We start from the raw sequence: 51,225 nt of genomic DNA on the forward strand, positions 1-51,225 counted from the left end.
TGGAAGTGGTCAGCCGTTTCAATCTCTATATCCCGCTGGGGTTTCAAGAGCTGATAACGTGCGATGTGATAATTGTCCCGGGAGGGACCGGCAACATGCGGCGCAGCGTGGTGACGAACTGGGGAGGGCTTGCCAGCGGCGAGACATATAATGCTGTTGTCGATGGTATAGCCGCGGGAGAAGTGGCGGTGACGACGGATTGGATGATGGCCATCGATATCTCCGATGCGCTCCTCGGCGCTCCGCCTGCATCGCCGGGCGATGTAGTGGGCGTGGCCTTCACCCGGCATGGCGATCATGCCAACGATACCGTGGGCGCCGACTGCTATCTTATAGGATTGAGACTGAGGTATGTGTAATGACAGGGGCACCGGTATATCGGGACAACGCAGGAGATATCAGCGGAAAACCGATAACTCTGGGAGCAGGGGCTTTGGTTTACATTGAGTTGCGCCCGTCACTGGACTACACAACAATTATCGGCCAGGGCAAGCCTACCGTGGTCTATAGAGGACTGTTTAAAGGTTTCTCCCTGCCGATATATTCAACAGACAACGAAGAAATATTTTTCACGGAGTGCGTTCCCCAACGATGGGACGCCGCCAGCGATATCCTGGTACACGCGCATTGCTACCTGGATACAGCTAACACAACAAAGAACTTCCAGTTGCAGCTGGAGTGGGAGCACTTTACACCGGGGGTGGATGTTGTGCCGGCCACAAGTAACACAGTGCCTGTGGAGACCCCTACCGGCACAGCGGCACAATTTAAAACGTTCTCAGTCACCTTTACGGTTGACTATGATATCGATACTCCGGATAACGTGGCTTACGACGATAACCTGAGCTTCAGGCTGCGCCGGATCGCGGCAAGTGCGAATGAGATAGCGGGTGAGGTGGTAATCACACACCTGGGGATAATATTTAGAAGGAATAAGCTGGGAGCCCTTGCGATTTAGGAGCTGATATGGCATACCAAAACAAAGGAGCAATGGCCGCAACGATAGTGGTTGCCGCGAGCGACAGCCTGAACAAGGCCGCCGCGAACTACGTGTGCGACGGGACTGCGGATGACGTTGAGATCCAGGAGGCGATCGACGCGCTGCCGGCGGGGGGCGGGAAGGTTGTGCTGCTGGATGGGGTGTTTGTTATATCAAATAAAATAGAATACCCCTCAATATTTGAAATGCAAGGGCAGGGCATAGCTACAATAATTAAACTAGCTAATAATACAAACCCTGATGGAGTACCATTGGGGGTTATAGGTCTTCTTACGAATAAAGATCAAGTGGCTGGTAATAATAAAGTTTATATTCACGACCTGGCTATTGATGGTAATAAGTTAGGTGGAAATGGTGGTGGAAACTATAATTATGGTATTAGACATATAGTTGGCTCAGATCTTAGATTTGAAGGTCTTTTTATTACAAGTGGTTCTGGTGTGGGGATATCTGTTTCGGATGCTACGGATATTGCTATCAAGGATAATAGAATAACAGACATGGGGGCTTGCGGTATTGGGGCGGATTATCTCAGAAGTTGTGTTATTATGGGCAATATTATAGACGATACTGATGATGAGGGAATAGACATAAACCACACAGGAGGCGTTGGGGGAGATATAGTAATAAGTGGCAATATATTAAATTTATCCAACAATCACGATGAAAGCGGGATAGAGATTTCATATAACACTTATGGAATGCAAAGAATTATTATCACTAATAATATAATATCCGAGTATTATATTGGTATTTTTATAAAAGGCTCAAATGGCGATGTGGCAACCGGCAAACAAACACAGGAAAGTATTATTGTATCGGGAAACCATACTTTCAGTAATCGTCTTCATGGTATATATTTACTAGCTCTCTATGGCGCAGTGGTTAGTAATAATATTTCGGAATTAAACGCTGATAATGGTATAAGAGTTACCGGAGATACGGTTACAAGGCTACGTGTAAATAGCTCTGTTCTAGGCAATATAGTAAGTCAGAATATGCAAGAAGGTATATTTATAGAAAGAGCCGACAGCTGTACGGTCTCTGGTAACGATGTAGGACTAAACACAAAAGATGGTATATTCTTCAGTTATAGCCTAAACTCTATTTGTGTTGGTAATATAGTCTATAATAACAGCCAAGGCACTTATAACACATATAATGGAATAACTTTAAGTAGATTTGATTATGGTCTCTGTAGTGGAAACAGCGCAGATGATTGGGCTGCTGATCTGAGCGAATTACTTACGGCTGACGCTGCTGCGGGGACAAAAATTATCCAAGTAGCGTCTACTCTAGGCTTTAGGCCGAAGCAAACAGTGACCATATCTGACACCACCCCTGATACAGAGGATGGAGTAATAGCGAGTATTGATTCTTTAACACAGCTCACATTAGAGGCAAACCTGGTAAACAATTACGGAGTAGCCCAAGCCGCTCAAATTGATGGTAAAGTCATGCAACGGAGCGGTATTATGATTCTGGATACTTCAAATAATAATAGTGTGAAGGGAAACGCCACTCAGGGTAACGTCTCACATATATTAAATGAAGGTTCGGCAATAGAATTTGATAAGGCACCTCACTCTATCGCTCTTGACCTCACTGGTGCTGCCACAGATATTGAAACGTTCCATGCCTCTTGTCCATGTGTCCTGGTAGGGTACACTATACTCTACAGCGTGGCCACCGGCGGCGGAGCGGGCGTAGAGATAAGAGTCGGTCGGTATCAGGACGGCGTGGCGCTCGATGGCGACTACTTTGATACCTCTAATAGTGAGTTAAATAAAGCCAAAGGTTATTCCAAAAACTTTGTCACAGCGGACTTAACTCAGGCGGTGATTGCGGCTGGGGATACGGTAACAGTAGGCACGGCTGGCGGTAAGGCTGATACCGGCTCAGTGATAGTGATCCTGCATATAGTGGAGATGGCAAACTAGAGTGCGGATGAAGAGGATGAAGCTGGTATCTGTATGACCGATGTATACAATAGACGAACTGATAGCAATATCTGGGACAGCGGTTATCGGCGCGAGCATCCTGGTATGGTGCTGCAAGATGCAGTGGGATCAGCGTGCAATAGGCAAGATGGTCAAGGAATGGAAGTCGCTCGCGGATGATAATAAGGAGAAGAACCAGCATATCGAATCAAAAGTGGAGATCGTGGAGGCGAAGTGTGAGCTTATGTGCGCGTTAGTTATGGACGATGTAAAAAACAGAAGGCACGACCTTTTCGAGCATCATTCCCCCCTTCAGCCGACGGAGACCGCCCGGGCCATGGTGCCCGACGATATAATGGGGGCTTTGAAAAGCTATAACGGCAACGGCGGCGGGGACCAGTGCATGTTGAAGGCGATCCACATATCTCAAACCGTATCGATAGAGAGACTGAACGCTGCAGCCAGGGAGAAGGGCCTCTCTCTCCTTGAGTTCATGGCGATAATAACGGATGTGGAGGTGCCTCATGAGTAAAGCATTGTGGTTTCTGGCCGGCGGCCTGGCGGCGCTGGGCGTCGGTTATGCTGTAAGAGGAAGCGGGATCCAGGGGCTGGGGCGCAACAGGGGCACAAGCCCGGGGGCCGGGCCCGGAGGCTATTGTGAATGTCCAAGCTGCGGAGCGGTCGAGCCTCATAAAACAGGAGTCCCTTGTTATTTAACGCCGTGCTCATCGTGTGGAGAAAAAATGATGGCGCGTTCTCACGGAGGTTTGTAATGGGAGCAAATTTTGAACCAGGATCCAGCCATGTAGCACACGTCCAAGTAACGAACAAAGCGCGAAAGCCATATAACTACAGGCTGACATTTATGCTTACGAGCGATTATGCCGCTATCGTGCCTCAAGTGCTTGGCTACAAAAATATATCACTGGAAGCCGGCGAGTCCGGAGTCATTGATATGGAGATCACGTTCTGGGGGTTTGAGGTTTTGACATATCTGCAGATATCTGGTTACGAGGAAACGACCGAAACGCCCCTGGGTGTGCTTTATGAAGAGGAAGTTAATCTGGAGATCGTCAGCCAACCAGAGGCTTCCATCACCCTGTATTGGGATTAAAAAAGTAGCGAGGTATATTATGGAGAAGAAGAAGGCTATAGCATTAACAGCAGTCGGCGTGGGATCAGCACTAGGCCTGGGATGGCTAATGTCTAGGCTTATAAAACCGGACGAGGGCGAAGGAGAAGAAACGCCGGAGCTATCAGTGAATATGTATTGGGATTAAAGGAGTTTACTATGCCGGTGTATTTTGACTCAGGAACAACTCACATACTGCGTATGGAGGTTTTAAACCCTACGTCGCGCAGTTGGCGCTATCGGATCGTTATTACGTCAGGTAGTAACTTGATAGACGATAAAGTTATTGATATAGACGCCGGTGCAACTAAGCGTTTAAGCACTGAAGTACAAATGCCTGAAGTGACAGAAACCACAACGGTAAATTTTAAAGCACACGTCTATGAAGTAAGCAGTACCCCCAACTATGATATGGGGGTCAAAGCTGATATTGACGTTATAGTAATGAATATACCAGTAGGTAGCGAATATAATGCCGCCGCTTATTTTGACGACCAGCAAGGCGACTCATATTTGTTTGAATCTGGTACGGAGCATAAAATCACTGTGAAGTTCACCAACCCTTACGATACCGCTCATCAATTCTATATTAGTGGCTTACTGGGATCTTTTAGCGCTATCGAGGAGTGGGGGTTCTTTACAGTCGCAGCAGGTCAGACGATCACCAAGGAAGCGATAATATTAATGGGTGACACACCGCAGGTAGTAGGGCCTGTTACTTTCAGTATACATTGTACGACAAAGGGGATTCCCGGCGTGGATGTGGCTACAGGGTCTCTCGAAATAGTGGAGTCGCAAACTGTACAGGACGGTACTATCGAGATGATCCCCCTGCAAATGTCGGTAGGCCAGGGGCGAGCTCTGGAGTTTGACGTAAAGATAACCAATCCCACTAATAAAAAGTGGTCTTATCAGTATACCGCTTGGATACAGGATGCAAACGGCAAAAGCGTAGGGGGGATTACATCTACCCTTGGCGTCGGACCTTATAGCTCAGAAACTGCCAGATATAAGGTATCCGTCATATATCCAAGTATGATATATCCGCCCGTAGGGATTGCATATCTTAAAACATCCTTCATGGGGGCATGGCAAAACCATGGAACCATTAACGTCACAAGTGCGAGCGAGCCGGGCGCTACTGCCACGTTAACAAATTACCAGTGGACCGACATAGAACGCTATATGTTCAAGGCCACAATTAAGAACACTTCCAGCATCCAGAAACGATTCTACTTATATGGATATATATATGATGGCACTGACTTACAGACGTATGGAATACTTGGTACACTTGATTTAGCGGCGGGGCAGTCAGGTGCCGTAGAGAATCAACTGATGCCTTATAGCGTTGGATCATACAACGTTAAAGTTAAAGTCATAACCTATGAAGAAGGCACCTGGGTTGTGAGTGAGTTAGAGACTTTTAGCGCCGGCACGGTAAATATTTCAGGTTAGTAATATAAACTGAGCATCGATATGAAAACAGGTAGCGTTTTAGTCACAATAGCGGCGATCGCCGCGGCTTGCGGGATCGGCTATTACGTTGTGAAAAGGACGCAGTATGATAGCCAAGCAATCATCCCTGTAGTTAAGCTAGTGCCGGGAGCAACTGCGGTCGGCGCCAGGAGCATGGGGATATACTGAACGGAATGCTAGGAGCCGTGAGCCCCTATGAAAATAACAGATCTCAAAAGCCAGGTGTGGACACAATACACCACCAAGATCCGCCCCGGTGATATAGGAGCCGTGGTCGATACCGGCATCGTCGCGCGCCTTTCCTCGAGGATGATACTGCCGTCGACCGACTTCCTCCACTTCTTCCTTTTCGCCGAATACGTCCCCGGAGAGAACGACTTCGTTATACTCGAGAGCATCCCGAGCCATGGTGTGGCCGTTGCCCGGGCGTCATGGTACCTGGATAAGACGGTCGCTGTCTTCCGCCCAAGCCGCGAGCACGTACTGCTGGCCGGCGTCTTACCGAACAAGGCGACCGGTACGCACCTTTCCCCGGAGCAGCTCGGCCGGGAGGCGGTATGGCAGGCGACGAAGTGGGGGCGGTCGCGATATGATTATCGGATCTGCGTGGAGATCGGCTACCGGGCAATAACCGGATGCTTGCGTAATTGGATACAGGGAAAGGGCTTCACCGTGCACTTCACCGAGTTCCCCCTCTCGAGGGACAAAAGCCTGCTTTGCACGCAGCTCGTCGACGAGGCTTACTACGAGCTTTACCCGGTCTTCGACCGCTGTTATGAGGTGCTGCCGGCCAACTTCATGAGCCAGTACGCCGACGGCTACCTGGACTACATATGCGGATGGCCGGAGAAATGAACACCGGACAAAAAACCGTCAGGATCCTGGGCGCTGCAGCCCTCGGCTATACCGCGTGGGCCATAGGTAATTTCTTCGCCACGCGCAGCCAGGCGCTTGCTACTGCCCGATCGCTGGCCATCGATAAAGGGATGATAAACCTCGGCGCCGGCTGCATGCGAGATCAGCTGACCATGGGGATCTGCGGCTTACCCGAGGTAGTAGTCAACGCCGATATCAACAGCGGCGGACCCAACAGCGTCGTCACCGACTTCGAGTCCGGGAGCCTGCCCTTCACCGACGGCGAGTTCGATGTAGCCTTCGCCAGCCACGTCCTGGAGCACATAGTGAACTGGGAACAGGCGCTGGATGAGTGGAACAGAATTGCGGACCGTGTTATAGTAGTGCTGCCCCACCCGCTGAGCATAGCAGGCCGCCTGGCCCGGGAGCACGTTCAGCACTTCTCTCAGGCAGATGCCGCGGCGATCGAGGCCGCCTGGCCTAAAACCAAAGTGTTTATGTAGTGCATAACCCCCTTGACAAACCTAAATAACCGTGTATAATGAGTGCATAACTGGTTTGGGTAGGTAATGAGAGACGAGAGACGTATTTAGGCATACACCACAGTGTGGGGTATGCCTATTTTTGTGGGAGGCTACATGGAAATCGTACACATGGCGATCCACCGGATCCAGGAGGAGCCGTGCTCCGCGCCCCGGGCGCTGGACGAAAGCATAAAGAAGTATGGCATACTTCACCCCATACTGCTTTACCAGGATGACGATGGTATATATATCCTGGTCGACGGACGCCGGCGGTTCTCGTGCGCCGTCAGGCAGGGGCTAAAGACCGTCCCCGCGATAATTCTCCCGGGCGACGTGTGCAAGGAGCTCGTCGGACTATCGGAGCACTACAGCCGGTCGCCATCACCGGCGATCGAGGCCGAATATTTTGCCGCCCTCATATCCGGAGGCATGACGCAGACGGAGCTGGCCGGCGCCCTGGGTATCAGCCAGGCCAAGATCAGCCAGCGCCTGGCGCTGCGCGAGAAACTTATCCCCGAGTTCTTCGAGATGCTGCGCGCCGGCACGCTCATAGCAACAGTGGCCAGAGAAATCACTTCCCTCGATAGCCAGGCGCAGCGCACGTTGTTGAAACAGGCTGCGAAAGGCCAGAGGCTGACCATTAAGTATCTGAACGGCCTCAAGCGCGAGAAAATGATGGCGACGCTGGACCTGGTACCGGTCCCCGAGATCCCCACCAACAAAGGATCCTTAAAATCATGCCCGCACTGCGGGAAGGAGTTATAGTATGTCGTTAAAGGAAACGTTTAAAACGATACTTCAGCGTGTGACTAGAGGATGCGATACATGTAAATATCCCCCAGCCGAGTGGCACAAAGGATTATGTGAAGAGTGTCAACTGGAAGATTTCGTCGCTGCAGCAGCCTCAGAACAAGATGAGAGTGTATGCGCAGCGACGATAGCTTTAGAAAAAAGTATCCGCGAGCATATCTATCAAAACGTGTGTGAGTTAGGAATAACGGTAAAGAATGACAAGGGTGAAGTGATACCGATAGAAGAGATGTCAGTGAAGTTCATAGTTAAGGTCTTAGTAGATGAGATAAAAAACAAGCGACACAACCGATCTGTAGACGATGCTCTTAATCGTGGTGATGGAACTTACCAGCCATAACGAATATTGTGCGAAGGAGAGGTCAATATGAGTAAAACTATAACAATATCAGACGAAGCCGCAGCATTTTTAGTCGAGCTGAACCGCAGATTAAAAACACAGGACAACCGAGCAACCCGTGCCCCATATTATTTTACCGTGCGGTGTGTTCATGAAGAGCCTGTACCTGATGGATTTACAGACGAAATACGTTACGTACACGATGGCACTCCTTTTACAGAGGAAGAGTTAAGAAAATACTGCGAAGATAACGATCTTGATTTTGAGCAATTTAAGGAGAATAGCTGCCGGGCGTATTGCGTTCGAGATGTCGAAGAGTTTAAAAATTTCTTCTTCACTGAGGAAGGTTATAACGAACACATGAAGCTGAATGGTCATAATTATCGTTACTGTAAGGAAGTTAACTCCTATGTTGACCACGCCTTTAGAAACCCCGAAATTGAGCAGTTACTATCCGCTATTAAAGAAATAGGTAAGGCATTAGTCTAAGTAGCAAAGGAGAGATATGAAATTACAAGTTCGAAGCGAAGATACAGCCGTTTTTTATCCACTAGCAACATGGACGTGGAAACCAAAAGAGCAGATCTTAATCCAACGTATTCCTAAGATTAAAGAGGTGCGTATTTCCATACCTGGTAAGACACATACACCTTCATTGGATATACCACAACACTTACTTCGCCCGTCTCTTCAGACAGGCCAAGAGATACGCTTAGATGAGATTATTTATTATGTAGCCTATATAGAAATGGGTGACCTTAGTAATGGAATGATTGTTTTTACTTACACCCTATCACAACTTCCTCCTGCAGTACCAGCTTTTTGGTCTGTAGATGTAAGTGAGGAATAGTTTAGTTCGCACTATGTAAGTTATGTTTTTGATTTAAATGTAAGTAGGAGGCTAACAGTGGAAAAGGGAGCGGAATTCTTTATATTAGATGACCAAATGTACCATGTCAGCCAGATATTGTATCTGAAGTTAGCTGGAGGAGCTTATGGCTATGGCTGTTGGGGGAAGATACAGTTGATAGGTATGGAAGCGCCGGTTGATATAGGTGACGGTAGTTACAGAAATAGTATAACCCACATAAAGCACATGGTAGCTGGCGAGTACAATTTCAAAAGGCTGCGCAGAATTATGAGGGAATTCGGCGTAGAAAAAGAAAGCGAAGTAGGAGGCTAACAGTGGAAAAGAATGACTGGAAACAAGCAGAGGCAAAGAAACGGGTCGATAGTATGATCGGCTTGCCGAACGTTAAGCTCCGCAAAGGAGTAGCGCGTAGCGGTGGGGCGCTGACCGGGTGGGTTGACTACAATTACAAGATCCTCCGGGATGCGGACAGGCGCTGGACAATGTATGTCGAATGGGTAGATATGGAGGGGGAGGGCTTCCGGATCATCTTGCCGCACGAGCTGGTAGAAGCCGTGCGCCGTGCGACCGATTCGATAATGAAGCAGGCGCTGCGAGACCGCGCCCAGGCGGCGGCCACGACCCGGGCGAATAAGCAGAAGGAGGAATAATTATGAGCAAGTTAGTGAGAAAAATGAAGCGCGAGAAGGAAGAACAGGGTAAGCTCCTGCAGATCGGCATCGATCTCAGGAAGAAGAAGCCGAGCGTAGCGGAGAGACGTAGAAAACGCAATGGAGGCAGACATGGCAAGTGAAAGAGGATGCGGAACACGCAAGGCGGGCGGACTGTACCTATGCTGCGGGATGAGCCCATATGGCATGCCAGTGGAACATTTTCTCATCGACCCGGTGACCCCGATCGACCTGCAGGCATTCAGAACGCCGCGGATAATAGAGAAGGCCGGAGTAAACCATGTCCTTATCTGGATAGGCAAGGAGTTCTATCCCAGCGTGCCGGCTTACATCGATGAGGCCAGGATACAGGGTATCAGCCGCCGGATACCGCGCAGTTTCCCGATAGAAAGGCTGACGACGGAAAGCAGGATGATGATGGTGCACGCCTGCGCCCGGGTGGCCGAGAGCGGTCACTACGGCAGCTATATCGGTATCTGCGAGGGCAACACTATCGACTGGTACTGTCCTAAAGGTGATATGTTGCACCGCCGCCCCGGAGCCGTCGACAGCGATACTCCACAGTGCATAGGCATGCTCTGGCCGCTATCAAAAGAGTTCGTCGACATGCGCTACGAGCCGCAGTACGCGACGGGCATCTTCGCCAGTTTCCCGATCACCAACATCGATTATGTGGTGGATCCGGAGCGCCCCGGTGTGCCGCGTGATATTGCGGACCGCGCCGGCAGAACGGACCTGCCGCTGAATCCGGTGGAGGAATAAGATGGCGAAAGTGAAGCAGTTTAAGATGGTATTAGGTTTAGACCCGGCGCGGCGCTACAAGGAAACGATTTTAACAATACATTATGATACTGGTCGTGGGTCTGATGTGCCAGACAATAAAACAAGGTTCTATTTAAAGCTGCCGCAGATAATGGCCGATGCTCTAAACAAACCAGATATCCGGGGAGCTAGTGTTGAAGAGGTTAAGCGCTCTTTTGATGCTGCTTTGGAAGAATTCAAGAAGCTCAAGGTCGAGAAAAGTAAAGTCATCCTGTATGAATTTGAGTTAGACCCTCACCCAAATCCAAAAGAGCCGCGCTATAGTGGCCCTGCGCATTTTAACCGGGGATATGCAGTAACGGTAGTAGCCGCTGTGTATGAAGAAACGATAGCCATATCCGGCGTTGGTGAAAAGATGTATTCGTATGAGCTGCAGGAAAGCAGCCTTAGTTATCCCGGGGGCGATAAGTTTCAGAATAGACAAGGATGGAATGGTCGCGGCAGGAGAGTCGAGAATCAGATTCCGTGGACAGAGCGCGGCGAGGCTTTCTTTAAATGGGTTGCTGATAATATGCAGCAGCTGATAAGTGCTTTGGCTGATATAGAGTCCCCAAATAAACTTATCGATATGGTGAATGCAGGCAGGCTGCTTCCGTTGGGTGGAGAGAAGGGGAAGGAATAATGGCCTGCCGCAATGTTGGCAGTGGCACCCAGCTCGCTTTCGAGCTCGACAAAAGCCCAAGAGAGCAGGCATTTAAGATCGCCAAGGACGTTTATCGTTCTCTTATATTGAGAGGTGACTCTATTGAATATACCATTAAAACACATTATGGAGGAACACACGAAGAGTACGAGTTTTCTACAGGATACTACCTTTGGACGAATGACGATGTGCGGGTTAAGATACCAAGCGGTAAAGTAGGTATCAAGTTAGAATCGAACGGCAGTATCCACATATTCAGTTTAAAGGAAATCTATAGTGCAGTATTAAAGGAAGAGGTTAAATTATGAAGATTGATAAGTGGGGTGCTTTTGAGTTTTGGTTTCTAGGGTTTCTATGTGGGATAACAACGTTAGTATTACTATCAGTAATTTGTAATTAAGGAGTCGCAGATATGAATATAATATCGTTTGCATGGACCACGCCGGCTATCGTCGCTTGCCATAAGACGCGGACGCGGCGCCAGTGGTCTAAGGATTACGCCCAGAAGTTTAAAGGGGGGTCCGCGTGCCAGGCTTACGATAAGGGGCCGCGGGTCGGTGGCAAGCTCATCCACATTATAAGGATATTGAAGGATCCGTGGATCCAGAATACCAGTGAAATGACAGAAGATGATTTCGAGGCCGAAGGTTTTCAGTACATGCAGGACCAGGGCTTTAAATTGAAAGGTCAAGACCTTCGAGAGTTCTTCGAAGCATGGAAGGCGGCTGCAGAAGACCTTTATGTAGTGGACTTCACTTATGTATGGGATATGGCCTTTGACGAAGGGTGTGCATACAGGGAAGGACACCTTCACGCTATTGCTTGTGGAGTACCGGATGAACCAGAAAAGCTGCCGCGGCCCCTGGGCCAAATGTGCTACGAATGCAGAAAGTCTTGTGCGAGAAAGGTGCAGAACCTGTGCAGGATCGGTGTTAAATGATAAGTTATGCACACCCCCTGAACGTGACAGTGGTGAGTTATGCACACTTTAGGCCGAGTTATGCACATATCACAAGGGGAGTTATGCACATGGTAGGTGACTATGTTTAAAAAAGCCCGGGATATCATCAGCGAGCAGTGTGCCCTGGGAGCCCGCCCGGCGGAGATCCGGAAGAAGCTCATATCTGAAACTACTCTCTCGGTGGACGAGGTAAAGATGATAATGAAGGAGCTGCTGCCGGCAGAGGAAATGAAGCGGGCCCAGGCCATCTTCGATCAGATGATAAAGGAGAGCGGTCTCCCCGATATCATGGTCAAAGAGATCCTTTTGAAAGGCGGGCGCACAAAGACGATCGCGGCTCTGAGGACGGCGATCCGCCGCCGGCTGAAGGCCGAGACCGGGCTGACGTTCGCTCAGATCAATAAGATGGTCGGCCTGGAGGAGGGCTCTCATCATCTTTCCGAGGACGTGATGGGTTGAGTTATGCACTTATGCACAGGCTTATTATTATTAGATAGAGGGAGGCTTTTATGACAGAGATACTGGTTATAACGGTAATAGGCGTGGGTTTTACCGCGGTGAACCTAATTATCCTGGGGCTGTGTCTTAAGCTTTATACGGAATACTTCAAAGACATGTCCCGGAGCAACAGGAAGGTAGTAAAATGAAAGAATATCCTACTACTGATGAGTTAAATACAATCAGGGAATGGGACGTGCTGGGTAAAGGACCTATGGGACTGGTGGAATTTGTACAAAAGCTGTGGAAGTACGGCGAGGTAGTGGTTACCGGCAAGCGGGTGAAGTACCTGGCGTTGCACACATGCGGATGGTCCGGCAACGAGGAGATAGTCGATGCCCTTGAGGATAACCGCTTTTTCTGGACGTTCTACTGGCAGCAGTCGAAGAGGGGTGGACACCACTGGTTTAAAATAGATCTACATCACAGAGGGCAGCGTCCTGTAAATTGGCAGCCGGGGGTTAAGAAATGAAAGATTATACCGGTGGTGGAATATATTTAGTAGCCGCAGGAATATGGACTACAGCAGCAATTTTAAGCTGGTATGTCGATTACAATGCTGCTATGTGGTTCGCATGGGTGTTCGCGGCCCTTTCTATTCTATGTTGTTTTGGAGGAGAGTAAAATGAAGAAAGAAAAAAGATTCGAATACCTCTTATTGAATGATCTCGAGAATGATATTCCTGACCCACTAGGATGTGGAATATGCCTCTGTAACTGGTGTAAGTTCGTCCAGTGGGAAGGCTGCTCATGCGATGAATCTTGGCCTGAATGTCATCATCCATTAATAGAAGCCTTTAAAGGATTTCATACTGAAGACGTATGGGATGGTGCCGACTGTTGGGGGTTCCGGCCAATGTATAAGCAATCCGACTGCGTAGATGTTGTTGGACTATGGCTACAGGGGAAACACGTCGATTTTGACACTATACCAGAAATTAGCGGGAAGAAATTAGCGGTAAAGTAGGTAGAAGGATGACTCACGACGAGCTTGTATTACGCGGTAGAAACTGGTTAAAAAACAACCCTAATTCAAGAATGCGTTTTCCGATTATCTTAACTGAATATAAGAGCTATGCTAATTCAGAACCAGACGTTCTAGGGTTAAATCATGCTCGAAGTGTTGTGATTGAATGCAAGGTGTCACGTTCAGATTACTTCGCAGATCAGAAGAAGCGATGTATGCGAATGTCTACACGCCTTGGAAGCTACCGTTATTATCTTTGCCCCGCTGGTTTATTAAGGGTAGATGATATTAAAAATGGGTGGGGGTTACTCTATTGTCATCCCCATAAAATCACAATAGAGAAAGACGCCACATTCTACCCGCCGGAGGAAACTCGACCGGAGGAATATCAAATAATGTACTCAATCATTCGCAGGCTTATGTCGTTAGATGGGCACGATAAAACGTTGGATATGTTAAAGGGAAGGAGAAAGTAAAATGAAGTGTCCCGATTGTAAAGACAAAGAGCTTCTACCGGCGCGCTCCCGGGAAGACTGTAAGGAGGTTGATGCCCTGAAATGCTCATACTGTTCAAAGATGTTCCAAATGAATGAGAGTAACCATCTAAGGCCCCTGGAGCCCCAGGCAGCAACGCATACCGCCGCGATACTGACTTCGGCGCCGGTCAAGCCTGAAATATTGGAGCAGGCCGCACGGATCGCGGAGCATAGTTTAAAGCAGACAGGGCGGGACCGGCCCAGGACCTATCATAAGTTGTCTAAGGAAGAGATAGACATTGCCGTTGCCCGCCTCAAGAAAGGCGACCGGCCCGTCGATATCGCCCATGACCTAAAGTGTGATGCTGCGGCAATAGGATGGCACAAGAAGAAGCTGGTTAAAGCTGGATCGATCACGTCTCATAAGTATCGTCGGGAGAATAAGAAGCCTCCTGCGCCTGCCATTAACCCACCGAAGAAGCCAGCCAAGCCTATAAACAATATAGTTTACGACAATACGCATCGTGGAAACCTTGCACTCCAGATGCTACGGCTGAAGCGCGGTGAACTCAGGCCAGAGACCACAAAAACCGTCATCCGTAGATACCACGCCATGTTGCAGTACGACCTCGATAAAGCTCAGGCCACAGTCCGGAAGATTAAGCAAGAGATGGCTCCCATAAACGATGCGTTGCGCGAGATAGATATCATCGAGCAGGGCGAAAAGGCTATAATCGAGAAGGTTCTGGCGTCGGTAAGAAAATAAAAGCTTAAGTAAAAAGGAGCGTAGCATGTTTGAACCTAAAGGCTTCGTAATTGTTGATAAAGAGATAAAACACACAAAGCCGCCTCCGGAGAAAATACTGGGCTGTGACTACAATCTAAAGGAAGAATATTTCAACGCGATGCAGGGTAAGATGCTGAAGGTAGTGGACGTGGCTGTGGACGGCAGCGACTACCTGGTGCAAGCTGAAGGTAAGAAGGCGGGAGTATTTCTGTGGATGGTGGACAAGCGGGATACTATAGGCGAGATGATACCCTACTCCGTTATGAGACCGTTGTTAAAACCTATGCCTTTCAGAGATTTAATGAAGGCTGCCGGTATGGATGCTGACGCTTTTTCCGATGAGAACATCGAAAGAATGAGCAAGGCCGTCGGTGTCGATCTTAAGAAGATATTGGATATGCTGGAGGTAGACCTATGAAAATCGTTACGGATATCGAGTACCTGCGGAAGCCGTGCAAAGACCTGACTGAAGCGCAGGATCTGGACATCATCGTCGAAACATTAAAGACTGAGATTTACTTAGGCGGCGTACAGCGCGGCGTGGGCCTGGCGGCGAACCAGATATATATCCCTTATCGCGTTTGCCTGATATCCGTAGGTATCATGGTGCCTCTTATACTGGTGAACCCGGTGATTGTTAAAGAGCAGAAGCCAAAGCTCGTGCGCGAGGGTTGCCTCTCCCTTCCCGGAGTCGATATCGAGATAGAGCGACCGATGTACGTTAAGGTCAAGGCGCTGGATGAGAGCCGGCGCCCGGTGAAGTATACGTTCACCGGAGAGCGCGCGCAGTGCGTGAGACACGAGATAGACCACCTGAACGGTATACTGATGATCGATTATCTCGATAAGGGTGAGAGGGCGGCTATCGAGAGCAGGTTAAGGCGGAGTCAGTCATGATGCGCCACTGCTGTATAGCGCTGGACACCCTTCTAAGGCTGACACTGGAGGGGCAGCAGGTGCTGGTAGACGCCGAAACAGGCGAACCCCTGGAGGAACGGGAGATATACGAGTTGGTCAAAGAAATGAGGAAGGACGGCAACACAGTCTTTACCCCGGGCTGCGATAACGTTGACAAGCAGGGACGGTGTGCCGGACATAAGGAGTGAAATAAAAAAGGCCGGCGAGATCTCGCCGGCCTTTTAGCATATCCGCGGTCAATGCCCCCAGTATAATTTCTTCAGAAGCCTGAGTGTTAAGTTTAAGTGTAACCTCGTTTCACGCTTGATGAATGCGAGACTCTTTTTGTCGAACACAGGCGTCTTGTATGCTCTCGAGAGGCGTTCCGCGGACCTCTGCAGCAGTGTTACTTCCCTGGGCTCCTGATTGCCAGTCATATCGGCCCCTACTTCATCAGCCTGACATCCAGCGCCTCGAGGACGTTCCGGATATCGTTGCCGATCGTGATAGTATCGTTGCCGGCGAACAACAGACAAACAGCGCGCCTCTGCTTGTCCAGGATAAGAGAGCCGCTATCGCCGCCGGCGGAGAACTGGCCGCCGATGCCGCTGATGATAACCTGGTCCTCAAAGATAGCATAATCTCCATCCCCCATATTGACGTTGACTATGTTATCGATACTGTTGATTTTGCCGCGGGTTATTTCAGTGGTGCGCCCCCGCTTCATCACTTCCATTCCGACCTCCGGAGCCGCCACACCGGTAACAGATCCTATTTCCGGGATGAACGGGTCGATATCTGCGGGATCAACCGGTAGTGCAAGAGCGCAGTCTACTTTATTGGTCGCGCTGCGATAGCTTGTAAACCGCTCCCGGCTGCCAAATATCCTGGCCAGTCGGTCCCCCATCTTGATATAGAGTTTGGTAAGCGGGCAGTCGCTCGAGTTGACCGTCTCGATCTCCACGAAGTCGTCTAGTGTAGCGATAACGTCTCCGGGTTCTCTGCCTCCATCATAGTAGCCCTGCTGCAGGATGCTGTCGCCGACCTTCCCTTTATTGACGTTGGCCAGGACATGGTTATTACTCAGTATCATCGCGGTGCCGCTCTGGTTCTCGTAGACTACGGCACCGAATGTGCCGGCGGTGATATCTTTATGCCCGATGCTGCAGCCGGGGTGCGCCGGTCGCTCTCTGGCCGTGATATCACGCATTGTGTACCCCAGTCTGCGATGCTCGATGGTCTCGACGACCTGGTGGCCTTTCCTCATCGTCTCTCGTTTTTTATCGAAACGCGGTTCATCCAAGCGCAGCTTGATCTCACCGCCGACCTCTACTACATCCGTGCGCCGGCCCTTGATAACAACCGGCACCCGATCGCGCTTGGACAGCGCTGAAAGCGGCACCTTCCTCGCAACGCTGACCACAATAGCCGGCTGCCGTGTGTCGGTGCCATCGGTCTTCTTTGTGCCGCGGCCCACCGCCACGACATTCTTCTTCTTGAGCAGGTCCAGTGCTATTTGCCTTTCCTGTTTGTTCATCGTTATAACTCCTTCCTGTATATTATCTGATTATAGTTACTGGTCCTTATTCACGTCAACGGCGCCCAGTTTTTCGCATATGGCCTTTCTTATCCCCAGGTACATTTCTCTTTCCCTCCGCGACTCGCCGCTGTTTACCGCGAATGCTGTTTGATTGAACCACAGTTTTAGCTCGCCCCTTGTCTTTCCCGGCCTGCGGTCGAATAGTATCCTTCCCGCGGCCTCGCCTTTTACTTCCACGTTCAGAAACCCGAGTTTTGCCTGCGGCCTTTCTACCTGAAGCAGACCCTTTGAGTCGATTGCTATCTTCTCCTCGAGTACCAGTGGCGGCTTCTTTTTTCTTCCCATGGGAGATGCTCCTTTCTTTAGGTTTTACCGGGGGCTGCAGCCAGGCCTTGGGAAATTTATATCGCCGCCCCACATGGTCCTTAGCCTCCGGCTTAACACCTATGCGCTCGATGTCCCGCTGCAGTTTCTTGTTGCAGGTATATACCAGGCAGTCAGGCTCGAGCTCGTTATATACAATTGTGGTCTCGCGCTCATAGAGGCAGTCAGCCCTCATTTTTTTCTTTACCATAAAAGGCTCCTTAGAAGTGTTTAAGGTTAGCAAGAGCAGCCAGAAAAGACCTCCTGTTTAAGTAGTGCCTCTGGATCCCGGCGGCATTCAATAGACAGTCGGTCATCACGATACGCGGCAATGTAAGGTCGTTCGGGTAACTGCCTGTATCAAGGGCGCCGCTCCTCCACAGCTCCTCGGCCCGCTGCTTGATGTTCTTCTGAACGTCCTTTGTGAGTTGGGTGAACAGCTTATCGAATTCCTGTTTATCCATGTCGCACCGCCTATATCTTTTCTCCGTTCAAGGTAACGGTTACCGGCTGCCCGTAAAGACCGGTGCGGCTCACGCCGGCGAGGGCCTTGGCAATCTCTATGCTCACCCGCTTACGCCAAAACGTAAGTTCACCCGGGATGCCGTCGTCGTCGTCGTCGTTTGTCCTCATTACAATGTCTGCCAGATCAGTATCCGGAATAGTGGTGATGTCGAAAGTGGTCCAGACCTCCGGTTTATTGACGCCCATGTGCACTTCCAGTGCGTGATCATCGGGCTCGTCCTCCGGATCCGCCTCTGGCATTTTTATGCCCTTCATGGTGCTGCAGACTATCTTGGCGGCCTCTTTCTCTGTTAGGCCGAGGCGGGCGTTTCTCTCCTTCGCGCATTCTTCAGCAAGTGCGAAGTCTTTACCCCAGTACCAGTCGGTAGTGTAAAAACCTCTTTCCCCCTCAATGGCGATAAGGGCTATATATTCACCCTTACAGTTCATTCGGGTCTCCATCACGAAGAACGCCATGCGCGGCGTCTTAGGAGCGTGGACAAAGCTCTTCCAGGTGAACTGCGGACAATCGCATAATAAGCAATGGCCGTGACCTTGAACTATAGGGTTATCGTCCGCGTGCTCGCTGCGTAGGTTATCACAATGGCAGAGCTCATCGATAATCTCACTCTCGCCCACACTGGCAAAATATTGACGGATATTATCCCTTCGCTTTTGGATATCCGCCTTTATATCTTCAGGTATCGTTTTGTCTTCAGACATATATCCTCTCTTTCTATAGTAGCCGGACCCGGGGCGGGGGTGCCTTTCTTACCCCGGGTCCGGCCCACCATTACAGCGACGGGAAAAGGGGTATCTAAAACCGCCGCCGGCTGGTCTTAACTCGCGTCCGTGGTTGTCTCTGTCCGCCCGGGAGGCAGCGCCGGCACCTGGCCGCGCCCCTTGCGGCAGACCGGGCAGAATAGGGCGTGGCTGTCCTGGCTCTGAAATACCTCCGCAGCCTTGCGTGCCCGGGTTATGTGTTTGGAGTCGGTCAGAAGGTGGCTGGTGGCGTATGTTATGAGGTTCAGTACGTCATATGATGTTCTAATGGGATTCTCGATCGCCATGGCCCGTACAGTGTCCCGGACATTATCCTTGAGCCCGGCCTCCTTTATCATGGCCTCGAGCATCATGGCCCGCTGGTTCTCCGGGATCTCGTCGTTTACCATTTCCTGATAGCGTTCCACAACCTTGCCGTAAGACTGATAGGCGTCACGCAGCCCCTTACGCAGCCAGGACCATACCGAGTCCCGACCCTCTCCACCGCCACGCTGGCCACCACCACCATTGCCGCCACCGTAGCTGAATTCGCGGAGGACCGTGTTTGAGGTCATACCGTTGGTGCATGCAAGCCTCAGAACGAAGCTCTGCACGCTCGGGTTAGTCAGGCCCAGCGGACTGAACCTCACCATGGCGCCGGCGCGCACCACATCACCGCGGGTGACCGGGGCCTTATCTATACCTACGATCTCAAGGGATACGCTCTGTGAGTCACCGACGATAACCCTGTTGTAATCGGGTTTTTCTATGACCTTCTCGATGGTCTCCAGGACTCGCGCCGCCGCCAGCGCATGACCGGTATGCTGCGTAGCGCAGCGGAAGCCTATTATCTTGCCGTCGCGCATGAGCAGCTCGAAGTTGTCATGCTTCTGTAGTAGGTCGTTGGCTACCATGCCACAGGTATTCGGTTGTATCTTGCCGGTCATGTCCGGCGGTATGTGAAGGAAGCGGAACAGGTCACTAACGCTGTCCTTTTCGACCTCCAGAAGCCGCGCGCCTTTGCGCGGGCGCATGGTCACCATGTCCGGTGTTACTATTATTTTGGTCGCCGGATCCCGATCCACCTTTTTTGTGGACACACTGGATACCGGTCTAAGTTTCTCCAGAACTTCATTTGCCTTCATTGTGTTTTTCCCCCTCTATTTTGTTTTCATGGCCCTCATAAGCTCTTCCACATCGAGCTCGGCCCAGGCCTTGCTCAGTTCCTCGCTCCAGAAACCGGGAAGATGGCATTTCACTAAGCCCTTCTTCCCGTCCTCGAGGTCTATGACATAGGCCCACTTGATAGTTTGTTTCTGCGACATGATCGCATCTCTGGCTTCTTGTGTCCAAGGCGCCAGCTCCCTGCGCTCAAACATGATATGCGCCATTGAAGGTTTGCGGTAGATAAGCATCTTACAGTCCAGCACGGCCTCGATCTCAAGCATACGGCTGGTATGAGCCACGAAGACTATAAGCTGGTCCCGCTGCCTGGCCAGTGCGTTGAGCCCGCCAAGCGCTACATTGTTGTCCGATTGGCTGCGCCGGCAGCTGTATCTCAGCGCCGCTTCATCGACCAGGACGAAGGCACCTTTCGGGATCTTGCGCAGGTCTTTCGCATGTTTGGCCCACCCGGGAGCATACTTCTGTGTTTTCTTCGGCATGCCGATAACGTATACGGCCCTGCCGGCGTTGTGCGCGATCTCAGCAAGCTGCCATGCGAGCGCAGACTTGCCTTTGCCCAGGTATCCGACGATAACAGCGGTGCCGACCCGGGTTTGCTTCAGGATACTGGTCCAGCTTCCTATCTGGCCCGGTTTATGATTACTTGTGCGTAATATTGTCATGGCTTCCCGGACCGCCGCCCGCTTCTCTTTACTCAGGCCCCTGTCCTGCGAAATGACAGACAGGATCTGCTCAGTTTTCGCGAAGTCGATGTCTTTACAAGACTTTTGTACCACGCAGGTACCCCCTTTCTAGTTTTTACTTTCTTATCTCGGTCGTCTATCACCCCCTCTGTATGGCGGATAAGCGTAATTTACTTCACGCCACTCGCCAGTGAACATGTATGTTGTTCTTGTTAGCTTGGTCCCACAGGTCGGGCAGTATGCGTCCTTTAAATCCCTCGGTGAAGAGAACCTGAATGCGACTTGGCATTTTGGACACTTACCCTGCTTTTTACCACTATTGCCCATTACCAAAACCCCCTTTCACCCGAACATTTTAAACGCCGCCACGGCGTCATAGTAAAATTCAAAGACCAGCGCCCGACCATGGGGAAAATCGATATACTCTGCGGCGACTTTGAGTGGGCACATCTGTAGATATCCAAGAGTAAGTTTAGCTTCGATACGCTCGCGACACGGGGGAGTACCTGTAACCGCATGGTCGATCTGCGTGGCAATATCCGCCAGGCGCTTGGCCTTTCTAGAGGCCAGCTCCAGCAGCTGAATAAACTCTATGCAGTTATAGTCTTCCAAAATTCACCCCCTATTCTACATATCCGCCGACACTAATTGACATAAGTTATCGTTATTCTCGCAAAGTGATTTTATTCCGCATCCTTCTCTCTTTTTACCCTCTTCAGAACTCCCACCATACAACGAACGGCCATGGACTGTATCCTTCTCAGGTGCTCCACGACATCCATTTCGCATTTAGTGCACAGGTATACACCCTCAGAACCGGTGATACAGATGTCGAGATACCGAACCTTATCGTTCTCTTCTACACACTGGCAAATCGAACATTTCTTCATGTAAAAACCCCCCCTATTCTACATATCGATTGACTCAGGTTGACATAAGTTATCGTTATTTTCGCAAAGTGATTTTGTTCCGCATCCTTTTATCCCGGAAGCAATCACATGATATAAGCTGACCGCCGCAGACCGGGCAGCGCTCCACGTCGCAGCCGAAGTGGTGGATCTCTCCGTGCTTTATCCCGCAGTCATGGCACCGTCCGTTACTTTCGCCGAAGTGATCGCGCCGCCTGTCGAGCCATTTACCTTTATGATATATCTTGGCATGAGTACAGCCGTCCGCCGTCCTCATTTCCTGTTCGCAGTCAAGACAAACGCCCATGAGATAAACTCCTTCATTTAGATTTTCGATGCTTCGCCCTTTGGTTCCAGAGCCACGATTTCAGCCTTCTTAATATCGACATCTGATAATCCGATATCGACTCCAGGCGCAGCTCCGCCGGCGCCCGGTCACCCATAACCCGGGTAAATAAGTACGAGTAGATATTCGTCATGTCGTGATCCAGCGGACCGCAGAGCGATGCATTAGAGACATATGCCAGCGCCTCAACATCTGTGGCCAAGTCCTTTTCACCGCGAGCCACCTGCAGGAGACGCTGGGCCCGGATCTCATCGATGAGCCAGCCCGGAGTGTCTTCGCCCCATGCCTGGTTAAATACGATAATAGGGTCTGTGAGCGCCCGCGCCGCGTCGACAAGGGCTTTCTCCGTCACCTTGCTGCTTTTAGCCTTCTGTTTCGCCATTATAGGCCTCTTTCAGCTTCTCCTTCTCTAGGATTGGTAGGTTATCGATTCTTTCGCACTCCTGCCGCTGCCAGTCGCTCTTGGAGGTATATTCATACTCTCCGGAGGCGAATAGTTTCTTGGCCTCAGCTTTCGACACCCGGCTGATCTTCTTGGTCTTTTTATGTTGAATACATACAGCCATCGCTCTAATCTCCTTCCTTCGTGATATATGTATACCCCATCTTGCGGGGCATCGCCCGGACCCGGCACAGCAGCTGCCACTGCAAATGCTGCGCGTTCCGCCGGGTCAAAGGCCTGTTATCACTATCATTAGGTACTCTGAGGATCCGGCACAGTTTATCGATCGCCACGCGCTGTTGAGGAGTAGCGTCATATTGTTCGACAACCATAGGCGCCTCCTCATAGTTACTTACCGGCTTACTAGACCACGTACATCGGCATCAGCAGGTGCACATCGTGTCCGTATTTCACCATCGCGGGTCCTTTGTCAGATGTTGTCATCATCTTGATACTTGGTGCTGGAGAAAGCGACACGGTATCCCGCAGCAGTGAAGCGTTGAATGCTATCTTTCCGGATCCTTTACCCTGCACCATGAATTCCAATTTATGGCCATCCCCATCCTGTGACCATACCTTCACCCCGCCGCCGCGCTTGGTCTCTAAACGTAGAGGATGCAGCTTGAATTCCTTCTGCTTAATGACCGCCTTCAAGGCGTCCAGCATCTCGCCCCGGTCGAAGGTCATCGGCTTCAGGTTCTTGGGATCCGGATATATCTGCTTGTAGTCGGGGTAAGTGCCTTGTATCGGCCCTGTGCCTATAACGATATCCGGCGTGGAGAACGTCAGGTAATTATCGCCGATGCACATAACTATCTTGTCCCGCTCGAAGGCCTTGAACAGCCGGATGGCTTCACCAGGGATTATGTACTGCCGGGGATCTCCCTTCTTGAATTTATGGGCGGTGGTATACTTGACCCTCGTCGTCGCCATACGGAAACCGTCCGCGGCGCAGAGCTCTATCTCGCCGTCGAGGAACTTCAGACTCATGCCTGAGAGCACGGGTCGCGTGTCTTCAGTCGCCATCGCATAGGCCACCTTATTCACTGCCGGCACCAGCGCCGATATGATGATGGGCTTGGCCTTTTTCATGATGAGCTTGTCCTTGAAATCAGGGAATTCTTTACCCGGCATGATATCGGTGATACACAGCGCCGTGCCCGAAGATATCTCCATCATCTTATCTTTCGAGAGGAGCGTCACGCTGGGCGTTTTCAGCGTATCCAGGAGGAGGAGCACCTTATCCGGGGAAACGCAGCAGCTGTCTCCTTTGGCCACGATCTTGGCCTTGACTTTGGTGGTTATCACCGCCGTCAGATCTGTGCAGGTTAGCTGCAGGCAGCCGTCAGCTGCCGCCAGCAGCACCATTTGCAGGATCGGCAGCGCCGAACGCTTAAACCGCGCCGCCCTCACCGTCTTGAGCGCCGATATGAGCGCTATTCTATTTACTGCTACTTTCAATTTACACCCCCTTTGTTATTTTCCCCTGAAGAACTTCAGGGCTTCATCTTTTGTTGTACCGATCACGTGGCCGCATTCCGGGCAGTCGTATGTGCTCTGTTGACAATCGCACCGCGGCTTATCCGGATAAAACAGCAAGCCAGAGCGCGACGGATACGCTTCCTGCTGACTCGTATACACGGCGTGAAACCTGAGACGATTCAGAATCGCGCCGCAACTTGGACATTTAGGCATACGTCACCCCCTTCCAATTTTATGCAAAGGCGCCGGTGCGCCCCATTCAGCGCTCTCATACTTGGGCAGCGCCGTTATCGCCAAATGAATTAGGTGCTCAATAAAGGCGTGCGCTTCCGACGCCATCCACCCATCGTGCTCGCATGATTGGTAAGAGTAGCAGTTGCAGCACTTTATAACCTGTGTCGGCTCATATATTGGCCACATCATTTGACAGTCGCGCTCATCTATAACGTATGTCTCGCCAACTTCTCCCGGCAGGTTTGCGTAGTCGGCGTCGGGATACCTTGCGCGCACTGACTTTATATTCTCCTGCCAGAGCATGTTAGCGACTCCAATCTGGCTGGATATCTCGCAGCGGTCAAGAGTATGGCGCTCTTCATTCCAATACCATGAGAAATCTCCGCCGGACTTCATCCCGAAGAGTATGGCCGCCTTAATCATATACATGATTTCGTACCTGCTAGTTATAAAACAACTCATAGCTTAACCCTCCTATCTTACATATCGATTGACTCAAATTGACATAAAAGCCGGTTCCGGCAACTATCGCCGTTAGCATATTAGGTTTATAATGTCGCCCACCGTCTTCAACTCTTGCGTCCGGCCAAGTTCAACAATGCGATATCCTGGCGAGTCTTCTTCAAAAGCATCCTTATCTACACTTTTATCAAGGTGCCGGCGCGGGTGCATCCTGCCTTCACCCCACCATTTCTTCATCAGTTTCCGGGCTTTGTTATCAGCGGACTCCGATGTTCTAGCCCAAAATATTCCAGAGGAGTCATATTCATACTCTCCGTCGTGCTGAATAAATTCAACATAGAACGGCTTCAGCCCGCCCTTTTTCGTCCCGATCGGTGCGTCCGGATTGTACCTCATAGCTATTTCACCCCCGCTTTCTCCTTCCTTCTGAAGGTTATGCCGTAATGCCCCTGACAGGCGCGGCAATATGTGTCACTCCTATCTCCGCCACACTCTGTTATCTCTCCCGTTTTTTGGTTCTGCCAAGCTCTGATATCAACGTCGTCCGACCCACAGTTATCGCAAGTCGCAATCTGCTCCTCGTCCACGGCGTCGGACAGCGCAAGCAACATCGACTCCCTGGCGCTCTTTGCCACGCGTTCAGACCCGAACATATGAGCGCCATCCATCATCTGGAAGACACACTCGCATACTTCCAGCGCTTTGCCCTCTTTGCAGGCGTCAATGAGCGTCTTGAAGCGAAAATACCAGGAATTACCTCTCTTATTGTTAGCCATCGTTGTTGCCCCCTTCTGAACAATCGTCAACGCTTTGAATACCGTCACCTTCCCATTCCCCTTCGACTTCAGCATTACAAACAGAACACCGATAGTCAGATTGCTGGGGGAAAATGTCGGCGGGTTCATACCTCTGAAGTTTGTCATCCCAGACATACTCGTCGTCGTCTCGGTGCATGTTGACGGTATCGATTTCACCGCAGTTCGGACACTTTATCTTGCCTGCCATTCAGAACCCCCTTTAACATATTCAGTGGCACATTACACCCCTTCTAAACAAAAGTAGCGGACAACGAACCGCTGCCCGCTACTTAAATATCCACCAGCCCATGGAGCTTACGCGGCACTCGCCACTGTCCGTAATATCTGATAGCTGGCGGCTATTACCACCTATACTATTAATTTATATCTAGGGCTACGATAACGCCCTTGTCCTTCATGTCCTCTAACTCGGCTTTTAACTCTTTGTTCTCGGCCTCGGCATCCTCATCCACTTCAGCGTTATCATCGTCAATAATGATGGCTTGGAGCCCTGTCCGCCCGTACACATCATCGACCACGCCGCCGGAGACACAGATATAGATTTTCTCGACAGGATAAACATTGCCGACTTCGACACCGGCATAAATCGAGCTTCGCCGGAAGTTATCAGTCCATTTCTTATCGCACGCATTGCAAGTCATGTTTTGACTAGCTATTTCGCCGTCAACCTCAATAGAACCGCCTTCTATCTGGTCACTCTCACAAAAGGGACAATTTGCACCGCCGCTTTCGATATAGTCACCAACTTGCTCCGATGTTAGACTGCACTTTTTAGGCATAGGTCACCCCTTCTCCTGTTTTGGTTTTATAGGTATTATCTTCAATACCCGCGAGACCACAGTATTGGGTACAGGTTGCTCTACTTTTCGACCTGTGACGTGGTAAAAGAAGTCCTGCATATTCCTGCGCGTCTTGTCGGTTACCACCATTCCTAAATTATCATCCACAGTACACCCCCTGTTAAAAACCTAATTCATGCGCATTAATAGCGTCAGTTTCCTCTTGAGTATACGGGTAGAACTCCATCTCGGTCATAAGATGCAGGCGGTCAACAATGACCTCTTGCACGGCTTCCCGCACGATGTCTATAATCTCCATATCGTGCTCTATCTCTTTACCAGACAGCTCTCTGAGCAGCTCCTCAATGGCGCTTTCTACACAGTCCTGCCTGTCAATCTGGTTGGATGTCAGCTCTTCTGCCACAGCACACCCCCTTATTTAGTTATAACCAGCTCGCTCGTCTCTTCGAGATTATACCCTCTGTTGTGGAGCTCATTCTGAAGGGCTGTGAGTAATACCATGTCTCTCGGATTGTAACACTCCAACTTGTAGATAGCGGAGTACATCGCTCGCGCTTCAGACTTCAGCTCGGCATCAGTCCGAATCTTGGCATATTGGTCATAGGTAATAACCGACATGAATATCACCCCCCTTGAATCGGCCTATTCGTTGAAAGCCCGCCCACCACGTCAAGGTCAGGCCGTCGGGCAGGGATGTAGGGGGATGTCCCCCAGTTAAAGAGAGTCCCCCATTGTCAAGGGCAAAGCCCTAATATTTACGCATAGTCCACCCCCTTTTTATACGCCAAGTTGTACGCTGCGCCCGGGCGGATCCGGCAGGGCGCACGGTCGATCCGATCTATTGGTGTTCTTGGTGGGTCGCGAGCCCGCACTTCCCTTCTCACTTTTGCCGAGTTTATGACGGTATAGCGACCACGCATAGCAGTCGCAAACAGTCGGTCTCGGTCTGGTGATACCTGGTGCTTGAACCAAGACACCCCCTGCGAGCTAATAGCCCACCCGCTACCGCCATCGACTATATGCCAGTGACCAGGCCTGATGGCGGCAGACGGCGTGCGGTTAGCTGCCGATGGCAACTGCGCCGATTACCTGGTACTTCTGCCCCGTAGCTGGGTCGATAACCTGCCCGAAGAAGCCCTTCTTGCCCGTGCTGAAGGTCTTCTCATAGGCGGCGGTCACAACGAGCTGGTTAATCCCCAGACGCTGTGCTTTCGGCTTGTCTTCTGCTTTCTTCGTTGGCATATAACACCCCCTTATTAAATTCTTGGCCTGATAGGCCTACTGCTGGGCGCAAAGCGCTCAGGCGGCAGTGAAGACATTACATCTTCTGCCCCGTTCTACGCCTTGTGCCCAGAGATAGGGTATCAGCAAGGCTACGCCGCACAGCGTGCAAATAGCGCCTTCATCTTCTTGATTTGGCTCCTGTCATACCCTTCACAATACTGATTGAGGTTGACCGTGATACCCTTCGGAAGGGTATCAGGATTTTTAAAAACACGTTCCGCATTGTACATCTGAGAACCACCCTGTTTCTTCACGGGCTTGAGCGCAATCACGACGCCCCGATAAGTGAGGTACTTGTAAACCTCGTCCTTGCCGGATCTCGCCCTCTTCTGCGCTTCAATCTGGTCACTGCATTGTTTGCAGTATCCAGCTTTAACGCCCATTGCAACTGGGCGGGACTCGCAGATGATACACTTCCTTCGTTCTCTCATCGCGAACCCCCTTATTCAATTTTAGTGTTCTTGAACCTGTTGAAAGCCTTAACCGAAGTCAAGGCCTTCCGCAGTGCCAAGAATGACACAGCGCCCCCTAATCATCAGAGGGGGACTGTCTCACGATACAGAACCTAATGAAAGTCCTTTGACCGCTTGAGCACGACCGTCTAGGACTGCTAAAGACGGGTACTTCCCTTATCGGTCGGGGTCTTAAGGGCTTGCTACCGCCCACGTCTACTCCGTTTGTCCTATACTCACTGTGAACCCTACAGAGCCTCTACATGAGGGTATAGGAGCGAGTAAAGGGCTTCGCAGACCGCACCCCATCCTCTTGGTTGGTGGGGGAAATCCACCACAGCCGTATAAGGGCGCATCGTGCCCTATCCCTACCGCTTTAAGGAAGGGTAGAGGATATGTACCACTCCTCGACGTTTTAGCGACTCGTCGTGCGTCGGGTCTTTTTGTTGATTTAGGCCAACAAGTCCCCGTGTCTTAGCCGTTTCGCATAGTACCAGCCTATACGCACGTGCAGGCAAGCAACACGGCTACCTGCCTATACCTAGTCCTTATCCCCGCCGGCGCAGCTCCACCGTAGAACCCCTAGATAGGCATCAGGGTTGCGATCGGCGGGTGTCCCAACGTATAGCCCCAGGGTTAGCATGAAGTCCTAAGTCCCCCGTCATAGAGACCAGCCCGCAGGTGGTGACATTCCGGGCTTAGGATCGTCGTCCCCTGGATCAAGGGACGATGGGATGAGACTCTTGAGCCTAACGGCTCATAGATGGCTATATGCGTTGCAATTGATTCACTTACGCCTATCCCTATGGGATAGAATGCCTTAATTAAGATTTGCGCAAGCTATCAAAGGTCGCATATAGCCATCTATCAACCGATAGACGTTTGCATTGCTCCTATACTACATATCGCAGGAGCATAATCGACATAATAAAGCGGTAGTCCTATTGACTACCGCTTCACTATACCGTTTTGTGCCGTCTACTATACCTATCGACTAGGCATAATTGACATAAGTGCTATACTCTGTGAGTATATTCGGGCGTGATGCAATCCATCGGCGCATTATGCTTTGTTCTAGTTTGGAAGTCGCATATCCAGACAATCTCTTATTTACGATGGACTGTATATGCTTTGGTAGTTTGTTATATAGCAACCTTGCGTCTATACGTGCTTCACACTCTATTTCCCCCATAAGCAATTCCGAGTGATATGCCATGCGGTCGATAGCATCTTGACCGTAGTTTCCGCCGTCTTCTGCATCCGCCATACGTTCAATAGAATCTAGGTTGTATTGGCTATGTAGTTTGAAGGCCTTCCAAAAATCCTTCCAATCACATCTAGCTATAGCGTAAGCCAATTTCTCATCCTTTACACGTTTTGTTAATAGTGTAAGTGATAATTCTTGCATTAAGTCGGCGCGTTCCTCCTTCGGCGCTTTGCGACTGAAGATATACGCATATTTGAGCGCTATGCGTTGTTCTCTTGGGAGTTTGTTTATCTGCTGTAGAAATTCGTTGACGTGTCCTTCGAATTCCCCTTCAATTTGTATAGCACTGGAAAGCATTTTTGCTATGCTTCTATAGGTTGTATCGTGCTTTTGGATTGCCTCCGGTTGTGCTTTGAAGGCCGTTTTTAACTCTGTTTTTGTTGCTTTGCGACTGATAACCTTGCTATTCATTTTGATACCCCTTTTTTTAATTTTTGATACGTTCGAACCTGTATTCAATTGTGTTTTCCGTCGGAGCACCTCCCATATCAAAAATATTACATCGTATTTCGTGATAAGTCAATATACTTCAAAGTATATGATTCGATATATCGAATAGCTATATAAACGGATTTCCGACGAATTTTAGAAACGTGGGGCAACGTACACAAAAAAACCGCCACATATAGCATGGCGGATACTGTATCGGCTATTCTCTATGCTCTGAGGTAGGCTACTTGTCCAGTTGAGGGGGGCGCACTCCTGTTATACGTATAGTGTGCTTTTTACCAGGCGTGACTATCTTCGTGTTGAAGGGGCAGGTGTCTACGGGCTTGATCTTGCGCTCCATCGCCCGGAGCCGGGTGTAGTAGTCCGGGAGCTCGTCCAGGTGGCGGAGGGCGATCTTCGCTATTCCGATATGATCGTCCGGGGCGAGGACGCGGTAGCGCGGATCGTCAGTGTGCTCAGTCTCAACCTCCAACCCCTGGCGGAGCTGATCGACATCGACCATCTTCCAGTCTACGTTCAACTGGTCGCCGATCCGCCGGGCGTCCTCCGTGGTGTACTTCATTTTACTAGGCTCGAACGGCGCTGCTGTAATAATAGATAGCACCGTCTGTTGTGACTATCGCTTTGCCCTGCTTGACCAACTTTATAACGATATCCCCGTTACAGAGTGTTTCCAGTATATCGCCGCCGCCGCCATATTTAATGGCTCTTTCAAAAGTATCACGCTGTTTTGGGAATTGCACCCAGGTATCACCCTCTTTTTCAAAACCACATTCAAGCGCTAGTTTTCCCAGCGCTTCCATCCCCTCGCGGTGTATTTGTGTTTCAGGTGGTGAGTATTCTTTGATATGTTTCTCGATAGCTCCGAGAAAACCCGGCCATATAATCTGACATACAGGATCTAGATTCTTTACTCCCATAACTCACGCTCCGTATTTCTTCTTTGGATCAGGGATTATTCTCCCATGAAGATCTTTTTGAGCTCTACCTATTAACTCTCGTTTCCCAGATCTCCACTCCGCGCCGCAAACCTTCATCCGGGCGGCGGCTTCCTCCCTGCCATGTATGTTTCCGGCTTTCATGCACTTCGAGACAAAGAGGTTATAAGGCGTCGGCGCCCGCTTCTCCCCGCCCCGCCGGCTGCGCGCCCCCCCAGGTACGCGGCAGATCACCACGCCGGCGCGGTCCGGACAGTCCGGGATCCCGGCCAACGTTTCCTCGAGATCCGGAACCTTCTCCAAGATGATCCCCTTGATCGTTTTACCCAGGCATGGTACACATTTAGCTACTACCATAACCGTCCTCTATCTCTTCCACCTTCTCTTCTTTACGCGCGTTCCAGGCGTCAAACACAGCTTTGACACTCAAGAATCCTATGGCCATTGCGGCTCCCGTGGCAATCGTTCTGACAAAATCTTTAACAAACATCGCTGGCCTCGTTCTATTACATTGTAATACATCAGGGTATTTTGTCAACTTAAAACAAAGAAGCCGCCCTGCCGGCGGCCTCCTCGCTTGCTTGGTCAGTAAACGTCAGGAGCTATCCCTGGCGCATAACTCGGGTTTAACAGTGACTTTCATCTTCCGGCTCCGGATCCGGCGGACCACAGACGCAGCGCTCTTCACAATATCTTCCTTTAGGAGGAAGACGCCATGCAGGCCGCCGGCGATCCCCGCCAGGACGGGCCCGGGCTCCCGCCCTGTGAAAGCCATGCCGATGAGGCTGAGATCGATTATCAAGATGAGGAAGAGCTGGAAACGGAGAACCATAAGTTTGATTCTGTCATCCATAGAATCCTTCTTTATAGTAAGGGTGGGATAAGGTCCTTCCCCACCAGGCTTACAGGTCGCATTAGGACCGTTGCCCCCTGCAAACCAAGCCCTACGGGCTAGATTACGGGCATGCACCACCACCGAGACGTTCAGTGGTGGTGCACGGCGTGTGTGTGGGAGGCTAACCCAGACACTGGCGACGGTTTAAGTCTACACTATCACCGCGGCGGAATCAACCTGCCAGTCACCCCACCAAACCCAGAAGGCCCTAGCGGCGGCATCATCCTCGCAGCCTGCGGCCTGGTCGCGGCCTGCGTCAGCGCGTTCTGCATACCCATGGTCAGCAGCTGCAGCATTAAGGTCATCTCGAGTATCCCCTTACCTTCAGGACGAGTTATATTGTAGCAATGAACTTCCTCATCATCATCGTCCTCTTTTAATACGATAATGATAGCCCTGATATATTCCAGGTGTTCTACTTTCTCCGGCTGCGCTTCGTCCGCGTGGATATCGATGGCCAGAGTGACTTCTTTATTCGTCTTTTTTATAAAATCTCTATCCATCCATAGATCGCTATCAAGACACTCTCTTATGGCGCCCAACGCCTCAGTAATAGACATCCCCAGCGCCACCATCCCGCAATCGCCATTCTTGTTCACAGTCACCATTAACGCGCGATCGCCAAGGATATCGCCGGAGTTGACCACCTCAAACTCTGGTTTTTTAAGATCTCCTTTTACCTTTTTTAACTGCCATGTAATTTTTACCATCACGCCTCCTTCTACATCTATGGTCCTTTAACTATAAGAGATACTGCCTTCATCTGCCCGGCCAGGACGCCGGCGCTCAACTCCATGTTCTTCACAACCACCTTTGCCTTATTCTTTATATCACGATCGCTTGTCTTACGGGAGATCTCGCGATAGGACTGTGCCTGGTGGTTTATAGTATTCAGTTGCTCCTCGATGCTGGTCCGCAGCCCTTTCAGCGCTTCAATCATGTCGCGGTCGACCTCGAACTGCAATGTTGTTCTGAGTGTTTTTCTCTCATGCCTACCATTGAACTCACGCGGCCTGCCTTTATAATCCGGGAAGATGAGGGCATCGATATCGTATTTTTGACGGAGGGGACAATATTTACAGGCTGCTTCGCCCGTTCTGCTATCTATTATCCAGTAATGACCGCCACCCGAGTTCCCAGGACAACCTGCTGGCATCTCGCCCCCTAAGTGGTTTTCTTCTTGCTCTGTTTCCTCTTCACTTTTGTTTTCTCCTCCACCTGGCCGCTAAGAAGTGATTCGTTGATATTATCTACACGTACCCGGATAACGTCGACGACGTTTTTATACTGCTCGCTGCGCGGATCCGTGATATCCCGGTAGTCCATCACGCCAGGCGCCTCTTTGCTTTTGTGCCCGGGCTTTGTACCGCGCGGCGCCGGCAGGCGCCCGCCGAAAGTCTGTTCAAAGAACTGCAGCTCCGGAGACGCCTCCAGGAAGTTTTTATATTCGGTCATCATACTACATAGTGGGCAGCGAAGTCGAGTCACCGTCTGCGGCGCGCGCGGCGGCGGGGCCGCCTTGAATCGCGGCTTCTTCTTTGGCAGCTTAACGGGCGGCGCTTTCGGCACAACCCGCGCCGGCACGCCGCCGGTCCGCTTCTTCCTAGTTTGTTTTGGCACCTAAAACTCCAGATTTCTTGTATCCGGCTTACACTTAAAGCATTTGGCACCATTGACCATAATTTCATCTGCCGTCAGTGGTGTAGTACAGTCTTTGCATTTGCACATACCCATAGCCTCCATCATCTTGTAAAGCGGGGTCATTGGATCCTTTGATGGGGCAAGCGGTGGCAGTATCATGGGCGCTACTCCAGTGAACCTTAATGCGTCTCCTATTATAAACTTTACTGCCTCCTCTACCTCCAGCCCCCTCTCACTGGCAAAAATACACACCTTCTCATAAATCTCGTCGTGCAACGATAGCGTCAGCTCTTTCATTCTGCTCTCCTTCCTTAAAACGTAGTATAACTATATTCTCCCGAATGGCGGCTACGGTGGCACTCCTTTATCATTTCTACGCTAATACAACAGCCTATATCGTGTCCCCATCTGAATTTAAAGGCTAATAAAATACCAGATGGCGTTAAATATACACAATCTGTGATACGAAGCCAACCTTGGCTTTTTACATAATCTGCCAGTTCGCCTAAAGTCAAGTCGCTCACTGTTCCTCCTCATTTTTCGGTTATTAGAGACTTACCACATCTTGGACACTGCGTTAGTGGCAGAACGACCAGTTTATATGGCATAGGGCATTTTATACTATCACAACTCATCATATCTTTTAATGTTGCTAACGCCTCCTTATCTACTTCCCAGTATTCTTTAACATATACACACCCAAATATCATACATATCAATTTTTTTAACATTTCTAATCCTCCCATACCTTCAAAAAGGGGTGCTCCGCAAACACCTTGTCGTCGATATTATAGTCTTCCCCCGAGATCTCGCGCGTCACATCGTCCATGCCGACAAATTGCGTAGCCATGTACCGCTGCGCCATGGTCGAGGCTCCCCACCTAAAGAATTTCTTCACCTCGAGCTCGGAGCAATACCTGCCGACCAGCGTGACCAGCGTGCGCCGGATCGAATGGAATCCGGTGCCGTCGATGTGCGGAACGCCGGCGGCCTCCTCGATCGACAAATATATTCTGGTAACCATGTCCTCGCTGCGGCCCGGGAAAGGGTATTCCTGGATCCACGGAACGATCTCCCCGGGTATCTTATGCCAGCGCTCCCGGCCATGCTTCAAAGTCTTTACCAGCAGCAGGCCGCTCCCCAGGTCAATGTCTGCGATCTGCGTGCCGGCCAGCTCACCGCGGCGGTGGCCGTATGTCGTCGACAACGCGAGGAATGCCGCCTGCTCCGCTGTAAGCTCGCCGGCATGAGCAGCAGTTATAAACTTCTTTATTAGCTCCGGGTGCATCGCCGGCGCGTAAACCTCGCTTTCGCGGACCCGGGGCGTCTCATTGCTGCGGAACGGCCACTCGAGGCCGTTCACGATGAAGAAGCGGCGCAGCGTGCGCCACTTCAAGTTGATACTGCTGTCCGCGTAGTCCTCTTTGTGGAGGTAAGCTATATACGCCATGACCGCGGCCCTGTTCGGCTCGCGGTACTTTATCTTCTCCAGGAAGTCCCTACAGAAGCTCACCAAAAGGCCTTTCGTATGCTCGTCGCTGGAAAGCGAGTCGCTATACTTCTGCAGCATATTCTCTTTTTGTGTTTTAGTTAACATCTCTTCCCTGTCTTAAACAATAAACAGTGTGATACCACCGATATAATAATAACCTTTCCCTAGGCCCTGGAAACATACTATCAATCCATCTGTAGTCAAACCAAACACTTGTTATAGATCGAGCAATTTTAGAAAGGTTGCCAGATTGCGTCATTGCGGCGTTTCTCTTCGCCCTCCTAGTAACCTGTAATATCTTTGAAAAATCCGACTTATTAAACATATCAGCTCTCCTTCACCGCGCGCAGCTCTATGCTATAACCACCATCGAGCCCCTCCCATATGGCCGCCGACATCTTTTTTCTCTCAGTAGAATATACCGGCGTCAGCGGGCCGGCCCGCTTAAGGTCAAGGTACGTTACCAGCTGCGCCAGATCATCGAGGGTATTAATCGCCATTTCTCTTTTTTTAACACTGCATGGTGTCTCCGGAAATTTCAGTGTGCGCGGGTCCTCTTCCATAACATCGACAAAACCTGTTCCATGACAAAAGTTACATACGTTTATAATTTTCCCTGTTCCGTGGCATAACGGACATTGTTTCAGCATTACGTTAACCTCCTATTTATCCAACACCAGGTCCACGCCAGGCCATAAAGCGCCAGGCCGACGACCGCAACTACCATACACACAACGCATATAGCCAGCCAGCGCAGGTCCTCCTTCATACTATCGGCCACTCCTGTCTCAGGCTATCGACACCAAGGAGCGGCTTCAGGTTATCTTTCAAAAAGAGCGCTACACTCTCGTTATCGGTAGCATGGAAGATCTCGAGGACGCTTTCCTTAGACGGCGGCCTATAAGGCTGCGTCTGGGCTCCTATAATTATCCAGGATATCCGGCCCAGCGCAAGCGCCGTGCCGAACCAGTCCATCTGTGTATGCTTGTCCCACTTCAAAAGAGGCTCGAGGCTCAGGAACTTCACCGGGGCGACTACCGACGCGAGCTCCGCGCAGGCCGTCAGCAGCTCGTCCTCACACGTCACACTAACGCCGACCCAGCAGTTATCCGGGAAAGGGGACCAGCGGTTTAGGTTTTGAGATTGCTTTGTGAGAGTGATAAATGTCTGATCCGGACATTTCTTGACGGTCCTTAAAACTTCATAGGTCCAATTCTCGTAATTATCCGCGTAAAGCTCTCCCATGGAGCACACGAATATCTTTCGACCTTTTTCCTTGAGGTAGAAAGGGGCCGTCAGTCTGTCTACATGTATGGTCGGCTCGAAGCCGCTGGGGAAGGAAGGAGTACCACGGAAGCGCTCTGCGATCCGCCTGGCGTAGCAATAAGGGCAGCCGTTAGTGCAACCGGTGATGGGGTTCCAGGTGCAGTCACACCACTCGATTTTTGTCCTATTTATCCCGCGTGGTAAAGAACGCATTAAGTCTCTTCCCTTCTGAAGTCGTGTGAAGTCGCATACCTATCGAGATCGTCCTGAGCTTCCTTTTCTGTTGCCCGGATCGGCAGCGCTTGGCTCTTTAGCCGGTGCGTGCCTTTCGTGTATGGGTGCTTTTGATATAGCGTCATCCACTTGTCATCCCTGCAGCTGATTCCTGTACTTACAAAAACGAGTCTGGGTGGATTCTCTGGGGTGTAATATCTAATTCCTACCATAGTAGCCTCCCTTCACTTGACAAAGCCACGATACACGATTATAATCCCCTTGTCAATATACCATTAGGTATATGAACGGGAGGCTAAAATGCGGTTATTGAAACTACGAAGAAAGCTCGGTGAGTTCATGTTCCCCAACCTCACCAATATGGTTAAAACTCACGATGAGATGACTAAACTACAGGAACAACTACAATCCCTCCTTAGTGAGATAGAGAAAGCGAAACGTGAAATTCAGGCTTCGGGTAAAGATATTATTATTAAAGGCCCAGTCGTTTTCCTCGGCAGCATCGCAGCCTGTCAGGTTAAACTCCAGCCGGAAATCCATCAGAAATTTGTGCTGGGCCAGGTAGATTTGCAATCACTTCTCTCAATGAATGGTTCTCACCAAACCGTAACCAATTCTGTATTCGAGAACGACTCTAAAAAGACGGCTTCAGTAGAAGTGTTTATGAAGGAGAAGAAAATAGATGCTTAACAACATGAATATCAACAGACTGAAACTCGCTATGATCCTCCTCCGCTTCCATGTGATAAAGTCTTTTGAGTTGGCCGAAACCGGAGAGATCCGTTTTATCTGGCCGTGGATGTGGTAGAATACAAACGGGAGGCAGGTAATGGAAGAGAACAAAGATAAAGCCACTGGTAAGGGAGAACCGGACAACCTGGCGGACCGCGCCGCGGACATTCTGGACAATGTAGAGCGTTCCGGGATAATATCTACAGGGAAGCAATTTTTGCGATCGTTAGGTAGGTTGTTCGGTAATGGCGAAGAAGAAACCACGAAGGACTAAAATCGACGACGTAAGCGACGGGCTGAAGATCTTCAACGATTTTATCGATTCTTTAACAAAGAACGCGCCGCAGATCGCCGATACCATGCAGCGGATCTTCAACTCCTTCGGCGCTCCCGCGCAGGAGCAGCTGCCGCCTCCTTATGAGCGCCGCTTTAATATCATACCGCCGGCGCCGCCGGCATCGATATCGCCATACGAGCTCTTCGGGCTGCGGCCCGACGCTCCCCAGGACACTTTCAAACAGCGTTACCGGGACCTTATGAAGATATACCACCCGGACACCGGCACGCAGAACGACGCCATGGCCAAGCGGTTAAACGCCGCATGGGAGATGATAAGGAAAGATAAAGGCTGGACGTAATGCCGAAGAAAACTTTAAAACAACTTCTGTATGAGGTTGATCCGGATCTTAACATCGTTTCGAATTCCCAGCACCGGCACGGATCAGGTGCGTTCCCCCTGCCGCCATCCGTCCAGGAGCTCTATAACATCGCCGAGGCCCAGGAGAAGCGCCTTGAGCGCGTAGAGCGCATACTGAAGTTGATACCTGAGAATGTTATAGAAGAGATCGATACCCAGGGCGAAGACGACCTTTCTGGAGAAGAGCCGCAGCGCATTCTCGCGCAGTTGCGATCTCTGGAAGAGCGCAAGGGGATCACTATACACAATAGGATAAAGATTAGTAACGTGGTGCTTTCTATTATAAATAACGACTGCCGGTGCCTGAGACCTGAGAGCTTCGGGCGCATCTGCCCATGCGACGATCCGTTGGCCAACGGCTGCAATTTTTTTAATCCTCGGAGGTAGGTTGTTCTTCGGCCTGGTCCTCCGGCGGCAGATCGCACGTGATAACCACAACTTGCTGCTCTTCATCGATACCCAGCTTACACGTTTTCCCATTGTATTTCGCTGTGGGCACCGCGTCGACGCCGGCCTCGCCGATCTCCCGGAATCCTTCGTCGCTCGTCACGTCAATGAGGTCGACCGGGACATCACCCTCGATATTGGACTCAAACCGGCCCTTATTGAGCAGATCTACCGCCTGGTGGCACGAATCGCAATGAGGTGAATGATAAACCTTGATTACCTTCTTCTCAGACATAGCCTCCCCTTTCCGCTGCTTATAAAACTCAGGGACACACGTATTCATCTTTTCAAGCAGCTCGCTTCTGGTCATCCCTTTACGGATCCCGCAGGCCTCCGCGGCGTCCTTCATCAACTTCTGTTGGGAAGTTAGCTCGTAGCTAGACGGCAGCCTGTGTACAGAAAATCCCTTTTTACCTCTTGTCTCACTCACGACATCATTATAACAAAATAAGACGAGGGGTCAAACCCCTCGTCTTATGTCCTATTCTACTGCCTCACCGGCTGTCTATTTAAAACTTGCCCGGGATGCAGGTGCGCATCGCTGTTACCAGCGCGGCGCGGCTCATGCCTTTCTTGATCCCGCAAGCGGCAGCGGCGTCGCGGACCTTCCGCTGGGCCGAGTTGATGGGATAGGGCTTCGGGTTTGCAGCGATAACCATTCCGGCATGCTGCTTGGTCATAATGCCCTCGAGTTTATGTGCCCTGGGGCGGGACTTCAGATAACCAACGGACCTGAAACTTGTGATTATCATTAGAGCGCTCCTTCTTTTATTTACTCCTGTAACCCCGGAGTGGTGGTGGCCTTATGCCTAGATGGCCGTCTGCCTACCCGACCTTTACACCGCCATTATCCTGTACTTCGCTGTGAATGTCAATACAGTTCCACGCCTTGCATCTTTTACACTTCACCACCATACAGCCATCGATAATAGCGTAAAGCGCCAGGACCCGCCTGCAACCGCCGCACTTGAATTCCACCAGGGGTATATTCAGTTTATCCGGAGCTTCTATCTTTACTACCTGCGCGCTTGCTGCTTCTACTATAACGTCTGATTTCTTCTCATCTCCCACGTTAGCCTCCTTTAGCTATGTAGCCTCCTTTAGCTATGTGCCAGCTGCATGCCGAAAACCTGCATCCTGTAACCCTCGCGCAACTTCTTGACATCGGCGGCCAGCTGCAGCAGATCGTCCGGGGATTGCAGGTCGCTGAGCCGGTGCCTGATGGTCCTGGAGTCCTGAGTCATGGCGGAGATGATATACTGCTCTTCCTCCGGGAGCGCCGCTATCTTATCCGGGGCGGCGTCGACGCGCTCGAAAGCGTTGAGCTCGTCCTCCGCCAGGCTGATCCGCTTGACTACCTCGGGATCGGCAATATCGGAGGACCGTGCGAAGCGCATAGCCTCCGCCAGGAGACCGCTCACTGTGGAAAAATGGTCATTACCGCACGGAATGCACGCGCGGCCAGCGGCGCTAAGCTGTGACGTGCCGGCGTGGGGTGCGGTGTCATCTTCAAACCCGGGCGCCGGCGCGGGCCCGGCCATAGCGGACACGGCGGCGTCGATCGGTTTTTTACCACGGATAATATTAAGGCCGAACTCTTCGTTTAGATCGCCGCCGTTGACGGCCTGCTCCACCTTCGCGGCATGTTCGATCGCAGAGTCGTACATCTTTAAACTGGCACGATTTCTCGCCCGGACGGTAAACTCAGTTATGATGGTATCTATGCCCATACCCAGGACATTTACACAGAACTTAACTATTGAAGGATGCATTTTATACCTCCCGAAGCCTCTTTGAACATAGCATAAAACCACAGCCTGGTCAAGGCCGCAGGGGGTGTGCATAATATGTGCATAACTCTGTGCAAAACTCCCGGAAGGCTTTTCACCCAAAAACTTTTACACAGTCCACCCGGGCCCCTGAGTTATATTTCTGCACAAACTCTGCACAAACTCTGCACATTTTTAAGTAACTTATGCACATATTATGCACTTCGTGTGGTTCGCACTATGTTGTTTTTTTTCTAAACTACGATTGTGGTTCGCACTATGTTGTTTTGCTATATCTTCGTAAAATGGCTATTTTTGTTACCAAAAATCTTATAGACATAAAGTAGTATAATATGTAAAGTTATAATCGTGAGAACTCCATTACATAATATTTTCCACCAACCACAACACCAAACCCCTTATTATTATGACTTACATTTCATGTTATATATCGCTATCTGATACTTCGTAATTGTAATGTAGTGCTAATAACAGGGGGTGTGCATAACTTAAAAAACTGGTAAAACTTGACAAATTTAATCTAACTGTTTATTCTGTTGCCAGTGAAAGGAGGCTAATCATGACGAAAGTTAATGTGCTCCCCGGGCCTTCAAACCCCTCAAAAGAAGAAAACCTCAAATTTATTGAGTCTGGCGCCAGCCAAAATAAAAGGAGCCAAAAAAGTAGTCTCAAAAAGGAGCCAGAAATAACTCCAGAGCGTATACTTGTATGGCGGTGTTTATGCAACGCCGAAAGCGACAGGTTCGGCAAGGACTACATAGCTCACATCAGGGAAGCAAAAGAAAAAGGCGAGAAGGATAAGCATAAATGGCGGCTGGTCGACGCCGAAACAGGAGAGGTTCTGGCCGACAATATGCGGCAGGCGAACCTCCTCGGTCTATCCGCCACGAAAGTAGCTCACCCCCCCCAGCTCGCCTGGGGCAGCGGCCAGAAGAATAAAGATGAGGATAAAGAGGAAAAACCTGACTGGAAGCCGAGATCGCCGCTTGTCGCAAAGTGGGTCGCGGCCACCGATGAGCTGCCCGCGGAGCTCCTCCTTCTTTATAAACTATTCTGTGATAGATGCGTAGCCATGGGTATGGAGCCGCCCAGCCGCGGAGAGTGGATAACGCAGACAATAACACAGTTTTACCTGGAACACGCCAAAGACTTCGACCTAAGAGGGATGGCCGGCGAGTTTTGCGTTAAAGTATGTGGAGGCAGTGAGAATGGACAAAGATAATAAAAAAGCTACAGTGAGTGATGTTATACCCTTCAGGCCGGTAGGCGGCGATAGCAGCGATCAGCCGGCACTAAAAAAGAAGGTAACCGCCGATGATATATTGGCGAGCCTAAACGAACAACTTGAGATAGCAAAGATCGGTAAGATCGGGCAGGCGATGGGCGCGTTTGATTCGCCTTATTCTAATAGAGTGGCGTCGTCGGTCGGAGAGAATAACCTCGAGCAGCTGGCAAAAGTCGGCAATATGCTCGGTATCGACTTTACCAAAATAAGCGAGATAAGGCAGAGGGAAACCGAGGCTTTGCGCTCCGAGTTGGATCAAGAACGACGGGCTAACCTCGAGATGAGGTTAGGCACCATCGACAGCGTAGTGGCTCGCATGTACGAGACTATGCAGGCCTTCGTTAAGAGCCAGAATGAGGCTAGAAACAATTCCGGGGCGTCCGGGTTGTTTGGCCTGGCCGACCAGGTAACAGGTAACGCCTTGACCACGGCAGCGGTCAATAAGCTACTTAACCTGGATCAGGCGGCTACAAAACCCAAGGATCCGGTAGATGAGATATTAGACAGATTATCGCTTGGAGATAGGTTAAAGAGAGCTTTAGGGGTTGAAGAGCCGCAGCGCACGGCTTTGGATCCCAGTAGTATAGCCAGTATAGGCCGGCTTGAGGTCGCCCGTCTATTATTAGACGATGACCGAGAACGTGAAAGAATGAGACAGACCCAGGATTTACAGAAGATGAAGATGGAGAAGCTCGGCAGCTTCTTCGAGATGGTGCAGAGTTATATGCCTGATATACTTGCAGCGGTCTCTCCAAAAAGGGGCGGCGAAAAAGATGAGGGTGAAGAAACATCTACTGATGTGACGGCGCCGCGGCCTGCCCCGCGCCCTCAGCCTAAAAGGTCTTCAGTGAAACATCAGGAGCCGCCATCTGAACCAGACCGCGCCCAAGCTGTGGTAGCAACCAAGAATACACCGCTCCCTGAGCAATTTATTATCGAAGAAGTAGCCTGTCCACACCCGGGCTGCGGTAAGCCGTTAAAATTCCCTGTAAATATACCTGCCGGCTATGGTGTTGTTTGCCCCCACTGTAATCGGGATGTCGTAAAAGGTCCGGACGCCGAAGCGCCGGTAGACGACAGCGCACCGGATCAGGCCGATGAAAGCAAAGAAAAAGACAGAAAGGGGTAGTTGACGGCCATGGTATCAGAGAACAGTTTTATAACACGCCTGGTAACATCCAGGATAACAAGGCCGATAGCTGAGTTTATTGCTTACTACCTGGGCGCGCTGGAGGCGCAGGAACTCGAGAGACGTATCAATGAAGGGTGGAGTCTTGTGGATATGCTGAAACAGCGACCGCGGGAGGAGCTGCTTCTGGTGGTGGACACGATCCTTGAAGGTTACCCGGATATCAAAAGACGAATAGATAAGTCAAGGAAAGCCGGCGCGCCGGCGGCAAAAAACAAAGGGTTGGAACTACTGGAGAATATCAGTGTAGACAGGTTGATATTTCTGATATCGGATAAGCTGCCGGCACAGGGCGCGGTCCTTGCCAGACACCCAGGATGGGTCCAGGGTGAGCTGAAGTCCGTGGGCACTCTGTTAGTTTGACAACAGCGGATATAAGGCGATATATTTAGGGCGTAGGTGATACCTTCGCCCTATTTTTTTATGTTGGTGATAAGATGGATTATCCTGTTTATGGCAAGCGCTTCGGTAATGAGTACCTCGATATCCGCGAATTCGTGACGCCATTTACCCCGAGCGTCCGGGACGTGCTCGCCGGGATCAGCGCAGAGGGCGACAGGATATGGAACTGCTGGGATTGGGTATGCCATAACATTAAGTATCCGCCTTCATGTAATGATGTACAGGACTTCCACGAAAAAGTCAGCTTCCTTCGCGGCTGCCCCATCATCAGGATGCCGGTGAAACGCTCCAGTAAGATCGATGACTTCTGGGAGCTGCCGTGGGAAACGCTGGATCCACCGCGCTACGGCGACTGTGAAGGGTCGGCAACGGTCCTTGTATCATTATTAAGAAACTTCATGCCGGAGAATGAGGTTTATTGCACCGTCGGCACTTACACCGGGTGGGGACACGCCTGGGTATCGATAGTACAGGGATCTAGCTTCTTTACCCTGGACACGACAATACCAGAAGCTAAAATTGAAGGAGTGAGCGCTGTGGCAGAGGGCGACCCTTACGTTCCATATATCAGGTTTAACGATAAGCTGGTTATAGAGGAGCGGGATGGGTGGCAGGACTTTTGTAACTTCCCGCGTAATAAGCAGGCCAAGATGGATGCATTATACGCGCATTACAGGATACAAAGGTGATTATTACGCCGTAATAACGCGAGGATGGTGAGACATGAATGTATCTATAAGCGATATGCAGGCCCCTGAGACCGCTGGTACAGGTGATGAGATTCGACCCTACTGCACCGTGCATCTGGCGGACGGCGCGCCTGCAGTAGGATTCGGGCTTGGGTGGTATGACGACGTGCAGGGCTCCCAGATTGAGTATGACGGCATAACAATCCTCAGCCCTAACCATGAGGATGAAGTATTGCGTCCCGAGGGAAGGCCGATGCCTAACACGCAGAGCGCGACTTTTAAAGTAGCCATCTTCCTCCCAATCTATAGCGACGAGCTTGGATACAGCGACCAAGAGATCGCCGAGCTGGAGGCCGCAGGGATCCTTTGGATTAGAACAGATGTAACGCAGAGTTTCACGGTGAAAAACACCGATTTTCAGGATATACCCGATGACGGTGATGAAAATGGCGGGGAAGAGGAAGTCGATGGTAGTTTTTGGAAGAAATGGTGGATACCTGTTACCGCAGGCCTGGCGGTGGCCGCGTCCGCTATCGGCATAGGTGTGTACCTGAAACGGAGGTCGTAATGGCAGAAGAAGAGAAAGCACCTGCACCTTCTCCACCCCAGGCGTTTATTATGAGGTCCGCCGGAGGCGGGATTCTGCCTCTTGTTGTCGGCGGCGTTGTGGCCGGCGCCATCATCGGCGGCGTTGTTTGGTTTGTAATGCGCGGCGGCGTTGAGGATCTCACTTATTTTGATATCTCTGTTGAGATAGTGGACCCGGTACTTCCGCGGGGAGGCGTCGCCGAGGTTGAAGTTACAATCACTAATAAATCAGAGTCGGTGCAATCGCCGATCTTGCGCCTGGATATGTGGGGTACCGGCATATTTGAGTCCCCGATCGAGGGGGCTCCCCAGTCGGTCGGAGCCCTGCAGCCCGGAGAAACCGCGAACGTCATAATCAGTTATACGCTGCCGGGGGACTGGGGTCCGGGGAAACAGTTGAACGCACAGCTTATTCTGCTTGGCGTCAGCGGGCCGGTATGGACCGCCAGCGCGGCGTTCGCTATCCAGAGCGATACAGGGGACACGGGCATACTTGAGATAGTTAGTGTGAGGGCCGTTAACCCGTCGCTTGTCGTGGGGAAGGTTCAGCAGGCTCAGGTTGAGGTTATTGTGAATAACAGCACTCAATCGAATCTCTTACGCACGTTCAGGCTGGACTTAATAGCAGAAAATAAATTAACGCCTTATGAAGGTCAAGATAAGTTAATATCTCTACCCGCCGGAGAGCCGACGACATTTACTTTAAGCTGTAACGTACCGATGGACTGGACCGAGCAGCAATCTCCAGTAGCTGCCAAAATACAGAACATTGGAGAAGAAGGACCATTCTGGGGCGATGTGGGCGGCAGTGAAGAATTTGAGATATTTACGCTGTTGAACGAGGGAGCTGATTTCCAGGATACTGAAAACCTTATCATGACCTCAAAGACGCCGGCGAGCGGACTGCTTTCCAACGGCCAGGCGTTTAGTGTAACGATGAATGTTATTTATAAGGGAGGGGGAGCTTTTCTGTTTGGCGCCGGGCTGAAAGATGGCAGTGAGGACGGCGTGTGGGCTACTGCGAATGCTCTACTCCCAAGCTCGAGCGATTGGGCTACTGTGAGCGTGACGATGACAGGAGTGTTCTATTCCACCCTCGGATCAGGTCGTAGCATCGATATGATTAAAGCCGTACAAAAGGTCGGCGGCGACCTGAACATCGGTGGCGGCGGTATGATTAAAGCGGATTGGGACAGGGACGTATTTAAAGTAGCGTAGCTGGAGGATAAAGGATGAAGAATAATATCAATATCGGCGTTCTTTTAGGTACGTTTAGTTTGATATTAGGTATATCCAGCGTGACGCTTGGTGTTATATCGCTTTTTAGAAAGCCAGATATAAACGATACTGCGTTCGAATATGATATAGATGAGCTTTCACCAGCGGAATAACACTATTGACAAACTTTTAATAATCGGATATCGTTCAAATTGAGCCCAGAGACTGTTCGTATTAGGAAAGGTCTGGGCTCATTTCTTTTTACGACAGTCTCTGCGGACTCAAAATAAATATCGGTGAGCGTTTTGACGTAACCGTAAAATGAGCGCGTACCGGAGAAAGAAGGACACCATGGCAGCAAAGGTAAATGTGGTCGCAGGAAGTGCGGGAGCCAAAGCCATCGTCCTCGGGGGCGCTTTCGTCACAGGGCTCGCAATGAGCCAGCTCGTCAAAGCGAGACCGACATGGGGCATGCCGCTGACCCTTCTCCTGGGAGCAGGAGGTGTCGCGGGCGCCATGTATCTGGACGGTGTTCCGGGTGAAGCATCAATGGGTATCGCCGCGGCGAGCGTGGCCACCCTCGGTGCGTCACTGCCCTCACTGATGAGTGGCACCAGCACCGGCAGACGGGCCGGGTCCCCGGTAGCGTTACCGGCGGCCAGGCGCGCAGGGTTACCTGTGGCTTATGACTGGCGCGACACCCAGCCGATAAAACCGCAGGTATAGTCAGGGATGATGAGAATCAACCCCCAGTATTAACTTATACTTAGAAGGAGGAACCAACCATGGGACTGTTAGATGATCCAAAATATAAGGGAGCATCATTTTCCACTTTCATACCGTCGGGTGAGCTGACGGTAACAGATCAGAAGAACATGAAGGAATCCGCGATAGCAGCGGGTATGGACCGCGCTATTTACAAGAAGCTTGGCGCAAATGGCGCTGAGCTCGCAGTACGCGAGATACGCCCGAGTATCGACCTGCCTACAGCCTTCGCCGCCGGCGATCGCTGGATATTCCCGGCGCCCGCAGCCGCGGTAGCCGCGGCCTTCACCGTCACCAACTGGATCAACGAGCGCGTGCCCGTAAACACAATCCTGGTGTTCTTCGGCGCCGCTTTCGAAGCCGCTGCCCCGGAGATCTCCGAGATATTCTTCCGCAGCGGCCCCGGCGGAGCTGGTCGCACCGCGGCAGTTGTCAATGTTGAGAGCTGCTACACCAAGATGGAGAGCGACGGGTACTTCGGTGTCCCTGTCACATACGACCCGCAGGAGAACTGCTTCATCCAGGTGACGAACAGGATCCCAATCGGCGCTGCCGGCACGATCCTTATCCTCAAGGGGTACGCGATCGAGCCACGCCGCGAGCAGGTCAGCTAACCACTGTGTCCATTAAATTTAGAGAGAGGAGTACAAGCTAATGGGAGTACCACAGGAAACAAAGGCAACATATAAGACTCTTGTAGAGAGCGACCTTATCCGTTATACCGTTCAGCCGGTCGGTGCGCCGACAGCAGCAGTGTCAGATGCGGCTGCGGGCGCCTGGGTCTGGTCTGCATACGTGCAGATCGTGGCCGCGGCGGCTGTGCCTAATCCGTGCTGGTTATGCGGAGTGTTCATAACGACTCCAGTCGTGGAGGCGTTCCTGGCAGACTTCGCCATCGCCAGCGGTGTAGCGTTGGCTGAAGTAGATCTGGCAATGGTCCACTTCGGCAGCGAGCTGTTCGCCGTGGTAGAGGGCAAAAACACGCCGTATATGCTGCCCCATCCTATACGGATAGTCGGCAGCCCCCGCCTCGCGGTCCGGGTGCGCAAGAGCACAGCCGCGAGCCTTGCAGGCGCAAGCATGAAATTGCTAATCGCAGCGGCAGTAGGCACATAAGCCTAATATAAGTAGCAACCGAGTGGGGGCGGGTCTCCCGCCCCCACTATTCCAGACAATTGAATACAGACCATTTCAAGGAATGAAGGAACAATGAGAATGGTTGAAACCGCAATACATAAATCAATAGCAATCATAGAGCAGAGGTCAAACCCCCAGCCGGAGAGCCGCGGGGTTTTATTGTTTTAAAACAGGAGGATGGACATGGCAGAAAGATTGTATGCTGCAAAGGCTGGGCCGATTGACCCCATCGCACTGGTGAACGAGAACGTGGCGATTTGGATGAAAGCCATGTGGCACCTGTACCGGGTTATGTTCGTTGAGCCGATGCCGCGGTCACAAGCGATGATCTTCGACCAGGGCGCGCTCGCAGCGCTGGCTAATTCCGGTGATGTGAGACTCATTAACCTGGACCAGCAAACGACACCGCCGGGCATGATACAACTCAGGTGTTTCCCGCTGGACGATATCCAGGTGGAGGTGAAGCTCGGCAGGGCGGAAAGCAGGTTCACCGCCGCCAATATCTCAGCGCGTGTCGACAGGTTCACAGAGATTAGCGATCCGTGCCTGCACACTACCGAGATCGTAATACTGCAGGACAACTCGATATGGGTCAACTGCACCAATCCAACAGCCTATGCCACAGCGATGTCACGGATAGCGTTCTTCGGCTACCGATACATGCTCGAGGATATGAAGATCGCTGAGAAGACACCTAACGAAGTCAAGCAGAAAGTTAACCAAGTGGTATTCGTGCCGTCTGGCAGCGATTAGCCGATAACATGAGGAGGTTTGACCATGGTTCAGAATAGATCGGGAATCAGAAAGCAGTCTGCGGTAGTCGTATCGCCGGTAACCGGCGCGGCTGCTGCACTGTACAATATCACACCGGGCAGGACCGCCATCATCCGCAGGATAATGTGGACCAACGCCTGCGGCGCCGGCTCCAACTTGAGCTTGGGACAGGGGCTTGCCGGCGCCTTCGCCGCCGTGCTGCCGCCGATAGTGACGCTCACCGGATTAGACGGGCAACTTGAGGAGGGAGACTTCCCAAACGTCGAGATCCAGTGGACCGCCGCGCTACCCGCGATAACGTTCGAATCGACAGTGCTCGGTATCAGTGTTACTATCGAAGTCGAAGAAATTTAAAGGAGGCCTCTCATGGCAAAGCAGACAGGGCCTCGTATACCGTTCTCAGTACCGGGAGGAGGAGGCAATTTCCTCGACAAATATATGTCGGCTGATGATAAACTGAAGGTGGTTGGCGAGCAACTGGAATCATTAACGAATTACTTACAGGAGCTGGGAGGTGAACAAATGACCATGGGAAGAACACAGGAAGTGCCCTTCCAGCAGATATTAGTTCCAGGGCAAGCGTTAAGGCTGAGCGTCCAATCTCCTTATCCGGGTAAAGTTAGAAAGATACTAAGGCATTGGCCGGCAGGCTGCAATGCCCTGGTCGATGTCGCCGTAGGCATCGGTAATAAGCGTATACTGCCCGAGACAGGCTTCGTTGCGCTTAATGACGCGACCCCGGTATTTGACAACCTTAATATCCCAGTGGCCCAGGAGGAAAACATTTGGGTAGATATGCAAAACGGCGACGCGATTAACCCGCACACGATCACTGTGACAGTCACCGTGGAGGAGGATATCAGTGGCTAGTATCGCGAGAGAATGGACAATAGAACCACGCGGCGTAGGCCTCCCGGACTACTCATCCCAGGCTCCGATCGGCGGGGTGCCGCAGGGGAGCATATACACAAACAACGATAACGGCGAGCTGGCCACGCGCCTGGGTGCCTATAACTCCATCGACAGGCGCGGCAGTGTGGTCATCCACGACAACTTTGAGAACGGATTATCTTCCTGGGTGCCGACACTTGGGGCCGGCGCGGGCAGTGATTGCGAGTGGAGCACGGAGAGCTTCAGGAACGGCGGATTCAGTATGAAGCTCAGCGGCGGTCTGGCCACGAATTCTAGTGTGCGGCGTAGTTGGGGCGTAGACAACCCTAACAAAGCGGGTATGGAGTTCTCCTTCGCGATAGAGCTCTTTAATATACTGTCCGGCATCAGTTATTACTCGGATAACGTCAACCAGTATTACGCCATGTGGTACCTGGTGGGGGCACAGCTCTATGTTTTTGATGCTACCGCCGGCGCAGTCCTTGTTAGTAATGACGTTGAAGCGCTCTTCGACGACCAGAGCTACAATACTATAAAGATGGTATGGGATACTCAGACCGCACTCTATACACGCATTTTATTCAACCAGAACGAGTTTGATATCACCCAGCGCAGTGTGCCTTTCTTGCCCGCACCGATAGCCGGTAAGCATATGGCCGCAGAGTTCCAGATAGCAAGCGCCGCAGCCAGGAATGATTATACTTACCTGGATGATTTTATAGCGACGATCAACGAGCCAAATAACACTTAAGAGGTGGGGTATGTCAGCAGGAAGTAAGATATTTGGGAAGGATTATTTAAGCTCAACTCCTGGTCGTGAAGTTTGGATACCACTGCGCCTGCTTCCGGATGGCTCGATATCCACCATCTCAAGCGTAGTAGTAGATGAGGGGGTGGCAACTGGGGGCACTAACCTTACCCTTATCGATACCACAAAGAACTGGGGTGTCGATATCATGGAAGGCAGAACGGTTGAGATTACTCATATTGCTACCGGCATAAGCTACCAGCGATACATAACCACCAATGCAGCTACCGCAATCAGCTTTGACGATCTTGGAGTAGCTGTACTTGCTGGAGATACTTACCGTATTCTGATCGCCAATAGCCCCATGGAGCCGCAGGTGAGGGCTACCGTACACAACACGGCTTACCTTACTCCGGCCGATTTTCTTGGAGCGGCCCTGGCGCCTATAATCAGCCCGTCGCTCTTCCGTTGCCAGGTGGCGTGCACCGTTAGCGGAATATTTTACGTGACCATTACCCGCGCCGGCAATACCCAGACAGTGGCTTATAACCATGCTGTAGCACTGCCTGCAGGCGCGCTTTTTGAGTTTGATACGCTGGTAGCGGACGGCGATACTATCAATTATCAATACGGTATCAACTGCACTATCCAGACATTCAAGGTTTTAGAGATCCCGTCAGCGATTTAAGGAGTGAGCGATGGCTAAAGGAGGAACACCGTCACAAGGCCTTTGGATGCCGCCGAGAGTGGCAACTCTTTTTGTGGCGGCTTCCGATTCGCTGGACAAGTGCCGCGCCCAGGCGGACTATATCTGCGACGGCGTGGCGGACGAAGTTCAGATCAACGCGGCTTTGGCAGATCTGCCGGCGGGCGGCGGGCGAGTGGTGCTCTCCGAGGGTAATTTTATACTGGCGGATCCCATAATAGTTCCCGGCGATTACATTACTATCGAAGGGCAAAACTTTGCCACCGCAATAGATGGCGCCGGGTTAGCCACCGGCGAGCACGGTATCGTTATCAGTGGTATAGCAGGATCAAAGGTAAAAAATCTCGTAATATATACGAGAGGCGGTGGCGGTAAAGTATGCCACTGTATCTTCATAGAAGCCGCCTACGATACTACTTTAGTTGAAGATGTAGCTATAGTAGAGAGTGATAGCGATGGCATACATATAGAAGGCACGGAATCCGATAATATTGTTATTAGAGGCTGCTGGATAGCTTCTACGGATAACCACGGCATTAACATAGTGCCTGATGTAACCGAGCAGAGTCTCAGGTTCTCTATATACAATAACTTTATTACAGCTACAGGAGCCAGCGGTATCAATTTTGGTCAGTGTGTGGGGCACTATTACCACAAGATATACAATAACCTGATGACTTCCATCGGGGACAATGGCATAGATTACGGTATCGCTACCGTGCCGACGTTCGGCCTGATGGAGAGCGAGATCAAAGACAATTATATCTACGGTGCTATCGCCAATGGTATAAGGCTGCTCTCCGACTCCAATAACAACTTCTTCGAGAACAACTTCATAAGCTCCTGCGGCGGTTACGGTATCAATATCGGCGGTCCCACCTGTATCAATAATCGCCTCATGAACAATGTACTGATCGGTAACGTTTCCGGCGCGGCACAGGACTTAGGCGTAGGCACGCAGCTGCCGTTCATCTTCATACCGGTGCCTAATCCCTCGACCAACATCGGCGCGCACCCCGCCGAGCAGCTCACCGACGACCTGGAAG

The 51,225-nt window shown here is 50.9% G+C and carries 87 protein-coding genes; 49 read left to right on the plus strand and 38 right to left on the minus strand.

All coding sequences use genetic code 11. From position 1 onward, the window contains the following. From PHO67_07710 to PHO67_07850, 29 genes are all read left to right on the plus strand, one after another. Positions 1-359: hypothetical protein (locus tag PHO67_07710; GenBank protein ID MDD5547018.1), on the plus strand; the 359-nt coding region annotated here is incomplete at its 5' end. Continuing rightward, positions 359-958: a hypothetical protein gene (locus PHO67_07715; protein ID MDD5547019.1), complete on the plus strand. Its 600-nt coding sequence runs from the start codon at positions 359-361 to the stop codon at positions 956-958. The genes PHO67_07710 and PHO67_07715, both read left to right, overlap by 1 nt. 8 nt (positions 959-966) lie before the next feature. After that, positions 967-2,940, plus strand: coding sequence for a NosD domain-containing protein (locus PHO67_07720; GenBank protein MDD5547020.1), 1,974 nt, complete (start codon positions 967-969; stop codon positions 2,938-2,940). Between the two features lie 40 nt (positions 2,941-2,980). Beyond that, complete coding sequence (locus PHO67_07725) at positions 2,981-3,472, plus strand: hypothetical protein (GenBank protein MDD5547021.1); 492 nt, start codon at positions 2,981-2,983, stop codon at positions 3,470-3,472. A 240-nt stretch (positions 3,473-3,712) separates the two neighbouring features. Next, entirely contained in the window at positions 3,713-4,054 is a 342-nt protein-coding gene (locus PHO67_07730) for a hypothetical protein (GenBank protein ID MDD5547022.1), read from the plus strand. Between the two features lie 19 nt (positions 4,055-4,073). Further along, entirely contained in the window at positions 4,074-4,220 is a 147-nt protein-coding gene (locus PHO67_07735) for a hypothetical protein (protein ID MDD5547023.1), read from the plus strand. 11 nt (positions 4,221-4,231) lie between these two features. After that, complete coding sequence (locus tag PHO67_07740; protein ID MDD5547024.1) at positions 4,232-5,530, plus strand: hypothetical protein; 1,299 nt, start codon at positions 4,232-4,234, stop codon at positions 5,528-5,530. A gap of 216 nt (positions 5,531-5,746) precedes the next feature. After that, the gene (locus PHO67_07745) at positions 5,747-6,406 is read left to right on the plus strand and encodes a hypothetical protein (GenBank protein MDD5547025.1); all 660 of its coding nucleotides are present in this window, start codon (positions 5,747-5,749) and stop codon (positions 6,404-6,406) included. Next, positions 6,403-6,909 (plus strand): methyltransferase domain-containing protein, encoded by a 507-nt coding sequence (locus PHO67_07750; protein MDD5547026.1) that lies wholly within the window; start codon positions 6,403-6,405, stop codon positions 6,907-6,909. Before PHO67_07745 ends, PHO67_07750 begins: the two co-directional genes overlap by 4 nt. 135 nt (positions 6,910-7,044) lie before the next feature. Further along, entirely contained in the window at positions 7,045-7,695 is a 651-nt protein-coding gene (locus PHO67_07755) for a ParB N-terminal domain-containing protein (GenBank protein MDD5547027.1), read from the plus strand. Position 7,696: 1 nt separating this feature from the next. After that, complete coding sequence (locus PHO67_07760; GenBank protein ID MDD5547028.1) at positions 7,697-8,080, plus strand: hypothetical protein; 384 nt, start codon at positions 7,697-7,699, stop codon at positions 8,078-8,080. A 27-nt stretch (positions 8,081-8,107) separates the two neighbouring features. Beyond that, positions 8,108-8,569 (plus strand): hypothetical protein, encoded by a 462-nt coding sequence (locus PHO67_07765; GenBank protein ID MDD5547029.1) that lies wholly within the window; start codon positions 8,108-8,110, stop codon positions 8,567-8,569. Between the two features lie 16 nt (positions 8,570-8,585). Then, entirely contained in the window at positions 8,586-8,930 is a 345-nt protein-coding gene (locus tag PHO67_07770) for a hypothetical protein (GenBank protein MDD5547030.1), read from the plus strand. A gap of 57 nt (positions 8,931-8,987) precedes the next feature. Further along, on the plus strand, positions 8,988-9,263 hold the full coding sequence (locus PHO67_07775) for a hypothetical protein (protein ID MDD5547031.1): 276 nt from the start codon (positions 8,988-8,990) through the stop codon (positions 9,261-9,263). A 2-nt stretch (positions 9,264-9,265) separates the two neighbouring features. Further along, a complete protein-coding gene (locus PHO67_07780) occupies positions 9,266-9,601 on the plus strand; it encodes a hypothetical protein (protein MDD5547032.1) in 336 nt (111 codons plus the stop codon). Positions 9,602-9,603: 2 nt separating this feature from the next. Further along, positions 9,604-9,744 (plus strand): hypothetical protein, encoded by a 141-nt coding sequence (locus PHO67_07785; GenBank protein MDD5547033.1) that lies wholly within the window; start codon positions 9,604-9,606, stop codon positions 9,742-9,744. A gap of 64 nt (positions 9,745-9,808) precedes the next feature. Continuing rightward, positions 9,809-10,384 carry a hypothetical protein gene (locus PHO67_07790; protein ID MDD5547034.1) on the plus strand — a complete coding sequence of 192 codons (576 nt, stop codon included), beginning with the start codon at positions 9,809-9,811 and terminating at the stop codon, positions 10,382-10,384. Between the two features lies 1 nt (position 10,385). Beyond that, positions 10,386-11,066: a hypothetical protein gene (locus PHO67_07795; protein MDD5547035.1), complete on the plus strand. Its 681-nt coding sequence runs from the start codon at positions 10,386-10,388 to the stop codon at positions 11,064-11,066. Next, positions 11,066-11,395 (plus strand): hypothetical protein, encoded by a 330-nt coding sequence (locus PHO67_07800; protein MDD5547036.1) that lies wholly within the window; start codon positions 11,066-11,068, stop codon positions 11,393-11,395. Before PHO67_07795 ends, PHO67_07800 begins: the two co-directional genes overlap by 1 nt. Before the next feature lie 104 nt (positions 11,396-11,499). Next, the gene (locus PHO67_07805) at positions 11,500-12,027 is read left to right on the plus strand and encodes a hypothetical protein (GenBank protein ID MDD5547037.1); all 528 of its coding nucleotides are present in this window, start codon (positions 11,500-11,502) and stop codon (positions 12,025-12,027) included. Positions 12,028-12,129: 102 nt separating this feature from the next. Beyond that, positions 12,130-12,507, plus strand: a complete 378-nt coding sequence (locus PHO67_07810) for a hypothetical protein (protein MDD5547038.1) — start codon at positions 12,130-12,132, stop codon at positions 12,505-12,507. Between the two features lie 50 nt (positions 12,508-12,557). Then, on the plus strand, positions 12,558-12,695 hold the full coding sequence (locus tag PHO67_07815) for a hypothetical protein (protein MDD5547039.1): 138 nt from the start codon (positions 12,558-12,560) through the stop codon (positions 12,693-12,695). Next, positions 12,692-13,018 carry a hypothetical protein gene (locus PHO67_07820; protein ID MDD5547040.1) on the plus strand — a complete coding sequence of 109 codons (327 nt, stop codon included), beginning with the start codon at positions 12,692-12,694 and terminating at the stop codon, positions 13,016-13,018. The genes PHO67_07815 and PHO67_07820 overlap by 4 nt, the downstream gene beginning before the upstream one ends. Then, on the plus strand, positions 13,015-13,170 hold the full coding sequence (locus PHO67_07825; protein ID MDD5547041.1) for a hypothetical protein: 156 nt from the start codon (positions 13,015-13,017) through the stop codon (positions 13,168-13,170). The genes PHO67_07820 and PHO67_07825 overlap by 4 nt, the downstream gene beginning before the upstream one ends. A 1-nt stretch (position 13,171) precedes the next feature. Continuing rightward, on the plus strand, positions 13,172-13,513 hold the full coding sequence (locus tag PHO67_07830; protein ID MDD5547042.1) for a hypothetical protein: 342 nt from the start codon (positions 13,172-13,174) through the stop codon (positions 13,511-13,513). A 477-nt stretch (positions 13,514-13,990) separates the two neighbouring features. Then, positions 13,991-14,755 carry a hypothetical protein gene (locus PHO67_07835; protein ID MDD5547043.1) on the plus strand — a complete coding sequence of 255 codons (765 nt, stop codon included), beginning with the start codon at positions 13,991-13,993 and terminating at the stop codon, positions 14,753-14,755. A gap of 25 nt (positions 14,756-14,780) precedes the next feature. Continuing rightward, positions 14,781-15,194: a hypothetical protein gene (locus PHO67_07840; protein MDD5547044.1), complete on the plus strand. Its 414-nt coding sequence runs from the start codon at positions 14,781-14,783 to the stop codon at positions 15,192-15,194. Further along, positions 15,191-15,673, plus strand: a complete 483-nt coding sequence (gene def, locus PHO67_07845; protein ID MDD5547045.1) for a peptide deformylase — start codon at positions 15,191-15,193, stop codon at positions 15,671-15,673. The genes PHO67_07840 and def overlap by 4 nt, the downstream gene beginning before the upstream one ends. Continuing rightward, positions 15,670-15,882 carry a hypothetical protein gene (locus tag PHO67_07850; GenBank protein MDD5547046.1) on the plus strand — a complete coding sequence of 71 codons (213 nt, stop codon included), beginning with the start codon at positions 15,670-15,672 and terminating at the stop codon, positions 15,880-15,882. The genes def and PHO67_07850 overlap by 4 nt, the downstream gene beginning before the upstream one ends. A gap of 236 nt (positions 15,883-16,118) precedes the next feature. Here PHO67_07850 and PHO67_07855 read toward each other — a convergent pair whose 3' ends face one another. From PHO67_07855 to PHO67_08015, 33 genes are all read right to left on the minus strand, one after another. Then, the gene (locus tag PHO67_07855; protein MDD5547047.1) at positions 16,119-17,210 is read right to left on the minus strand and encodes a hypothetical protein; all 1,092 of its coding nucleotides are present in this window, start codon (positions 17,208-17,210) and stop codon (positions 16,119-16,121) included. Positions 17,211-17,246: 36 nt separating this feature from the next. Next, complete coding sequence (locus tag PHO67_07860) at positions 17,247-17,558, minus strand: hypothetical protein (GenBank protein MDD5547048.1); 312 nt, start codon at positions 17,556-17,558, stop codon at positions 17,247-17,249. A gap of 239 nt (positions 17,559-17,797) precedes the next feature. Further along, a complete protein-coding gene (locus PHO67_07865) occupies positions 17,798-18,040 on the minus strand; it encodes a hypothetical protein (protein ID MDD5547049.1) in 243 nt (80 codons plus the stop codon). A gap of 10 nt (positions 18,041-18,050) precedes the next feature. Further along, the gene (locus PHO67_07870) at positions 18,051-18,803 is read right to left on the minus strand and encodes a hypothetical protein (GenBank protein ID MDD5547050.1); all 753 of its coding nucleotides are present in this window, start codon (positions 18,801-18,803) and stop codon (positions 18,051-18,053) included. A 116-nt stretch (positions 18,804-18,919) separates the two neighbouring features. Next, a complete protein-coding gene (locus tag PHO67_07875) occupies positions 18,920-19,987 on the minus strand; it encodes a hypothetical protein (GenBank protein MDD5547051.1) in 1,068 nt (355 codons plus the stop codon). A gap of 15 nt (positions 19,988-20,002) precedes the next feature. Then, the gene (locus PHO67_07880; protein MDD5547052.1) at positions 20,003-20,803 is read right to left on the minus strand and encodes a hypothetical protein; all 801 of its coding nucleotides are present in this window, start codon (positions 20,801-20,803) and stop codon (positions 20,003-20,005) included. 249 nt (positions 20,804-21,052) lie between these two features. Further along, on the minus strand, positions 21,053-21,322 hold the full coding sequence (locus tag PHO67_07885) for a hypothetical protein (protein ID MDD5547053.1): 270 nt from the start codon (positions 21,320-21,322) through the stop codon (positions 21,053-21,055). A gap of 71 nt (positions 21,323-21,393) precedes the next feature. Next, positions 21,394-21,600, minus strand: coding sequence for a hypothetical protein (locus PHO67_07890; GenBank protein ID MDD5547054.1), 207 nt, complete (start codon positions 21,598-21,600; stop codon positions 21,394-21,396). A gap of 338 nt (positions 21,601-21,938) precedes the next feature. Next, positions 21,939-22,346: a hypothetical protein gene (locus tag PHO67_07895; protein MDD5547055.1), complete on the minus strand. Its 408-nt coding sequence runs from the start codon at positions 22,344-22,346 to the stop codon at positions 21,939-21,941. After that, positions 22,327-22,530 carry a hypothetical protein gene (locus PHO67_07900; GenBank protein ID MDD5547056.1) on the minus strand — a complete coding sequence of 68 codons (204 nt, stop codon included), beginning with the start codon at positions 22,528-22,530 and terminating at the stop codon, positions 22,327-22,329. The genes PHO67_07895 and PHO67_07900 overlap by 20 nt, the downstream gene beginning before the upstream one ends. Positions 22,531-22,534: 4 nt before the next feature. Next, positions 22,535-22,738: a hypothetical protein gene (locus PHO67_07905; GenBank protein MDD5547057.1), complete on the minus strand. Its 204-nt coding sequence runs from the start codon at positions 22,736-22,738 to the stop codon at positions 22,535-22,537. 31 nt (positions 22,739-22,769) lie between these two features. Then, complete coding sequence (locus PHO67_07910; protein ID MDD5547058.1) at positions 22,770-23,867, minus strand: DNA polymerase III subunit beta; 1,098 nt, start codon at positions 23,865-23,867, stop codon at positions 22,770-22,772. A gap of 237 nt (positions 23,868-24,104) precedes the next feature. Next, positions 24,105-24,551 (minus strand): hypothetical protein, encoded by a 447-nt coding sequence (locus tag PHO67_07915; GenBank protein MDD5547059.1) that lies wholly within the window; start codon positions 24,549-24,551, stop codon positions 24,105-24,107. Positions 24,552-24,656: 105 nt separating this feature from the next. Further along, the gene (locus PHO67_07920; GenBank protein MDD5547060.1) at positions 24,657-24,980 is read right to left on the minus strand and encodes a hypothetical protein; all 324 of its coding nucleotides are present in this window, start codon (positions 24,978-24,980) and stop codon (positions 24,657-24,659) included. A 2-nt stretch (positions 24,981-24,982) separates the two neighbouring features. Continuing rightward, complete coding sequence (locus PHO67_07925; protein MDD5547061.1) at positions 24,983-25,507, minus strand: hypothetical protein; 525 nt, start codon at positions 25,505-25,507, stop codon at positions 24,983-24,985. Positions 25,508-25,758: 251 nt separating this feature from the next. Next, positions 25,759-26,181 (minus strand): hypothetical protein, encoded by a 423-nt coding sequence (locus PHO67_07930; protein ID MDD5547062.1) that lies wholly within the window; start codon positions 26,179-26,181, stop codon positions 25,759-25,761. A 181-nt stretch (positions 26,182-26,362) separates the two neighbouring features. Continuing rightward, a complete protein-coding gene (locus tag PHO67_07935; GenBank protein ID MDD5547063.1) occupies positions 26,363-26,605 on the minus strand; it encodes a hypothetical protein in 243 nt (80 codons plus the stop codon). Between the two features lie 656 nt (positions 26,606-27,261). Beyond that, a complete protein-coding gene (locus PHO67_07940) occupies positions 27,262-27,444 on the minus strand; it encodes a hypothetical protein (protein MDD5547064.1) in 183 nt (60 codons plus the stop codon). Between the two features lie 131 nt (positions 27,445-27,575). Beyond that, entirely contained in the window at positions 27,576-27,917 is a 342-nt protein-coding gene (locus PHO67_07945) for a hypothetical protein (GenBank protein MDD5547065.1), read from the minus strand. Positions 27,918-28,932: 1,015 nt separating this feature from the next. Further along, positions 28,933-29,616 carry a hypothetical protein gene (locus PHO67_07950; protein ID MDD5547066.1) on the minus strand — a complete coding sequence of 228 codons (684 nt, stop codon included), beginning with the start codon at positions 29,614-29,616 and terminating at the stop codon, positions 28,933-28,935. A 262-nt stretch (positions 29,617-29,878) separates the two neighbouring features. Then, positions 29,879-30,217 (minus strand): hypothetical protein, encoded by a 339-nt coding sequence (locus PHO67_07955; protein ID MDD5547067.1) that lies wholly within the window; start codon positions 30,215-30,217, stop codon positions 29,879-29,881. Positions 30,218-30,221: 4 nt separating this feature from the next. Beyond that, complete coding sequence (locus PHO67_07960; protein ID MDD5547068.1) at positions 30,222-30,575, minus strand: hypothetical protein; 354 nt, start codon at positions 30,573-30,575, stop codon at positions 30,222-30,224. 3 nt (positions 30,576-30,578) lie between these two features. Then, positions 30,579-30,950 (minus strand): hypothetical protein, encoded by a 372-nt coding sequence (locus tag PHO67_07965; GenBank protein ID MDD5547069.1) that lies wholly within the window; start codon positions 30,948-30,950, stop codon positions 30,579-30,581. A gap of 238 nt (positions 30,951-31,188) precedes the next feature. Further along, a complete protein-coding gene (locus PHO67_07970) occupies positions 31,189-31,446 on the minus strand; it encodes a hypothetical protein (protein MDD5547070.1) in 258 nt (85 codons plus the stop codon). Between the two features lie 200 nt (positions 31,447-31,646). Beyond that, the gene (locus PHO67_07975) at positions 31,647-32,198 is read right to left on the minus strand and encodes a hypothetical protein (GenBank protein ID MDD5547071.1); all 552 of its coding nucleotides are present in this window, start codon (positions 32,196-32,198) and stop codon (positions 31,647-31,649) included. 17 nt (positions 32,199-32,215) lie between these two features. Further along, positions 32,216-32,644: a hypothetical protein gene (locus PHO67_07980; GenBank protein ID MDD5547072.1), complete on the minus strand. Its 429-nt coding sequence runs from the start codon at positions 32,642-32,644 to the stop codon at positions 32,216-32,218. An 8-nt stretch (positions 32,645-32,652) separates the two neighbouring features. Then, entirely contained in the window at positions 32,653-33,108 is a 456-nt protein-coding gene (locus PHO67_07985) for a hypothetical protein (GenBank protein ID MDD5547073.1), read from the minus strand. Continuing rightward, entirely contained in the window at positions 33,109-33,426 is a 318-nt protein-coding gene (locus PHO67_07990; GenBank protein MDD5547074.1) for a hypothetical protein, read from the minus strand. 236 nt (positions 33,427-33,662) lie between these two features. Further along, positions 33,663-33,860: a hypothetical protein gene (locus PHO67_07995; protein MDD5547075.1), complete on the minus strand. Its 198-nt coding sequence runs from the start codon at positions 33,858-33,860 to the stop codon at positions 33,663-33,665. 2 nt (positions 33,861-33,862) lie between these two features. Further along, a complete protein-coding gene (locus PHO67_08000; GenBank protein ID MDD5547076.1) occupies positions 33,863-34,726 on the minus strand; it encodes a hypothetical protein in 864 nt (287 codons plus the stop codon). 221 nt (positions 34,727-34,947) lie between these two features. Continuing rightward, positions 34,948-35,121, minus strand: a complete 174-nt coding sequence (locus PHO67_08005) for a hypothetical protein (GenBank protein ID MDD5547077.1) — start codon at positions 35,119-35,121, stop codon at positions 34,948-34,950. A 265-nt stretch (positions 35,122-35,386) separates the two neighbouring features. Continuing rightward, positions 35,387-36,100, minus strand: coding sequence for a DUF5131 family protein (locus tag PHO67_08010; protein ID MDD5547078.1), 714 nt, complete (start codon positions 36,098-36,100; stop codon positions 35,387-35,389). Then, positions 36,100-36,333: a hypothetical protein gene (locus PHO67_08015; GenBank protein MDD5547079.1), complete on the minus strand. Its 234-nt coding sequence runs from the start codon at positions 36,331-36,333 to the stop codon at positions 36,100-36,102. Before PHO67_08015 ends, PHO67_08010 begins: the two co-directional genes overlap by 1 nt. Positions 36,334-36,421: 88 nt before the next feature. Between PHO67_08015 and PHO67_08020 the strand changes: the two genes are divergently transcribed. The 5 genes from PHO67_08020 to PHO67_08040 are packed head-to-tail and all read left to right on the plus strand — an operon-like array spanning position 36,422 to position 37,937. Further along, positions 36,422-36,811, plus strand: coding sequence for a hypothetical protein (locus PHO67_08020; protein ID MDD5547080.1), 390 nt, complete (start codon positions 36,422-36,424; stop codon positions 36,809-36,811). Next, positions 36,804-36,929 carry a hypothetical protein gene (locus tag PHO67_08025; protein ID MDD5547081.1) on the plus strand — a complete coding sequence of 42 codons (126 nt, stop codon included), beginning with the start codon at positions 36,804-36,806 and terminating at the stop codon, positions 36,927-36,929. Before PHO67_08020 ends, PHO67_08025 begins: the two co-directional genes overlap by 8 nt. 21 nt (positions 36,930-36,950) lie before the next feature. After that, positions 36,951-37,127, plus strand: a complete 177-nt coding sequence (locus PHO67_08030) for a hypothetical protein (GenBank protein ID MDD5547082.1) — start codon at positions 36,951-36,953, stop codon at positions 37,125-37,127. Beyond that, positions 37,099-37,491, plus strand: coding sequence for a J domain-containing protein (locus PHO67_08035; protein MDD5547083.1), 393 nt, complete (start codon positions 37,099-37,101; stop codon positions 37,489-37,491). The genes PHO67_08030 and PHO67_08035 overlap by 29 nt, the downstream gene beginning before the upstream one ends. After that, positions 37,491-37,937, plus strand: a complete 447-nt coding sequence (locus tag PHO67_08040; protein MDD5547084.1) for a hypothetical protein — start codon at positions 37,491-37,493, stop codon at positions 37,935-37,937. Before PHO67_08035 ends, PHO67_08040 begins: the two co-directional genes overlap by 1 nt. Here PHO67_08040 and PHO67_08045 read toward each other — a convergent pair. From PHO67_08045 to PHO67_08060, 4 genes are all read right to left on the minus strand, one after another. Then, complete coding sequence (locus PHO67_08045; GenBank protein ID MDD5547085.1) at positions 37,921-38,346, minus strand: thioredoxin family protein; 426 nt, start codon at positions 38,344-38,346, stop codon at positions 37,921-37,923. The two genes, PHO67_08040 and PHO67_08045, sit on opposite strands and share 17 nt — an antisense overlap. A gap of 160 nt (positions 38,347-38,506) precedes the next feature. Beyond that, the gene (locus tag PHO67_08050; protein MDD5547086.1) at positions 38,507-38,749 is read right to left on the minus strand and encodes a hypothetical protein; all 243 of its coding nucleotides are present in this window, start codon (positions 38,747-38,749) and stop codon (positions 38,507-38,509) included. Between the two features lie 73 nt (positions 38,750-38,822). Continuing rightward, a complete protein-coding gene (locus PHO67_08055) occupies positions 38,823-39,068 on the minus strand; it encodes a hypothetical protein (protein ID MDD5547087.1) in 246 nt (81 codons plus the stop codon). Positions 39,069-39,097: 29 nt separating this feature from the next. After that, positions 39,098-39,394: a hypothetical protein gene (locus PHO67_08060; protein MDD5547088.1), complete on the minus strand. Its 297-nt coding sequence runs from the start codon at positions 39,392-39,394 to the stop codon at positions 39,098-39,100. Between the two features lie 952 nt (positions 39,395-40,346). Between PHO67_08060 and PHO67_08065 the strand changes: the two genes are divergently transcribed. The 8 genes from PHO67_08065 (at position 40,347) to PHO67_08100 (ending at position 46,537) form a co-directional block, all read left to right on the plus strand. Continuing rightward, complete coding sequence (locus tag PHO67_08065) at positions 40,347-41,009, plus strand: hypothetical protein (protein MDD5547089.1); 663 nt, start codon at positions 40,347-40,349, stop codon at positions 41,007-41,009. Next, positions 40,996-42,201 carry a hypothetical protein gene (locus PHO67_08070; protein ID MDD5547090.1) on the plus strand — a complete coding sequence of 402 codons (1,206 nt, stop codon included), beginning with the start codon at positions 40,996-40,998 and terminating at the stop codon, positions 42,199-42,201. Before PHO67_08065 ends, PHO67_08070 begins: the two co-directional genes overlap by 14 nt. Before the next feature lie 9 nt (positions 42,202-42,210). Continuing rightward, on the plus strand, positions 42,211-42,624 hold the full coding sequence (locus PHO67_08075; GenBank protein MDD5547091.1) for a hypothetical protein: 414 nt from the start codon (positions 42,211-42,213) through the stop codon (positions 42,622-42,624). Between the two features lie 74 nt (positions 42,625-42,698). After that, positions 42,699-43,352: a hypothetical protein gene (locus PHO67_08080; GenBank protein ID MDD5547092.1), complete on the plus strand. Its 654-nt coding sequence runs from the start codon at positions 42,699-42,701 to the stop codon at positions 43,350-43,352. Positions 43,353-43,386: 34 nt separating this feature from the next. Beyond that, on the plus strand, positions 43,387-43,920 hold the full coding sequence (locus tag PHO67_08085; protein ID MDD5547093.1) for a hypothetical protein: 534 nt from the start codon (positions 43,387-43,389) through the stop codon (positions 43,918-43,920). Then, a complete protein-coding gene (locus PHO67_08090) occupies positions 43,920-45,158 on the plus strand; it encodes a hypothetical protein (GenBank protein ID MDD5547094.1) in 1,239 nt (412 codons plus the stop codon). The genes PHO67_08085 and PHO67_08090 overlap by 1 nt, the downstream gene beginning before the upstream one ends. 14 nt (positions 45,159-45,172) lie before the next feature. After that, a complete protein-coding gene (locus PHO67_08095) occupies positions 45,173-45,331 on the plus strand; it encodes a hypothetical protein (protein MDD5547095.1) in 159 nt (52 codons plus the stop codon). A 612-nt stretch (positions 45,332-45,943) separates the two neighbouring features. Further along, positions 45,944-46,537 (plus strand): hypothetical protein, encoded by a 594-nt coding sequence (locus PHO67_08100; protein ID MDD5547096.1) that lies wholly within the window; start codon positions 45,944-45,946, stop codon positions 46,535-46,537. A gap of 111 nt (positions 46,538-46,648) precedes the next feature. On the opposite strand, the gene PHO67_08105 is transcribed toward PHO67_08100, so the two are convergent. Then, positions 46,649-46,777 carry a hypothetical protein gene (locus PHO67_08105; protein ID MDD5547097.1) on the minus strand — a complete coding sequence of 43 codons (129 nt, stop codon included), beginning with the start codon at positions 46,775-46,777 and terminating at the stop codon, positions 46,649-46,651. 58 nt (positions 46,778-46,835) lie between these two features. Here PHO67_08105 and PHO67_08110 point away from each other — a divergent pair, with 58 nt between their 5' ends. The 7 genes from PHO67_08110 to PHO67_08140 form a co-directional block, all read left to right on the plus strand. Then, entirely contained in the window at positions 46,836-47,039 is a 204-nt protein-coding gene (locus PHO67_08110; protein ID MDD5547098.1) for a hypothetical protein, read from the plus strand. 327 nt (positions 47,040-47,366) lie between these two features. Beyond that, positions 47,367-47,813: a hypothetical protein gene (locus PHO67_08115; GenBank protein ID MDD5547099.1), complete on the plus strand. Its 447-nt coding sequence runs from the start codon at positions 47,367-47,369 to the stop codon at positions 47,811-47,813. A gap of 24 nt (positions 47,814-47,837) precedes the next feature. Beyond that, positions 47,838-48,188, plus strand: coding sequence for a hypothetical protein (locus PHO67_08120; GenBank protein MDD5547100.1), 351 nt, complete (start codon positions 47,838-47,840; stop codon positions 48,186-48,188). Between the two features lie 12 nt (positions 48,189-48,200). After that, a complete protein-coding gene (locus tag PHO67_08125) occupies positions 48,201-48,704 on the plus strand; it encodes a hypothetical protein (GenBank protein MDD5547101.1) in 504 nt (167 codons plus the stop codon). Further along, positions 48,697-49,476, plus strand: a complete 780-nt coding sequence (locus PHO67_08130; GenBank protein MDD5547102.1) for a hypothetical protein — start codon at positions 48,697-48,699, stop codon at positions 49,474-49,476. Before PHO67_08125 ends, PHO67_08130 begins: the two co-directional genes overlap by 8 nt. A 142-nt stretch (positions 49,477-49,618) precedes the next feature. Continuing rightward, positions 49,619-50,161: a hypothetical protein gene (locus PHO67_08135; GenBank protein ID MDD5547103.1), complete on the plus strand. Its 543-nt coding sequence runs from the start codon at positions 49,619-49,621 to the stop codon at positions 50,159-50,161. Positions 50,162-50,171: 10 nt separating this feature from the next. After that, on the plus strand, positions 50,172-51,225 hold a 1,054-nt coding region (locus PHO67_08140), incomplete at its 3' end, for a right-handed parallel beta-helix repeat-containing protein (protein MDD5547104.1).

It is taken from the genome of Candidatus Omnitrophota bacterium, assembly GCA_028716565.1.
In the GTDB taxonomy this organism is placed as follows: Bacteria; Omnitrophota; Gorgyraeia; order Pluralincolimonadales; family Pluralincolimonadaceae; genus Pluralincolimonas.

What these genes read in the sequence shown, in the direction of transcription:
- PHO67_07895 (MDD5547055.1), bottom strand. Translation starts at nt 22,346, where the DNA reads ATGGCGAAACAGAAGGCTAAAAGCAGCAAGGTGACGGAGAAAGCCCTT.
- PHO67_08030 (MDD5547082.1), top strand. Translation starts at nt 36,951, where the DNA reads ATGGAAGAGAACAAAGATAAAGCCACTGGTAAGGGAGAACCGGACAAC.
- PHO67_07970 (MDD5547070.1), bottom strand. Translation starts at nt 31,446, where the DNA reads ATGGATGACAGAATCAAACTTATGGTTCTCCGTTTCCAGCTCTTCCTC.
- PHO67_07720 (MDD5547020.1), top strand. Translation starts at nt 967, where the DNA reads ATGGCATACCAAAACAAAGGAGCAATGGCCGCAACGATAGTGGTTGCC.
- PHO67_07735 (MDD5547023.1), top strand. Translation starts at nt 4,074, where the DNA reads ATGGAGAAGAAGAAGGCTATAGCATTAACAGCAGTCGGCGTGGGATCA.
- PHO67_07810 (MDD5547038.1), top strand. Translation starts at nt 12,130, where the DNA reads ATGTTTAAAAAAGCCCGGGATATCATCAGCGAGCAGTGTGCCCTGGGA.
- PHO67_07730 (MDD5547022.1), top strand. Translation starts at nt 3,713, where the DNA reads ATGGGAGCAAATTTTGAACCAGGATCCAGCCATGTAGCACACGTCCAA.
- PHO67_07905 (MDD5547057.1), bottom strand. Translation starts at nt 22,738, where the DNA reads ATGGTTGTCGAACAATATGACGCTACTCCTCAACAGCGCGTGGCGATC.
- PHO67_07950 (MDD5547066.1), bottom strand. Translation starts at nt 29,616, where the DNA reads ATGAATAGCAAGGTTATCAGTCGCAAAGCAACAAAAACAGAGTTAAAA.
- PHO67_08070 (MDD5547090.1), top strand. Translation starts at nt 40,996, where the DNA reads ATGGACAAAGATAATAAAAAAGCTACAGTGAGTGATGTTATACCCTTC.
- PHO67_07765 (MDD5547029.1), top strand. Translation starts at nt 8,108, where the DNA reads ATGAGTAAAACTATAACAATATCAGACGAAGCCGCAGCATTTTTAGTC.
- PHO67_08000 (MDD5547076.1), bottom strand. Translation starts at nt 34,726, where the DNA reads ATGTTAACTAAAACACAAAAAGAGAATATGCTGCAGAAGTATAGCGAC.
- PHO67_07965 (MDD5547069.1), bottom strand. Translation starts at nt 30,950, where the DNA reads ATGGTAGTAGCTAAATGTGTACCATGCCTGGGTAAAACGATCAAGGGG.
- PHO67_07800 (MDD5547036.1), top strand. Translation starts at nt 11,066, where the DNA reads ATGGCCTGCCGCAATGTTGGCAGTGGCACCCAGCTCGCTTTCGAGCTC.
- PHO67_07900 (MDD5547056.1), bottom strand. Translation starts at nt 22,530, where the DNA reads ATGGCTGTATGTATTCAACATAAAAAGACCAAGAAGATCAGCCGGGTG.
- PHO67_08025 (MDD5547081.1), top strand. Translation starts at nt 36,804, where the DNA reads ATGCTTAACAACATGAATATCAACAGACTGAAACTCGCTATGATCCTC.
- PHO67_07750 (MDD5547026.1), top strand. Translation starts at nt 6,403, where the DNA reads ATGAACACCGGACAAAAAACCGTCAGGATCCTGGGCGCTGCAGCCCTC.
- PHO67_07990 (MDD5547074.1), bottom strand. Translation starts at nt 33,426, where the DNA reads ATGAAAGAGCTGACGCTATCGTTGCACGACGAGATTTATGAGAAGGTG.
- def (MDD5547045.1), top strand. Translation starts at nt 15,191, where the DNA reads ATGAAAATCGTTACGGATATCGAGTACCTGCGGAAGCCGTGCAAAGAC.
- PHO67_08075 (MDD5547091.1), top strand. Translation starts at nt 42,211, where the DNA reads ATGGTATCAGAGAACAGTTTTATAACACGCCTGGTAACATCCAGGATA.
- PHO67_08105 (MDD5547097.1), bottom strand. Translation starts at nt 46,777, where the DNA reads ATGAACACTCCGCATAACCAGCACGGATTAGGCACAGCCGCCGCGGCC.
- PHO67_07960 (MDD5547068.1), bottom strand. Translation starts at nt 30,575, where the DNA reads ATGGGAGTAAAGAATCTAGATCCTGTATGTCAGATTATATGGCCGGGT.
- PHO67_07850 (MDD5547046.1), top strand. Translation starts at nt 15,670, where the DNA reads ATGATGCGCCACTGCTGTATAGCGCTGGACACCCTTCTAAGGCTGACA.
- PHO67_07975 (MDD5547071.1), bottom strand. Translation starts at nt 32,198, where the DNA reads ATGGTAAAAATTACATGGCAGTTAAAAAAGGTAAAAGGAGATCTTAAA.
- PHO67_08125 (MDD5547101.1), top strand. Translation starts at nt 48,201, where the DNA reads ATGGCAAAGCAGACAGGGCCTCGTATACCGTTCTCAGTACCGGGAGGA.
- PHO67_08010 (MDD5547078.1), bottom strand. Translation starts at nt 36,100, where the DNA reads ATGCGTTCTTTACCACGCGGGATAAATAGGACAAAAATCGAGTGGTGT.
- PHO67_08050 (MDD5547086.1), bottom strand. Translation starts at nt 38,749, where the DNA reads ATGATAATCACAAGTTTCAGGTCCGTTGGTTATCTGAAGTCCCGCCCC.
- PHO67_07875 (MDD5547051.1), bottom strand. Translation starts at nt 19,987, where the DNA reads ATGAAGGCAAATGAAGTTCTGGAGAAACTTAGACCGGTATCCAGTGTG.
- PHO67_08045 (MDD5547085.1), bottom strand. Translation starts at nt 38,346, where the DNA reads ATGAAGGACGCCGCGGAGGCCTGCGGGATCCGTAAAGGGATGACCAGA.
- PHO67_07915 (MDD5547059.1), bottom strand. Translation starts at nt 24,551, where the DNA reads ATGTATATGATTAAGGCGGCCATACTCTTCGGGATGAAGTCCGGCGGA.
- PHO67_08085 (MDD5547093.1), top strand. Translation starts at nt 43,387, where the DNA reads ATGAATGTATCTATAAGCGATATGCAGGCCCCTGAGACCGCTGGTACA.
- PHO67_07940 (MDD5547064.1), bottom strand. Translation starts at nt 27,444, where the DNA reads ATGCCAACGAAGAAAGCAGAAGACAAGCCGAAAGCACAGCGTCTGGGG.
- PHO67_07790 (MDD5547034.1), top strand. Translation starts at nt 9,809, where the DNA reads ATGCCAGTGGAACATTTTCTCATCGACCCGGTGACCCCGATCGACCTG.
- PHO67_07740 (MDD5547024.1), top strand. Translation starts at nt 4,232, where the DNA reads ATGCCGGTGTATTTTGACTCAGGAACAACTCACATACTGCGTATGGAG.
- PHO67_07865 (MDD5547049.1), bottom strand. Translation starts at nt 18,040, where the DNA reads ATGGATAAACAGGAATTCGATAAGCTGTTCACCCAACTCACAAAGGAC.
- PHO67_07805 (MDD5547037.1), top strand. Translation starts at nt 11,500, where the DNA reads ATGAATATAATATCGTTTGCATGGACCACGCCGGCTATCGTCGCTTGC.
- PHO67_08035 (MDD5547083.1), top strand. Translation starts at nt 37,099, where the DNA reads ATGGCGAAGAAGAAACCACGAAGGACTAAAATCGACGACGTAAGCGAC.
- PHO67_08060 (MDD5547088.1), bottom strand. Translation starts at nt 39,394, where the DNA reads ATGCGCTTCGCACGGTCCTCCGATATTGCCGATCCCGAGGTAGTCAAG.
- PHO67_07755 (MDD5547027.1), top strand. Translation starts at nt 7,045, where the DNA reads ATGGAAATCGTACACATGGCGATCCACCGGATCCAGGAGGAGCCGTGC.
- PHO67_07955 (MDD5547067.1), bottom strand. Translation starts at nt 30,217, where the DNA reads ATGAAGTACACCACGGAGGACGCCCGGCGGATCGGCGACCAGTTGAAC.
- PHO67_07830 (MDD5547042.1), top strand. Translation starts at nt 13,172, where the DNA reads ATGAAGAAAGAAAAAAGATTCGAATACCTCTTATTGAATGATCTCGAG.
- PHO67_08120 (MDD5547100.1), top strand. Translation starts at nt 47,838, where the DNA reads ATGGTTCAGAATAGATCGGGAATCAGAAAGCAGTCTGCGGTAGTCGTA.
- PHO67_08015 (MDD5547079.1), bottom strand. Translation starts at nt 36,333, where the DNA reads ATGGTAGGAATTAGATATTACACCCCAGAGAATCCACCCAGACTCGTT.
- PHO67_08040 (MDD5547084.1), top strand. Translation starts at nt 37,491, where the DNA reads ATGCCGAAGAAAACTTTAAAACAACTTCTGTATGAGGTTGATCCGGAT.
- PHO67_08090 (MDD5547094.1), top strand. Translation starts at nt 43,920, where the DNA reads ATGGCAGAAGAAGAGAAAGCACCTGCACCTTCTCCACCCCAGGCGTTT.
- PHO67_07835 (MDD5547043.1), top strand. Translation starts at nt 13,991, where the DNA reads ATGAAGTGTCCCGATTGTAAAGACAAAGAGCTTCTACCGGCGCGCTCC.
- PHO67_07725 (MDD5547021.1), top strand. Translation starts at nt 2,981, where the DNA reads ATGTATACAATAGACGAACTGATAGCAATATCTGGGACAGCGGTTATC.
- PHO67_07890 (MDD5547054.1), bottom strand. Translation starts at nt 21,600, where the DNA reads ATGAAGAAATGTTCGATTTGCCAGTGTGTAGAAGAGAACGATAAGGTT.
- PHO67_08005 (MDD5547077.1), bottom strand. Translation starts at nt 35,121, where the DNA reads ATGGCGATTAATACCCTCGATGATCTGGCGCAGCTGGTAACGTACCTT.
- PHO67_07855 (MDD5547047.1), bottom strand. Translation starts at nt 17,210, where the DNA reads ATGAACAAACAGGAAAGGCAAATAGCACTGGACCTGCTCAAGAAGAAG.
- PHO67_08115 (MDD5547099.1), top strand. Translation starts at nt 47,367, where the DNA reads ATGCCGCGGTCACAAGCGATGATCTTCGACCAGGGCGCGCTCGCAGCG.
- PHO67_07760 (MDD5547028.1), top strand. Translation starts at nt 7,697, where the DNA reads ATGTCGTTAAAGGAAACGTTTAAAACGATACTTCAGCGTGTGACTAGA.
- PHO67_07770 (MDD5547030.1), top strand. Translation starts at nt 8,586, where the DNA reads ATGAAATTACAAGTTCGAAGCGAAGATACAGCCGTTTTTTATCCACTA.
- PHO67_07995 (MDD5547075.1), bottom strand. Translation starts at nt 33,860, where the DNA reads ATGTTAAAAAAATTGATATGTATGATATTTGGGTGTGTATATGTTAAA.
- PHO67_07860 (MDD5547048.1), bottom strand. Translation starts at nt 17,558, where the DNA reads ATGGGAAGAAAAAAGAAGCCGCCACTGGTACTCGAGGAGAAGATAGCA.
- PHO67_07870 (MDD5547050.1), bottom strand. Translation starts at nt 18,803, where the DNA reads ATGTCTGAAGACAAAACGATACCTGAAGATATAAAGGCGGATATCCAA.
- PHO67_07825 (MDD5547041.1), top strand. Translation starts at nt 13,015, where the DNA reads ATGAAAGATTATACCGGTGGTGGAATATATTTAGTAGCCGCAGGAATA.
- PHO67_08080 (MDD5547092.1), top strand. Translation starts at nt 42,699, where the DNA reads ATGGATTATCCTGTTTATGGCAAGCGCTTCGGTAATGAGTACCTCGAT.
- PHO67_08065 (MDD5547089.1), top strand. Translation starts at nt 40,347, where the DNA reads ATGACGAAAGTTAATGTGCTCCCCGGGCCTTCAAACCCCTCAAAAGAA.
- PHO67_07980 (MDD5547072.1), bottom strand. Translation starts at nt 32,644, where the DNA reads ATGCCAGCAGGTTGTCCTGGGAACTCGGGTGGCGGTCATTACTGGATA.
- PHO67_07795 (MDD5547035.1), top strand. Translation starts at nt 10,386, where the DNA reads ATGGCGAAAGTGAAGCAGTTTAAGATGGTATTAGGTTTAGACCCGGCG.
- PHO67_07925 (MDD5547061.1), bottom strand. Translation starts at nt 25,507, where the DNA reads ATGACAAACTTCAGAGGTATGAACCCGCCGACATTTTCCCCCAGCAAT.
- PHO67_08020 (MDD5547080.1), top strand. Translation starts at nt 36,422, where the DNA reads ATGCGGTTATTGAAACTACGAAGAAAGCTCGGTGAGTTCATGTTCCCC.
- PHO67_07715 (MDD5547019.1), top strand. Translation starts at nt 359, where the DNA reads ATGACAGGGGCACCGGTATATCGGGACAACGCAGGAGATATCAGCGGA.
- PHO67_07785 (MDD5547033.1), top strand. Translation starts at nt 9,604, where the DNA reads ATGAGCAAGTTAGTGAGAAAAATGAAGCGCGAGAAGGAAGAACAGGGT.
- PHO67_07920 (MDD5547060.1), bottom strand. Translation starts at nt 24,980, where the DNA reads ATGAGGTACAATCCGGACGCACCGATCGGGACGAAAAAGGGCGGGCTG.
- PHO67_07930 (MDD5547062.1), bottom strand. Translation starts at nt 26,181, where the DNA reads ATGCCTAAAAAGTGCAGTCTAACATCGGAGCAAGTTGGTGACTATATC.
- PHO67_08095 (MDD5547095.1), top strand. Translation starts at nt 45,173, where the DNA reads ATGAAGAATAATATCAATATCGGCGTTCTTTTAGGTACGTTTAGTTTG.
- PHO67_07945 (MDD5547065.1), bottom strand. Translation starts at nt 27,917, where the DNA reads ATGAGAGAACGAAGGAAGTGTATCATCTGCGAGTCCCGCCCAGTTGCA.
- PHO67_08100 (MDD5547096.1), top strand. Translation starts at nt 45,944, where the DNA reads ATGGGACTGTTAGATGATCCAAAATATAAGGGAGCATCATTTTCCACT.
- PHO67_07840 (MDD5547044.1), top strand. Translation starts at nt 14,781, where the DNA reads ATGTTTGAACCTAAAGGCTTCGTAATTGTTGATAAAGAGATAAAACAC.
- PHO67_07815 (MDD5547039.1), top strand. Translation starts at nt 12,558, where the DNA reads ATGACAGAGATACTGGTTATAACGGTAATAGGCGTGGGTTTTACCGCG.
- PHO67_07745 (MDD5547025.1), top strand. Translation starts at nt 5,747, where the DNA reads ATGAAAATAACAGATCTCAAAAGCCAGGTGTGGACACAATACACCACC.
- PHO67_07820 (MDD5547040.1), top strand. Translation starts at nt 12,692, where the DNA reads ATGAAAGAATATCCTACTACTGATGAGTTAAATACAATCAGGGAATGG.